65 protein-coding genes and 7 tRNA genes (2 of these 72 running past the window's edge) are annotated in these 57,194 nt (G+C 33.0%); 51 read left to right on the top strand and 21 right to left on the bottom strand.

The window, feature by feature from the left end:
* A protein-coding gene (gene larB / locus MR875_03315; protein MCI6993875.1) for a nickel pincer cofactor biosynthesis protein LarB crosses the window boundary here: on the top strand, positions 1 to 561 show its 3' portion. It extends 204 nt beyond the left edge of the window; only the last 561 of its 765 coding nucleotides appear in the window; the start codon falls outside the window, past its left edge; it ends in the stop codon at positions 559 to 561.
* A 1-nt stretch (position 562) separates the two neighbouring features.
* Positions 563 to 1,123, top strand: coding sequence for a GNAT family N-acetyltransferase (locus MR875_03310; protein ID MCI6993874.1), 561 nt, complete (start codon positions 563 to 565; stop codon positions 1,121 to 1,123).
* On the opposite strand, the gene MR875_03305 is transcribed toward MR875_03310, so the two are convergent.
* From MR875_03305 to MR875_03270, 8 genes are all read right to left on the bottom strand, one after another.
* Positions 1,112 to 3,643, bottom strand: a complete 2,532-nt coding sequence (locus MR875_03305) for a bifunctional glycosyltransferase family 2 protein/CDP-glycerol:glycerophosphate glycerophosphotransferase (GenBank protein MCI6993873.1) — start codon at positions 3,641 to 3,643, stop codon at positions 1,112 to 1,114. The two genes, MR875_03310 and MR875_03305, sit on opposite strands and share 12 nt — an antisense overlap.
* 14 nt (positions 3,644 to 3,657) lie before the next feature.
* Entirely contained in the window at positions 3,658 to 4,176 is a 519-nt protein-coding gene (locus MR875_03300; GenBank protein ID MCI6993872.1) for a hypothetical protein, read from the bottom strand.
* An 8-nt stretch (positions 4,177 to 4,184) separates the two neighbouring features.
* Positions 4,185 to 5,606: an ATP-binding cassette domain-containing protein gene (locus MR875_03295; protein MCI6993871.1), complete on the bottom strand. Its 1,422-nt coding sequence runs from the start codon at positions 5,604 to 5,606 to the stop codon at positions 4,185 to 4,187.
* Between the two features lie 9 nt (positions 5,607 to 5,615).
* On the bottom strand, positions 5,616 to 6,383 hold the full coding sequence (locus tag MR875_03290) for an ABC transporter permease (GenBank protein ID MCI6993870.1): 768 nt from the start codon (positions 6,381 to 6,383) through the stop codon (positions 5,616 to 5,618).
* A gap of 30 nt (positions 6,384 to 6,413) precedes the next feature.
* Positions 6,414 to 6,701 (bottom strand): phosphoribosyl-ATP diphosphatase, encoded by a 288-nt coding sequence (locus MR875_03285; protein MCI6993869.1) that lies wholly within the window; start codon positions 6,699 to 6,701, stop codon positions 6,414 to 6,416.
* Positions 6,702 to 7,508, bottom strand: a complete 807-nt coding sequence (locus MR875_03280) for a CBS domain-containing protein (protein ID MCI6993868.1) — start codon at positions 7,506 to 7,508, stop codon at positions 6,702 to 6,704.
* 12 nt (positions 7,509 to 7,520) lie between these two features.
* Positions 7,521 to 8,873, bottom strand: a complete 1,353-nt coding sequence (gene gatB / locus MR875_03275; protein MCI6993867.1) for an Asp-tRNA(Asn)/Glu-tRNA(Gln) amidotransferase subunit GatB — start codon at positions 8,871 to 8,873, stop codon at positions 7,521 to 7,523.
* Positions 8,874 to 9,035: 162 nt separating this feature from the next.
* On the bottom strand, positions 9,036 to 10,016 hold the full coding sequence (locus MR875_03270) for a radical SAM protein (protein MCI6993866.1): 981 nt from the start codon (positions 10,014 to 10,016) through the stop codon (positions 9,036 to 9,038).
* A 189-nt stretch (positions 10,017 to 10,205) separates the two neighbouring features.
* On the opposite strand from MR875_03270, the gene MR875_03265 reads away from it, so the two are divergent.
* From MR875_03265 to MR875_03225, 9 genes are all read left to right on the top strand, one after another.
* Positions 10,206 to 10,278, top strand: a tRNA-Asn gene (locus MR875_03265).
* Between the two features lie 5 nt (positions 10,279 to 10,283).
* Positions 10,284 to 10,357: transfer RNA gene (locus tag MR875_03260), tRNA-Ile, on the top strand.
* Positions 10,358 to 10,383: 26 nt separating this feature from the next.
* Positions 10,384 to 10,458 (top strand) — tRNA-Glu (locus tag MR875_03255).
* A 57-nt stretch (positions 10,459 to 10,515) separates the two neighbouring features.
* Positions 10,516 to 10,598: transfer RNA gene (locus tag MR875_03250), tRNA-Leu, on the top strand.
* A 31-nt stretch (positions 10,599 to 10,629) separates the two neighbouring features.
* Positions 10,630 to 10,705, top strand: a tRNA-His gene (locus tag MR875_03245).
* A 51-nt stretch (positions 10,706 to 10,756) separates the two neighbouring features.
* A tRNA-Glu gene (locus MR875_03240) sits at positions 10,757 to 10,831 on the top strand.
* A 117-nt stretch (positions 10,832 to 10,948) separates the two neighbouring features.
* Positions 10,949 to 11,359: a Holliday junction resolvase gene (locus tag MR875_03235; GenBank protein MCI6993865.1), complete on the top strand. Its 411-nt coding sequence runs from the start codon at positions 10,949 to 10,951 to the stop codon at positions 11,357 to 11,359.
* Positions 11,360 to 11,414: 55 nt separating this feature from the next.
* Positions 11,415 to 11,561, top strand: a tRNA-Trp gene (locus MR875_03230).
* 59 nt (positions 11,562 to 11,620) lie between these two features.
* A complete protein-coding gene (locus MR875_03225) occupies positions 11,621 to 12,226 on the top strand; it encodes an MBL fold metallo-hydrolase (GenBank protein ID MCI6993864.1) in 606 nt (201 codons plus the stop codon).
* Here the strand turns inward: MR875_03225 and MR875_03220 are convergent.
* Together MR875_03220 and MR875_03215 are read right to left on the bottom strand one after the other, a co-directional pair.
* Positions 12,221 to 12,880, bottom strand: coding sequence for a TrkA family potassium uptake protein (locus tag MR875_03220; GenBank protein MCI6993863.1), 660 nt, complete (start codon positions 12,878 to 12,880; stop codon positions 12,221 to 12,223). The genes MR875_03225 and MR875_03220 overlap by 6 nt on opposite strands.
* 54 nt (positions 12,881 to 12,934) lie before the next feature.
* A complete protein-coding gene (locus MR875_03215) occupies positions 12,935 to 14,368 on the bottom strand; it encodes a TrkH family potassium uptake protein (GenBank protein MCI6993862.1) in 1,434 nt (477 codons plus the stop codon).
* Between the two features lie 68 nt (positions 14,369 to 14,436).
* Here MR875_03215 and MR875_03210 point away from each other — a divergent pair, with 68 nt between their 5' ends.
* Both MR875_03210 and fhcD read left to right on the top strand, forming a co-directional pair.
* Entirely contained in the window at positions 14,437 to 15,498 is a 1,062-nt protein-coding gene (locus tag MR875_03210) for a UPF0104 family protein (GenBank protein ID MCI6993861.1), read from the top strand.
* Positions 15,499 to 15,581: 83 nt separating this feature from the next.
* On the top strand, positions 15,582 to 16,472 hold the full coding sequence (gene fhcD / locus MR875_03205) for a formylmethanofuran--tetrahydromethanopterin N-formyltransferase (protein MCI6993860.1): 891 nt from the start codon (positions 15,582 to 15,584) through the stop codon (positions 16,470 to 16,472).
* Positions 16,473 to 16,554: 82 nt separating this feature from the next.
* Here the strand turns inward: fhcD and MR875_03200 are convergent, their stop codons facing one another.
* Positions 16,555 to 17,679 (bottom strand): NAD-binding protein, encoded by a 1,125-nt coding sequence (locus MR875_03200; protein ID MCI6993859.1) that lies wholly within the window; start codon positions 17,677 to 17,679, stop codon positions 16,555 to 16,557.
* Between the two features lie 73 nt (positions 17,680 to 17,752).
* Between MR875_03200 and MR875_03195 the strand changes: the two genes are divergently transcribed.
* Both MR875_03195 and sfsA read left to right on the top strand, forming a co-directional pair.
* The gene (locus MR875_03195; protein MCI6993858.1) at positions 17,753 to 19,294 is read left to right on the top strand and encodes an NAD(P)H-hydrate dehydratase; all 1,542 of its coding nucleotides are present in this window, start codon (positions 17,753 to 17,755) and stop codon (positions 19,292 to 19,294) included.
* Positions 19,281 to 19,997 (top strand): DNA/RNA nuclease SfsA, encoded by a 717-nt coding sequence (gene sfsA / locus MR875_03190; GenBank protein MCI6993857.1) that lies wholly within the window; start codon positions 19,281 to 19,283, stop codon positions 19,995 to 19,997. The genes MR875_03195 and sfsA overlap by 14 nt, the downstream gene beginning before the upstream one ends.
* On the opposite strand, the gene MR875_03185 is transcribed toward sfsA, so the two are convergent.
* From MR875_03185 to MR875_03175, 3 genes are all read right to left on the bottom strand, one after another.
* Positions 19,944 to 20,669 carry an NAD-dependent protein deacylase gene (locus MR875_03185; protein ID MCI6993856.1) on the bottom strand — a complete coding sequence of 242 codons (726 nt, stop codon included), beginning with the start codon at positions 20,667 to 20,669 and terminating at the stop codon, positions 19,944 to 19,946. The genes sfsA and MR875_03185 overlap by 54 nt on opposite strands.
* A 76-nt stretch (positions 20,670 to 20,745) precedes the next feature.
* Entirely contained in the window at positions 20,746 to 21,924 is a 1,179-nt protein-coding gene (locus MR875_03180) for an argininosuccinate synthase (GenBank protein MCI6993855.1), read from the bottom strand.
* An 84-nt stretch (positions 21,925 to 22,008) separates the two neighbouring features.
* Positions 22,009 to 23,931, bottom strand: a complete 1,923-nt coding sequence (locus tag MR875_03175) for an IGHMBP2 family helicase (protein ID MCI6993854.1) — start codon at positions 23,929 to 23,931, stop codon at positions 22,009 to 22,011.
* A 44-nt stretch (positions 23,932 to 23,975) separates the two neighbouring features.
* Between MR875_03175 and MR875_03170 the strand changes: the two genes are divergently transcribed.
* A complete protein-coding gene (locus MR875_03170; GenBank protein MCI6993853.1) occupies positions 23,976 to 24,716 on the top strand; it encodes a succinylglutamate desuccinylase/aspartoacylase family protein in 741 nt (246 codons plus the stop codon).
* 72 nt (positions 24,717 to 24,788) lie between these two features.
* Complete coding sequence (locus MR875_03165) at positions 24,789 to 25,493, top strand: metal-dependent hydrolase (protein MCI6993852.1); 705 nt, start codon at positions 24,789 to 24,791, stop codon at positions 25,491 to 25,493.
* Here the strand turns inward: MR875_03165 and MR875_03160 are convergent.
* A complete protein-coding gene (locus tag MR875_03160; protein ID MCI6993851.1) occupies positions 25,483 to 26,457 on the bottom strand; it encodes an arsenic resistance protein in 975 nt (324 codons plus the stop codon). The genes MR875_03165 and MR875_03160 overlap by 11 nt on opposite strands.
* A 298-nt stretch (positions 26,458 to 26,755) precedes the next feature.
* Here MR875_03160 and MR875_03155 point away from each other — a divergent pair, with 298 nt between their 5' ends.
* Genes MR875_03155 through MR875_03075 form a run of 17 tightly spaced genes read left to right on the top strand, consistent with a single transcriptional unit; the run spans position 26,756 to position 36,616 of the window.
* The gene (locus tag MR875_03155) at positions 26,756 to 27,070 is read left to right on the top strand and encodes a monovalent cation/H+ antiporter subunit E (GenBank protein ID MCI6993850.1); all 315 of its coding nucleotides are present in this window, start codon (positions 26,756 to 26,758) and stop codon (positions 27,068 to 27,070) included.
* Between the two features lie 37 nt (positions 27,071 to 27,107).
* Complete coding sequence (locus tag MR875_03150; GenBank protein ID MCI6993849.1) at positions 27,108 to 27,374, top strand: hypothetical protein; 267 nt, start codon at positions 27,108 to 27,110, stop codon at positions 27,372 to 27,374.
* Positions 27,371 to 27,793, top strand: coding sequence for a cation:proton antiporter (locus tag MR875_03145; protein MCI6993848.1), 423 nt, complete (start codon positions 27,371 to 27,373; stop codon positions 27,791 to 27,793). The genes MR875_03150 and MR875_03145 overlap by 4 nt, the downstream gene beginning before the upstream one ends.
* A complete protein-coding gene (locus MR875_03140) occupies positions 27,786 to 28,028 on the top strand; it encodes a DUF4040 domain-containing protein (GenBank protein MCI6993847.1) in 243 nt (80 codons plus the stop codon). Before MR875_03145 ends, MR875_03140 begins: the two co-directional genes overlap by 8 nt.
* Positions 28,028 to 28,414 carry a cation:proton antiporter subunit C gene (locus tag MR875_03135; protein ID MCI6993846.1) on the top strand — a complete coding sequence of 129 codons (387 nt, stop codon included), beginning with the start codon at positions 28,028 to 28,030 and terminating at the stop codon, positions 28,412 to 28,414. The genes MR875_03140 and MR875_03135 overlap by 1 nt, the downstream gene beginning before the upstream one ends.
* Complete coding sequence (gene ehbF / locus MR875_03130; GenBank protein MCI6993845.1) at positions 28,407 to 29,861, top strand: energy conserving hydrogenase EhbF; 1,455 nt, start codon at positions 28,407 to 28,409, stop codon at positions 29,859 to 29,861. The genes MR875_03135 and ehbF overlap by 8 nt, the downstream gene beginning before the upstream one ends.
* Positions 29,858 to 30,193, top strand: coding sequence for a hydrogenase (locus MR875_03125; protein ID MCI6993844.1), 336 nt, complete (start codon positions 29,858 to 29,860; stop codon positions 30,191 to 30,193). Before ehbF ends, MR875_03125 begins: the two co-directional genes overlap by 4 nt.
* Before the next feature lie 31 nt (positions 30,194 to 30,224).
* A complete protein-coding gene (locus tag MR875_03120; GenBank protein ID MCI6993843.1) occupies positions 30,225 to 30,464 on the top strand; it encodes an EhbH in 240 nt (79 codons plus the stop codon).
* Positions 30,461 to 30,937, top strand: coding sequence for a cation:proton antiporter (locus MR875_03115; GenBank protein MCI6993842.1), 477 nt, complete (start codon positions 30,461 to 30,463; stop codon positions 30,935 to 30,937). Before MR875_03120 ends, MR875_03115 begins: the two co-directional genes overlap by 4 nt.
* On the top strand, positions 30,934 to 31,185 hold the full coding sequence (locus MR875_03110; protein ID MCI6993841.1) for an energy-converting hydrogenase B subunit J: 252 nt from the start codon (positions 30,934 to 30,936) through the stop codon (positions 31,183 to 31,185). The genes MR875_03115 and MR875_03110 overlap by 4 nt, the downstream gene beginning before the upstream one ends.
* 12 nt (positions 31,186 to 31,197) lie before the next feature.
* Entirely contained in the window at positions 31,198 to 32,604 is a 1,407-nt protein-coding gene (locus tag MR875_03105; protein MCI6993840.1) for a 4Fe-4S binding protein, read from the top strand.
* Positions 32,605 to 33,096 carry a 4Fe-4S binding protein gene (locus MR875_03100; GenBank protein MCI6993839.1) on the top strand — a complete coding sequence of 164 codons (492 nt, stop codon included), beginning with the start codon at positions 32,605 to 32,607 and terminating at the stop codon, positions 33,094 to 33,096.
* Complete coding sequence (locus MR875_03095) at positions 33,097 to 33,543, top strand: NADH-quinone oxidoreductase subunit B family protein (GenBank protein ID MCI6993838.1); 447 nt, start codon at positions 33,097 to 33,099, stop codon at positions 33,541 to 33,543.
* A gap of 12 nt (positions 33,544 to 33,555) precedes the next feature.
* Positions 33,556 to 34,686 carry a nickel-dependent hydrogenase large subunit gene (locus MR875_03090; GenBank protein ID MCI6993837.1) on the top strand — a complete coding sequence of 377 codons (1,131 nt, stop codon included), beginning with the start codon at positions 33,556 to 33,558 and terminating at the stop codon, positions 34,684 to 34,686.
* Positions 34,687 to 34,689: 3 nt separating this feature from the next.
* Complete coding sequence (locus tag MR875_03085) at positions 34,690 to 35,688, top strand: NADH-quinone oxidoreductase subunit H (GenBank protein ID MCI6993836.1); 999 nt, start codon at positions 34,690 to 34,692, stop codon at positions 35,686 to 35,688.
* A 12-nt stretch (positions 35,689 to 35,700) separates the two neighbouring features.
* Positions 35,701 to 35,964, top strand: coding sequence for an energy-converting hydrogenase B subunit P (locus MR875_03080; GenBank protein MCI6993835.1), 264 nt, complete (start codon positions 35,701 to 35,703; stop codon positions 35,962 to 35,964).
* Positions 35,957 to 36,616 carry a DUF5612 domain-containing protein gene (locus tag MR875_03075; protein MCI6993834.1) on the top strand — a complete coding sequence of 220 codons (660 nt, stop codon included), beginning with the start codon at positions 35,957 to 35,959 and terminating at the stop codon, positions 36,614 to 36,616. The genes MR875_03080 and MR875_03075 overlap by 8 nt, the downstream gene beginning before the upstream one ends.
* A gap of 21 nt (positions 36,617 to 36,637) precedes the next feature.
* Here the strand turns inward: MR875_03075 and cas4 are convergent, their stop codons facing one another.
* Positions 36,638 to 37,435 carry a CRISPR-associated protein Cas4 gene (gene cas4 / locus MR875_03070; GenBank protein ID MCI6993833.1) on the bottom strand — a complete coding sequence of 266 codons (798 nt, stop codon included), beginning with the start codon at positions 37,433 to 37,435 and terminating at the stop codon, positions 36,638 to 36,640.
* Between the two features lie 315 nt (positions 37,436 to 37,750).
* Between cas4 and MR875_03065 the strand changes: the two genes are divergently transcribed.
* A complete protein-coding gene (locus MR875_03065; GenBank protein ID MCI6993832.1) occupies positions 37,751 to 37,915 on the top strand; it encodes an SDR family NAD(P)-dependent oxidoreductase in 165 nt (54 codons plus the stop codon).
* Positions 37,893 to 38,495, top strand: coding sequence for an SDR family oxidoreductase (locus MR875_03060; GenBank protein ID MCI6993831.1), 603 nt, complete (start codon positions 37,893 to 37,895; stop codon positions 38,493 to 38,495). The genes MR875_03065 and MR875_03060 overlap by 23 nt, the downstream gene beginning before the upstream one ends.
* A gap of 129 nt (positions 38,496 to 38,624) precedes the next feature.
* On the opposite strand, the gene MR875_03055 is transcribed toward MR875_03060, so the two are convergent.
* Together MR875_03055 and MR875_03050 are read right to left on the bottom strand one after the other, a co-directional pair.
* Positions 38,625 to 40,109: a sodium-dependent transporter gene (locus MR875_03055; GenBank protein MCI6993830.1), complete on the bottom strand. Its 1,485-nt coding sequence runs from the start codon at positions 40,107 to 40,109 to the stop codon at positions 38,625 to 38,627.
* 294 nt (positions 40,110 to 40,403) lie between these two features.
* Positions 40,404 to 41,477 (bottom strand): DNA polymerase subunit beta, encoded by a 1,074-nt coding sequence (locus tag MR875_03050; GenBank protein ID MCI6993829.1) that lies wholly within the window; start codon positions 41,475 to 41,477, stop codon positions 40,404 to 40,406.
* 97 nt (positions 41,478 to 41,574) lie between these two features.
* Between MR875_03050 and MR875_03045 the strand changes: the two genes are divergently transcribed.
* From MR875_03045 to MR875_03000, 10 genes are all read left to right on the top strand, one after another.
* A complete protein-coding gene (locus tag MR875_03045) occupies positions 41,575 to 42,171 on the top strand; it encodes a DUF366 family protein (GenBank protein MCI6993828.1) in 597 nt (198 codons plus the stop codon).
* Complete coding sequence (locus MR875_03040; GenBank protein ID MCI6993827.1) at positions 42,168 to 42,686, top strand: 6-pyruvoyl tetrahydropterin synthase family protein; 519 nt, start codon at positions 42,168 to 42,170, stop codon at positions 42,684 to 42,686. The genes MR875_03045 and MR875_03040 overlap by 4 nt, the downstream gene beginning before the upstream one ends.
* Entirely contained in the window at positions 42,683 to 43,384 is a 702-nt protein-coding gene (locus MR875_03035) for a 7-carboxy-7-deazaguanine synthase QueE (GenBank protein ID MCI6993826.1), read from the top strand. The genes MR875_03040 and MR875_03035 overlap by 4 nt, the downstream gene beginning before the upstream one ends.
* A 63-nt stretch (positions 43,385 to 43,447) precedes the next feature.
* Entirely contained in the window at positions 43,448 to 44,383 is a 936-nt protein-coding gene (locus MR875_03030; protein MCI6993825.1) for a CBS domain-containing protein, read from the top strand.
* A 34-nt stretch (positions 44,384 to 44,417) separates the two neighbouring features.
* On the top strand, positions 44,418 to 45,218 hold the full coding sequence (locus MR875_03025; protein ID MCI6993824.1) for a CBS domain-containing protein: 801 nt from the start codon (positions 44,418 to 44,420) through the stop codon (positions 45,216 to 45,218).
* Between the two features lie 100 nt (positions 45,219 to 45,318).
* Positions 45,319 to 46,068 carry a prephenate dehydratase gene (gene pheA / locus MR875_03020; GenBank protein MCI6993823.1) on the top strand — a complete coding sequence of 250 codons (750 nt, stop codon included), beginning with the start codon at positions 45,319 to 45,321 and terminating at the stop codon, positions 46,066 to 46,068.
* 56 nt (positions 46,069 to 46,124) lie between these two features.
* Positions 46,125 to 46,874 (top strand): endoglucanase, encoded by a 750-nt coding sequence (locus MR875_03015; protein MCI6993822.1) that lies wholly within the window; start codon positions 46,125 to 46,127, stop codon positions 46,872 to 46,874.
* Positions 46,875 to 46,901: 27 nt separating this feature from the next.
* Entirely contained in the window at positions 46,902 to 47,450 is a 549-nt protein-coding gene (locus MR875_03010; GenBank protein MCI6993821.1) for a hypothetical protein, read from the top strand.
* A 30-nt stretch (positions 47,451 to 47,480) separates the two neighbouring features.
* The gene (locus MR875_03005) at positions 47,481 to 47,993 is read left to right on the top strand and encodes a phosphopantothenoylcysteine synthase (protein ID MCI6993820.1); all 513 of its coding nucleotides are present in this window, start codon (positions 47,481 to 47,483) and stop codon (positions 47,991 to 47,993) included.
* Positions 47,994 to 47,997: 4 nt separating this feature from the next.
* Positions 47,998 to 48,654: a phosphopantothenoylcysteine decarboxylase gene (locus tag MR875_03000; GenBank protein ID MCI6993819.1), complete on the top strand. Its 657-nt coding sequence runs from the start codon at positions 47,998 to 48,000 to the stop codon at positions 48,652 to 48,654.
* 638 nt (positions 48,655 to 49,292) lie between these two features.
* Here the strand turns inward: MR875_03000 and MR875_02995 are convergent.
* A complete protein-coding gene (locus MR875_02995) occupies positions 49,293 to 49,934 on the bottom strand; it encodes a fibrillarin-like rRNA/tRNA 2'-O-methyltransferase (protein ID MCI6993818.1) in 642 nt (213 codons plus the stop codon).
* A gap of 3 nt (positions 49,935 to 49,937) precedes the next feature.
* Complete coding sequence (locus MR875_02990; GenBank protein ID MCI6993817.1) at positions 49,938 to 51,089, bottom strand: ATP-binding protein; 1,152 nt, start codon at positions 51,087 to 51,089, stop codon at positions 49,938 to 49,940.
* A gap of 102 nt (positions 51,090 to 51,191) precedes the next feature.
* On the opposite strand from MR875_02990, the gene MR875_02985 reads away from it, so the two are divergent.
* The 5 genes from MR875_02985 to MR875_02965 are packed head-to-tail and all read left to right on the top strand — an operon-like array spanning position 51,192 to position 56,294.
* Complete coding sequence (locus tag MR875_02985) at positions 51,192 to 51,731, top strand: glycosyl transferase (GenBank protein MCI6993816.1); 540 nt, start codon at positions 51,192 to 51,194, stop codon at positions 51,729 to 51,731.
* 24 nt (positions 51,732 to 51,755) lie between these two features.
* A complete protein-coding gene (locus MR875_02980) occupies positions 51,756 to 52,667 on the top strand; it encodes a dihydroorotate dehydrogenase (GenBank protein MCI6993815.1) in 912 nt (303 codons plus the stop codon).
* 2 nt (positions 52,668 to 52,669) lie between these two features.
* On the top strand, positions 52,670 to 53,470 hold the full coding sequence (locus MR875_02975; protein ID MCI6993814.1) for a dihydroorotate dehydrogenase electron transfer subunit: 801 nt from the start codon (positions 52,670 to 52,672) through the stop codon (positions 53,468 to 53,470).
* Positions 53,471 to 53,479: 9 nt separating this feature from the next.
* Positions 53,480 to 54,502 (top strand): AI-2E family transporter, encoded by a 1,023-nt coding sequence (locus tag MR875_02970; GenBank protein MCI6993813.1) that lies wholly within the window; start codon positions 53,480 to 53,482, stop codon positions 54,500 to 54,502.
* A 1-nt stretch (position 54,503) separates the two neighbouring features.
* Positions 54,504 to 56,294, top strand: a complete 1,791-nt coding sequence (locus tag MR875_02965) for a DNA-directed DNA polymerase (GenBank protein MCI6993812.1) — start codon at positions 54,504 to 54,506, stop codon at positions 56,292 to 56,294.
* A gap of 16 nt (positions 56,295 to 56,310) precedes the next feature.
* On the opposite strand, the gene MR875_02960 is transcribed toward MR875_02965, so the two are convergent.
* Positions 56,311 to 57,194, bottom strand: partial view of a hypothetical protein gene (locus tag MR875_02960; GenBank protein MCI6993811.1) — the 3' portion only. It continues 1,099 nt past the right edge of the window; only the last 884 of its 1,983 coding nucleotides appear in the window; its start codon lies off the right edge, out of view; its stop codon occupies positions 56,311 to 56,313.

Raw genomic sequence — 57,194 nt, 5'->3', positions numbered from 1 at the left:
GATTCTGATAATGATAATCTGATTCTTACTAGATTGTCCAATGAAAGATATGAAATGCTTTTGGATGAATTTGATGATGATGCTTTTATTTTTGAATACAATAAAAGAGCTCAAATATTAATTATAAAAAAAGAGATTGTTGATAGGGAACCGATTGCAAAAATAGGTATCATGACTGCTGGAACTTCAGATATTAACATTGCTGAAGAAGCTCGTGTAATCGTTGAGGAAGGTGGATGTGAAGCTGTCACTTCATATGATGTTGGTGTGGCTGGAATTCACAGATTATTCCCGCAAATAGCTCGCATGGTTGAAGAAGATGTTCGTGCAATTATTGTATGTGCAGGAATGGAAGGAGCATTGCCTTCTGTTGTTGCAGGACTTGTAGATATTCCTGTTATTGCGGTTCCAACATCTGTAGGTTATGGTGTTGGAGAAGGTGGAAGAGTTGCTCTTGATTCAATGCTTCAGTCTTGTGCTCCGGGAATTGCAGTTGTAAATATTGATAATGGTTTTGGTGCTGGGGTATTTGCACTTACAATAGTAAGGAGTAGTGGTTAGTTTGAGATATGAAAATTTCAATCCTCAAATTCATGATACTCGTAAGGTTGCAAAACTGGTCTATGATGTTGACTATAGAACTTTTGACTTGCTTTTCAAGACTCCAGAAAAAGCAGTCTCAACAATTGAAAATGATTTGAAAAAACATGAACCTGAAAATACATTTAAAGTAATATTGGATGATGAAATGCAGGTAATAGGTGTTTTGATGGCATATGTATCTGAAAAACCATTTGATTTAAGATTGAAATCTCTAAAATTAATCATAGTAGATATCTTGGACTATTTTGTTTTGTGTGATGTTAAAAAGGATGATTTATATATTGCAGAATTGGCTATTGACGAATCTTTAAGAGGTCAGGGATTGGGCCGTCAGGTGGTACTTGATGTAATTGATTATGCCCGTTCTAAAAATTTGAACCGTGTTACTATTGATGCGGATTTTAGAAATGCTGGTGCTAAAAAACTATATGAAAGAATTGGATTCAATATCTTCAATAAAAAAAGAGTTAAAATTGGAAGTTTTGAGAGAGGGATGCAGAACATGGAATTAATCCTTTAGTTTAATTTCTTTAATTCTATCATACACTCTTTTACAATTTTTTCTGTCATTGAACTTGAAAGTATTTTTAATCCTATTGGCATACTCTTCTTTAAGTCTGCAGTCGTTTTCAATATATTCATTAATCAAATCAACTAATTCGTCTTCTTTTTTCACAACTTCTCCAAAACCCATTGTTTCATAATCAAAATAACTGTCTTCTAAATTGAAATGATAATCATCACTGTATTGGTAATATAAGACAGGTTTATTTAGATATGCAAAATCAAATATTGCAGAGGAGTAGTCTGTAATTGCTAATGATCCGCTGTTGAATAATGTTTGATATCTTGTTTTTTCATAATCTATTTTAACATAATCATTTGTATCGAATAATTCGATAAAATCATACACGTTTGGATGTGGTTTGAATATTATTTCATAATTGTTTTCACGTGCTGCTTCAATAAGTTGTTTATTGTTGATTAATGAATTGAATCTTTTGAAAAATTCATTTTCCTTAATGTATTCTTTTGATTTAAATTCTAAATCTCTTCTCCATGACGGCATGATTAAAATTTGTTTTTTGTCTTCCCGGTTTTTGAGACCATCATATCTAGGTAGGCCTAGTAATTGAACAACATAATTATCATAGTTGTAAGGATTTTCTAATACTGACTCATATTCTTTAATGGTTGATGTCAAGAATAAAGATAAATTCATGTTGGCTTTATTTACCCAATAGGAAATATCATCCTTTATGACACCATGCTGTAAAAACATTGTGCTGGATTTTAAAAGACCTGCAAAAAATGGATAACCTCCCCAAAATGGATAAATGACTCCATTGTCAGGATGGGAAGTTATTATATTTTCAACAAACATTCCTAAGAATCTATGCTTGAGGGATTTGTATCCAATGACATTGCCTATCTTTTTAATATTATCAAATTCCTTATTCTCTGAACTTAAAATGAAGTATTTATCAATATCATCGTCCTGTTCTACAGCATATTTGAATAATGCTAATCCATTGTCATCAGCATCATTCGGACGGTCCATGAAAAACCATATTTTTCTGTCTTTTAGGAAGGGATAACTAATCATATATGCTATTCTAAATGGAACTGCTTTTATAAATCCAGATTCATGTTTCCTGACCATATTTATTAAGCTTTTTATTTCTTGTTTGATCCATTTGGATGAAGTGTTCTTCTCAACTATTATCTTATCATTTTCCAGAATGCTCAAGTAATGTTTTGTTTTTGCATATCCGACACTTTTTGAGAAATTGCATGGCCTTGAAAAATCAATATGCAATGATTTATTTTTTTGTTTAAATTCAAGTTTTGATTGTTTATCTGTGGTAATTGGGATGATGCATTCCATTGAATAGTCATGTAATAAATCATGGCCTAAACAAGGAGCATATTTATTTGGAAAAGTCAATTTCTTAAATTCTTTTGTTTTATTATCAAATAATATCTCAATATTTCTTGGATTGATGTTTATAATGTTTGCCAAAATGTGGAGTTTATTGTCAATAATATCATATATATCGATAAATACGGTATTCAGATTTAATTTTTCTATAATCTCATCGTTTAAGTCATTGTTGTATTTTAACAAGAATGCTGTAATTGTGAGTTTATTGTCGAGTAATCTATTCTTTAATAGTGCATTATCTTTGATATGCATGATATTTTCAGCTAAGAGTGTCAAATCAATTTTATCGTCTGTTTTTTGTATTGACAATATCCATCTTAAATGATTTATAAAATTGAACTGGATGAATTCTGGTATTCCGGAGAATTTGTTGAAGCATTTTTCTTTTAAATGATTAAAATTGATTTGGATGTATTTTTCGTATTCTTCTCTAGAATAACTCACAGTGCTTGAAGGGTAAATTTTTTCTTCAAGGTTCTTTGCAAAGTAAGATCCCTCACAGCAGATACCTAAACTTGGGTTATTGATTAAAATCTCACTAAAAAAAGTAATATTCCCATTAACGACATCTAAAAGTTCGATTTCTGCACTGGATCTATTTCTAAAAAAAGTGGATAATCCGAGTAATTGTGAATATTGTGGATTTTCTATTAAATCGATTTTTTTGCTGTTTTGAATTTTATAATTCAAGTATTGTTCTTTTCTTCCATTTTTATAATAAAAAATTGGAAGCAGCGCTAAATCAATGTCTTCATGATCATTAATGAACTTTAAAAGATTTAAAAGTGAATCTTTTGAAAAGAAGTCATGGGGTTCTAAAAAAGCAATAAATTTTCCCTGAGCTTTTTTAATTGCCTCATTCTTCGCTCTGGAAAAATTAACTGTGTCTAACTGAATATATTGTATGTTTGAATATTTGGAAATGTAATCAGAGCAGATATCCTTAGTTTTATCTTCACTATTATTATCTGCAATAATTATTTCAATATTCTCTTCAAAATTAAGTGTTTGATTAATTATGGAATCAATTGACTCTCTTATTCCCAATTCTGAATTATGTGCGGGTATTATGATTGAAAATTCAATTTCATCCAATTTTATCACGTTATTTAATCTTGAGATTGTTTAAAGTCCGGAGTCATATGTGCAACAACATACTCTAAGTTTTCATTTAATTCAGTATCATCGTCATAATTTTGTAATTTGATTAAAAATGTATGATTGCATGTAAATACATAAGCATTACTAATGTTTTGATTTGTTTCTTTTGTAATATTTTTATAATCAATTTTATATGCAGTAATATTATCAATATTCAATGTTGAATTTTTAATAACTTTAATGTCTGATTTTTTACTTAAATCTTGTAGAGCAGTTTTGAATGCATTCATTGATGAATCTTCTTTACCTAAATCTTTAATATATATTTTTTCATTGGTATTCTCATTGATTATTGTTCCATAGTCTGTTTCTTTACTTTCAATTGAAAAATCATTTGGAAGTGTAACCACAGTCTTGTTTACAACTGTAATTGCATCGCCAACAGTGGATGAGGTTTCAACAACATAAAATAGGCAACAACATCCTACAATTAAAAATATTAATATCATTATCCATCTTTTATCCATTTCAATCCCTACTTTTTCTTAGCACTTTTAACATAAGCATCACAGACTTTCTTTGCAGGTCCTTCCATGTATACTTGTCCATTTTCAATCCAAATGCATCTGTCACAAATGTTTTTTATTTGGTTTATGGAGTGAGATACTAGGAGTACTGTGACACCATCTTTCATCATTGATTTAATCTTTTCAGAACTTTTCTTTCTGAACTTAATATCTCCAACGGCTAAAATTTCATCAATGATTAAAATTTCAGGATTGATGAGAGTAGCTATTGAAAAACCTAATTTTGCTCTCATACCCTTGGAGTAATTTTTAACAGGATAATTTATGTGTTCACCAAGTTCTGAAAATTCAACTATCTCATCATATTTTTCTCTGATGAAATCTTCTTCCATACTTAGAAGAGCACCATTTAAAAAGATATTGTTTTTTCCAGTGTAATTTTTGTCAAATCCTGCACTTAACTCAAGTAACGGGGCAATTTTGCCATGAATTTTTATTTCTCCTTCGCTAGGTTCATAGATACCTGCTATTATTCTTAAAAGAGTACTTTTTCCAGCACCGTTAAATCCAAGAATACCTACTCTTTCACCTTGATAAACATTGAATGAAATATCATCTAATATTCTAATTTTTTCGGCTTCTTTTTTGTTTCTTTTAATGGTTCTAATAATGTATTCTTTTAATGTATCAATTTTATCTTTTGATACTTTAAATTCCATTGCAAGATGTTTAACTTCGATCATCACCTTACGATCTATGTTTCTGGTTTTAACATCAATTTTTGAGGTTTTAGAAATGGATTTTGTGTTATCATTACTTTTAAATATTGTTTCAATTGTGTATGTTCCTTCATTTAATGATAATTCTATGCTTGCAAATCCTTTTTCATCAGTTGTTTTTTCGAATGTCTCCTCATTAAAATTAAAAGTGATTGTTTCACCACTCAATGGATTACCCTCACTATCAAGTAATCTTGCACTGTAATAAGGTTCATCTTTTGAGTAAATGCTCATATTTGGTGCATATAACTCTAGTTTAGAAGATTCTTCGGGATTTATATTATCAGGATGTATTAATTTAGCAGTTACATAAGGACAAAATTCTTCATCTGATGGACAATATATTCTAGTTTCTTTCCTAGTTTTTTTAGGAGAAATTTTGAATGATACATATCCTTGTTTGTCTGTATGTTTTTCGTAAAATTTTTCATCAAGATACAAACTTATTGTTTCATTTTCAATGGGATTATTAGAGTTATCTAATACTTGCACATAATATCTATTTTCTTTACTCATCACATAATCAGGAGCATAAATTCTAATATTGTTAAATCTATTATTTTGAAATTTAGTATCTACAGGAATTTGTTTAATTTCTTTTTGTTTTTTATTATCTGTAAATAAATTTTTTATTTTATCAATTAAACTCATAGTAAACACCTATATTTCTAATACTAATTTCTTCTCATAAAGTTTGAATAAGCATAGTCCAATACCTAATGCTGTTAATGAAAATACTGCTAAGTATAATAATGTGGAGGTATTTGGGAAAATTCCATAACTGATACAATCCCTGAAACATGAAATCGCTGAATAAACTGGATTTAATGTAAATATTCTTTGAACTAATGCTGGAACGATTTCCATAGGATAGAATAATGCAGATGCATACATCAATACAAGTGTAAATACATTGTATAAATGTCCAATATCTGTGAAGTAAGTGTTACATACTGCTAAGATTAATCCAACTCCAAATATCAAGCAAACTAAGAAGAACATTGGAATTATTGATAAAATTATTGTCCAATGGAATGAAGCACCTGTAATTATCATTACTAAGAACAATATTACCATTGAAATTAAAAAGTTAACAAATTCATAGCATATTGCACTTACGGAAAACATATATTTAGGAACATAAATCTTTTTGAGCAGATTTGCATTTCTTTTTATTGATCTCATCGCACCTTTTGTTCCTGCATTGTAGAAATCAAAGATGACTCTTCCAGTTAAGAAATAAACGGGATAGTTCTCAATTTGACGTCCGAATAACATTGAGAAAATAGCTGTAAAAACTAACATTATCAAAAGAGGATTAAGAAAACTCCAAAGTATACCTAGAATGGAATCTTTATATTTTGAAGTTAAGTCTTTTTTAACTAACTCTTTCAATAAGAATTTCTTTTCTGCGATTGTATCAAACATGTTTTCCACCATTATTTTGAATTAGAATAATTATTTTCTTCTTCTTTCAAATTCGTCGAACACATTATCAAGGTCTATTCCTTTGTAAACAAGGAGTAATAATGTGTGGAAAATTAAGTCGACAGATTCATAAACTAAATTTTCGTCATTTTTAGAAGCAATTAATACTTCACCAGCTTCTTCAGCTATTTTTTCGAGTATTTTATCTTCTGCTTTTTTGTTACTGTCTTGCATGATTTTTGATGTGTATGAGTCAATAGGATTATCACGACGTGATTCTAAAACTTCATATACTTCTCTTATAATTTTGTCACTCATCTAATCATCACTTTTACGTTCTTGGTCTTGGAGACTTTCTGTAAGGGCTATTAGTGGATGTTTGTCATCATCGATGATTTCAATATCCTCAAATGTTTTAATTCCGGCCTTATCAGCAGTTTTTTCCATGCCTAATTTTATATCTTGCCCTAAATCAATAACATATGAATCTACAGTTTCATAGCCTTGTTGTGATGAAGCAACAGCTCTGTGATGTCCATCAACTAATATCCATCTGTTACCAGTTTTCACAACAATTGCAGGTTCTGCTAAACCTCTTTTTAATTCATATGCTCTTCCTTCGAGCTCATCTGCATAAACTCTGTCCTGTGTTGGGCGTAATTTATTAGTTTCAACAGGTATATGTCTTAAGGTAGCTTTGATGTCATATAATTGTTCTAAAGTTTTCTTGAAATATTCTACCTTGTTTGGGGTTGATCTTTCAATATGTGATCTTACCATATCTGTATTGGTTATGATTCCAACAATTTTACTGTTTTCATCAACAACAGGCATTCTAGAGATTCCTCTTCTGAACATTACTCGGGATGCATCATTTATGGATAAATCTGGGTTAGCAACAATTAATTTTGTGCTCATCAACCCGTCAACTGTATCTGCCCATTCTTTAGATACAACATCAAATGCAGTCACCATTCCAACTAGCTTTTCATCTTCAACAACTGGATAACTATTATGGCGACTTGTTCTCATTAATTCGATAATTTCTTCAGTAGGAGTATTTGGGGAAACACAAATAACATTTTTTGTCATATAATCTTTAACAAAAGATTTTTTTCCCACCATAATATTTCCTCCTTATTCGATATTTTCTCTTAATAATTTGACTGTTTCACCAGGATCTGCTTTTCCACGTGTTAATCTCATTACTTGTCCCATTAAGAAGTTAATAGAAGCTTTTTGTCCTGCTAAGTAATCTTCAACTGCTTTTGGATTTTCTTCAATTGCTTGTTTTACTGCAACAAGTACTTCATCATCTTTTACAACACCAAGTAATCCTAATTCTTCAGCAATAGCTTTAGGGGATTTTTCATTGTTTGGCATTTGTTCTATGATTTTTTTAGCAGCTTTCTGAGTAATTTCTTTTGCTTGAATCATGTTTAAGAATTCAACTAAATTTTCAACTGTAATTCCACTATCTGCGAAGTCTAATTTGTTGTATGATAAAACTCTTTTAAGTTCATCTCTCATCCATTTAGATGCAAATATTGGTTCAATTTCTTTTACAACTTCTTCATATGCAATAGCCAAGTCAAGCTCTGAGGTTAAAACTTTTGCAGATTCTTGGTCAATGCCGTAATCTTCAACAAATCTTTTTACTTTGTTGTGAGGTGCTTCTGGCATTGTATCTAAGATTCTTTGAATTGTTTCGTCAGAAATTTGCATTGGTGGTAAATCAGGATCAGTGATGAATCTGTAGTCATCAGCATCCTCTTTCATCCTCATTCCCACTGTAATCATTTGTGATTCTAAGTAAGCACGAGTTTCTTGTTTAACTTCAACTCCTCTTTTCATGAGGTTTTTTTGTCTTACAAGTTCAAATTTCAATGCTTTGTAAGCTCCTTTGATGGAGTTAACGTTTTTCATTTCTACTCTGTTTCCACCATTGATGGATATGTTTACGTCAGCTCTCATGGTACCTTCACCACGTGCTCCTCCACTGTATTGTAAAACACGAATTAACTCTTTTAAGAAGTTTCTTGCTTCTTCTGGGGATTTTATATCTGGTTCAGTAACAATTTCAACTAATGGAATTCCTGAACGGTTGAAGTTAACAATACCTCTATCTGGTTTGTATTGACCAGGATCTTCTTCTGCGTGAATTTCTCTGATTCTAATTCCGTTTAATTCACCTTTGATTCCGATAGGTACGGAAGTTCTTTGATAACCTGAAGATAAGTCAGGATAATCGTAATGTTTTCTCATAAAGTAAATTACGTCTTGATCAATTTCACAGTTGAGCATTAAAGCAATCATTAATGCATTTTCTAATGCTTTTTTATTGGTTGGGTGTGGTTTTGCTCCCGGTTGGTTAAGACAAACAGGGCAGATGTTTGCATTTGCCGGTGCATCCTGATAATTTGTAGGACAATCACAGAATAATTTTGATTCAGTTTCTAGTTGTACGTGGATTTCGAGTCCACACATCATATCGACATCATCGCTAATAATAATTCCTCCACTAATAATTTATATTATAATTATATTTAGTACATTAGATTTATAAAGGTTATTAAAAATAGAGTTTATTTTATTTAATTCAATATATGAATTATTTTACATGATGGTGTTGGTGGTGTGGTGTTTGATGTATTAATATTTATTTTTAAGGGATTCTTTTATGTATCTTTTAATAAATTTATCTAATTCCGGTGAAACTTCACTTTTTTCAGGACCTAATTTGGTCTTGTCAGTAAATGTTCCTTTTAGTTGTCTACCGGCCCATTTAACTTCTTCTTCAACTCTTTTTCCGTATTTTGTTCCAAACATTTTGAATAATGGGAATTTTGTAATTCCATTTGCTCCACTTAAAATCAAGATTCCTATGTTTGCAAGATTGTCTATCCAAGTTCCGCAGATAATTTCAATGTTTGGGAATGCTAATCTAACTTGGGCTACTACTTGGGCGTAATAAAGTGAAGCTGGTTGTGAAGAATTGGCATAAATTGTTTCCTTGTGAGGATTCAATGAATAAAAAATTACTCTATCAATTTTATGATCTCTAATGTAATCGATTATGTAGTCCACATCAGATAGTGTTTCACCAAGTCCTAAAATGATTGTGATTGCTTTTTTGAATCCTAAATCATTTGCGACATCTAACATATTACTTATATCATCTAATTTTTTTGAAGGACAAACATTTTCATGGATTTTTGGATTTGCTACTTCAACAGCACCAGTGATTCCTTTTATTTCAGAGCCATATTCTTCTAATTCATCAGTTATTCCAGTATTTAACCAAACTCCATCTCCCGTGATGTCTTTAATGGTTGTTGCTATCTGTTTGATTTCTTGTGTTGTGAATGATTCATATCCTCCGGATAAGAATTCGATATTCCAGTCAAGACGTTTGCACATCTCTGCTTCTGCATAGATGTTGCTGATGTTTCTTCTGGCTTTTGTAGGATCTTTAATTTTATCTTTTTGTGTGGACATGTAGCAAAATGCACAATCTCCTTTATCGCACCACCAGGATAAGAATACTGCTCTTTCTAATGTAATTAAATATCCATGTTTGTTTAATGTAATTTCATTAGCTTTTTTTATTAAATCGAAAATGTTAGAATCCATGTATTTATATATAATCTTAAAGTTTATATACTATTAAGTTTAATTTAATTAATAGAACTGATTTTATTAGTTTGAGGGTGCATAAACCAAAAGGTTTATATACTGAATACTACAAACTATTAATTACTGTTTAAAGTCTTTTGATTTTTAAACATGGGTTTATTTGGTTAAGTGAGATGGGTGTCATATGCCATCGTAGCTCAGTAGGTAGAGCGTTCGGCTGTTAACCGATTGGTCACAGGTTCGAGCCCTGTCGATGGCGCTTTTGGGCCCATAGCTTAGCCAGGTAGAGCGTCCGGCTCATAACCGGAAGGCCATGGGTTCGAACCCCATTGGGCCCATGTTGACTAAAACAGTTAATTCATATGCTCCGGTGGTGTAGTCCGGCCAATCATTTCGGCCTTTCGAGCCGAAGACTCGGGTTCGAATCCCGGCCGGAGCATTTTTAAAAACTTGTTAAGATTTTTATGGTTTCTATGTATCCTTAGTTTTTTCATAAGCGGGGGTGCCCGAGAGGCCAAAGGGGACAGGCTTAGGACCTGTTGATGCAGGTCTTCCAGGGTTCGAATCCCTGCTCCCGCATTCTTACAATTTTTTAATAGTTATTTCATTTGCCGGGGTAGGGTAGGTGGTCATCCTCCGGGACTGTGGATCCCGGGACTCGGGTTCGAATCTCGGCTCCGGCCCCATTTATAAATCTATTTTTAATTAGTGGTGCGTTTAGCATGTCATATGTATTTGCTCCGGTGGTGTAGTCCGGCCAATCATTTCGGCCTTTCGAGCCGAAGACTCGGGTTCGAATCCCGGCCGGAGCATTATAAAATATTTTTTTGATTTAATTATTACTTTTCAAATGCTCTCGCATTTTTTTTATATAGTTGTCTGGATAAAATATCATTATAACTAAATTTTTTGTAATTGTTGTGTATATTATGGCTAAGAAAGGATCTACTGAAGAAAGAGAGTTGGTACATAAACTTTGGGAAAGAGGTTTTGCAGCTATGAGAGCTCCTGCATCTGGGGGTGCTACTAAAAAATCATTACCTGATGTTGTTGCTGGAAATGGTAAAATATATTTGGCTATTGAGGTTAAAACAACTACAAAAGATAAAATATACATTGATTCAGTTCAAATTGATGAATTATGTGAATTTTCAGAAATATTTGGTGCTAAACCATATATTGGGGTTCGTTTTAAATACACTAAATGGCTTTTCTTAGAACCTGAAAATACTCCTCGTACTAAAAAAGGCAATTATCGTGTTGAAAAGGATTATGCGCTCGAAAAAGGTTTTGAGATTGATGAAATAGCCGGTATCGATAGGCAAATGAAATTTGAATAAATGGTAATCTTTATATATTATTAAAATAAATCTATTATTGTTGTATGTTATGTGTGGGGTTATGGTGTAACCTGGCATCATCTGGGACTCCAGTTGTCTTTGAAGAAAATACGCGTAACTGAACAGTACCTGTTGTGATGAACAATTGGAGTACTGAGGCAAGAGAAATCCCAGGATCGGGGTTCAAATCCCTGTGACCCCATTTTTATACAAATCTATTTTTCAAAAATTTTAATTACTACTGTTTAAATATTATTTTTTATGTCAAATGTTGTTTTTATTATAGGATATAATTACGATTCAAATTGTTATTTAATTGACAATAATATTTTAGTTGATACTGGTGCTGGTGGAAATAAGGATTATTTATTTTCTAAATTACGTGAAAATGGTGTTGAACCGGATGATATTGAATTAGTTGTCAATACTCATTGTCATTTTGATCATATTGGTGGAAATCATTTTTTCCCAAATGCTAAAATTGCTGTTCATAAATTGGATGCAGTTTCAATTAAAAATAAAGATACTTTAGGAACTTCCATGTCTGCTTTTAATAATGAAGATAATTCTAGTGTGGATATTGAACTCGAAGAAGGGGATAAAATTGCTGATTTTGAAGTGATTCATACTCCAGGACACACTAGTGGTGGAATTTCTCTTTGGGATGGTGAAACATTAATTTGTGGAGATACTATTTTTGCTGGTGGTGGTGTCGGTAGAATGGATATTGGTGGAAGTTATGAAGATATGAAAAATAGTGTTGAAAAACTAATGACATTAGATGTCAAAAGAATTTTCTCAGGACATGGTCCTATTGTTGAGGATAATGGAAAAGAACATATTAAATTGTCTTACTCATATTTATGAGTCTTTTCCTAATTTTTTAGCTACTTTTTTGAATTTTCCTCTTTGTACAAGAACAGATACTTTTTCACCACGGCTAATTGTATTATCTGGTTGTGGAATTATTAATTTTCCGTTTTGATAAGTAGCTATGATGATGAAATCTTTTGAAGGGGAAATGTCTTTGTATTTTTTGCCGACAATTTTATCATTTGTTATTGTCATATCCAAGATTTCACCGTCTCCTTTTCCGATGGTCATTAATTCTGCAGTATTTGGTCTTGTAACGACTTTCTGTAAGTATGATGCGGCTGCTCTTTCAGGACTGATTACCTGTTCAATTCCAACTTCTTTGAATGCTTCTTCGTGATCTGGGTTGCTTACACGAGCAATAACGTGTTCAACGTGGTATTTTCTAACGAGAATACATGAAAGCAAGTTTGCTTCATCGTTTCCGGTTGTTGCAATAAAGTAATTGGCATCGTCAATGTTTACTTCTTCAAGTATTTTTGAGTTTGTTCCGTTTCCACAAATAACCAATGCATCAAGTTCTGAAGCAACTTCAGCACAAAGCTTTGGGTCGCTTTCAATCAGTGTTATGTCATATCCTTCATCAATTAATAAATGTGCTAGAGCAAGTCCTACACGACCTCCGCCCATAATTACTACATAATCCATTTAATCACCTCAACATGAATAATTATCAATATTTATTTTTAAAGATTATAAATCTTATCTTTTAAAAATTTCAAATGCTGTTCTTATTGTGATTAAAACAGGATAAATTTCCAATCTTCCAACCCACATGTTGAGCATGCTTACAATTTTTAAGACGGGATGTATTTGGGAAGTAACTATTCCAAGGTCTAAACCGTTGTTACCTTGAATTGATATTACTGCAAATAAACTGTCGAATGGATCATACCCAAATAGGCAGTATAATGCCCAAGTAAACATTATGAACATTAAATATAATGTTATGTAGTTTCCTGATTGTGCTACTGCGTTATCGGGTATTGGTTTTCCTTGTAATTTTATTGGAACGACTCTACCACTTGGAGATAGGATTTCACGGATATGCTTGTATATTCCTTTGAAAAAAGTAATCAATCTAATAAGTTTGATTGCACCTACTGTTGATCCGTTAGAACCTCCAGATAACATTAAACAGATTAAACATATTATTACAAATGATGGCCAACCGGCCATAGTTAAATTAGGTACTACGTTTGCTCCTGTTGTTGTAATTGCAGATACAACTGTAAACAATAAGTCCATTGGAACAATATTGGACACATAATAAAGCATTAATGTTACAAATGCAATCACACAGATAATCACTTTAAACTGTAAATCTTCAAACAAAGATTTTCCTTTTGTTTTTATAACTCTATAATGGACCAAGAAGCTTGTTGCGCCAAGTATCATTAGCACAATTGTTATGAAATAAATTAAATCGCTGTGGTAATACCCCATATTTGCATTTTTGACGTTCATACCGCCTGTTGAGATTATACAGAATGTGTTACAGAGAGAATCGAAAAATGGCATTCCTGCCAATGCATACAGTATTATTCCTGCGGCAGTATATATTATGTATATCTTTATTGTCTTTTCAAGTGTAGCTTTAATACTTGGTCTTAAACGTTCTTCACGTGCTTCTGAATGGTATAATGTGGATGTTGCAGTTCCTGGTTTTGATAAAATAGTAATTATCATAACTACAACTCCTAAACCTCCAATCCATTGTTCAAAAGCTCTAAAGAATAGTATGCTGTGGGGCAATATTTCCAAATCGTTGAACAGGGTTAATCCAGTACCTGTAAGAGCAGACATGCTTTCAAAGATTGCATCGATTAGTGGTATATTGGTTGCAAGTGCAAAAACAAGTCCTCCAATTATTGCTGCCCATACCCATCCAAATGCAGAAATGATCATACCATGTTTAAGTCGTACATTTTTAACATAATATTTTTCGAGATATTTCATTAAAAAGAGTCCAAGACCTATTGATATTGCTGCAGGAACCACAAAACTGATTACATCAAATTCAAAATATATTATGTCGAACAGTAATGGAATCAAGCACATTACTCCAATTCCCATTAATAAATATCCTGAATTCACTCCAACAATGCATAAGTCGGTTTTTGTTATATATCTCATTAATGTATTATTTTGAATAAATTTCTATATAAATTTATAAGTATTGAAAATATAATTTAATAGTAATTATGAATAAAAAATCAGTATTTTTCCTTGGAATAAGTGTCTTTATATTAGCCATAATGTTATGGTTAGTTGGGATAGATGATGTCATTGTCGCATTGGCGGTTGCTAAATTGGAATTGATAGCGTTAGCTATCGCAGTTCAGGTATTCACTTATGGGTTATATACATTACGTTGGCAAATACTCAATAATTTGGCAGATATCGATACTAGTTTTAAAAAATTATTCCCGATGATTCTGGTTGGTCTTGCAGTCAATAACATAACTCCATCAGGACGTGGTGGGGGAGAACCTGTAAGAGCATACATTTTAGCTAAAGAAGATAATTATCCTATGCAGGAAACTTTCGCTACTGTTGTTGCTGATAGAGCACTAGATACTTTTCCTTTTGTTGTATTGGCTGTTATAACAATTATTGGTATGACTTTTTATTTTAGTTTTGATTTGTGGCTGCTTATTGTAATGATTTTAGCAGTAATTGCTATTGTTGCTCTTTTGGCAATGATTATTTACATGTCTATAAATCCTAAATTCGGAAAACGTGTTGATGGTTGGATAATCAAACTAGTCAGAAGATTCTATAAGAAAAATTCTGAAGAATTGGAAAATAAAATCCATGCTGTTATTTTAGACTTCCAGAATACTATGAAAGTTGTAATTTCAAGTAAAAAAGTCACATATTATGCATTGCCATTATCATTTGTTATTTGGATTTTTGAAATCTTAAGGGTTTACATTGTATTTTTGGCTTTTGGAGCAACAGTAAGTCCAATAATTATTGGTGAAGTATTTATCATAGCTTCATTGGTTGGTATGGTACCTCTTCTTCCGGGTGGTCTTGGTGCTGTTGATGGAATTATGGTTGTATTCTATTCTGTTGCTGGAATTTCTGCTTCAGTCAGTGCAGCGGCAACTGTAATTGAAAGGTTAATTTCATTCTGGATGGCAACTATTCTTGGAATGGTTATTTTACCTCATTATGGTTCTTCTATTTTGGATAGAAGTTCAATTGTATCATCAGAAGATGAATTGGCCGAAGCAATTGAAAATGAAATTGATAATTAAATAGAAAACTTTATTTTAATTTATACACATAATTTTTATTATAGCAAAAAATTTATTTTTTGTATATTAATTTTGGTGAAATCATGGAAATTAATGGTGTAGAAATTAAAGATACTTACGCAGAAGGTTTCGGAATCAAAGTAACTAGAATTTTAGTTACTGCAGCAACTGAAGAATTAGCAAAAATCGCAGCAACTGAAGCAACCGGTTACGGAACTTCTGTTATTGGATGTCCTGCAGAAGCAGGTATTGATTGCTTTGTACCAGCAGAAAACACTCCTGATGGAAGACCAGGTTATGTCATCATGATCTGTCAAGGTGGTAAAAAAGCACTCGATCATGAATTAATGGAAAGAATCGGAATGTGTATTTTAACTGCTCCTACTGCAGCAGCATTCAACTACCTTGAATCTGAAGATACCTTAAAAACCGGTAACAAATTAAAATTCTTCGGTGACGGATTTGAAAAAGAATGTGACATTGATGGAAGAAAAATCCACTCTATCCCAATTATGTCTGGTGATTTCTTAGTAGAATCTGAATTCGGTTACAAAGATGGTGTAGCTGGAGGAAACTTCTTCATTTTAGCAAAAGACCAAATGACTGGTGTAGAAGCAGCACAAGCAGCTGTTGCAGCTATTTCCAAAGTTGAAGGTGTAATTACTCCATTCCCTGGTGGTATGGTTGCATCTGGTTCTAAAGTAGGATCCAACAAATACGCAAAATTCTTAAACGCATCAACCAACGAAAAAATGTGTGTAACCTTAAAAGGTGAAGTAGACTCTGATATCAGAGACGATGCTGATGGTGTATTTGAAATTGTTATTGATGGTGTAGACGAAGAATCCGTTAAAGCAGCTATGAAAGCTGGTATTGAAGCAGCTTGTGCAGTTGATGGTGTACTTGAAATTAGTGCAGGTAACTTCGACGGTAAATTAGGTGCTTACATCATGAACTTACAAGAATTATTCTAGAGAATTTTATTCTCTTTTCTTTTTTTTATTTTAATTTATTAAAAATAGTAAAAGTACAATTAATATTTAATCGTAATTGTTTTTAGTTTTCTCGAGTTATTTCCGCTATTTCTTTATTGGTTAGGTTAATCCCAACAACTTCTTCTATTTTCTTTAAATCTTTAATCAGGTCTTCAAATGACTGTTTATCTTTACCTAAGATTAAATGTGAATGGATATTATTAGTAGTTTTGTATAATGTGTCCAATGCATGTCTTTGATCATCATGTGTTTGCAAATAGTTGTAATATTTTTTACCGTCTGCAAGTCTAGTCACATTTATTTCACGGGTAAGGGGTGTTTCAACTCCAGGAATGTGGTAATCAATTGTTTCTATACTACAGTCATATTTGTTGATGACTTTGAATTCGTCATATATTTGATCTACATTGTGTTTTACGGTAATCCTTAAAAGATATGGTTTTGCAGATTCAAAGAACATGTCCTGTCCACCAATTATTTCTGGAGACACAACTTTGTTTGCACCTGCTTTTTTAAGACGAGGGATGTTTTCAACTCTGCTTGCTCTTGTTACAATCCATGCGTCAGGATTATTTTCACGAATAGTCCATACTATGAACAGATTATTCACGTCGTCTCCGGTACTTACAATTACACTGTTACATTTTTCACCAGCTAATCTGGAGATTATATTGTCTTCACTTGCATCTTTATGGAATTTAACTATATTGTCTCCTTCTTCTATGTTTTCACAGATTTCTTCATCTTTTTCAATCACAATGATATTCTGTTTTCTTTTTTTTAATTCGTCAAATACTACTTTTCCAACCCTTCCGAATCCACAAATAATATAATAGTCATCCATATCTTCAATTGCTTTCATTTTTCTAGCTCCTTTTGAATATTCGCTCATTTTTTCCTGGAAACTTGTTAACATGATATTGAATACATAAGCAAGTAATGCAACACCTGAAAGTGCTAATGTTGTTGCAAAAATCTTTTGAATTCCTGTATGTGGTGTATAATCCCCATAACCTACAGTTGCCATGGTGATGATGGAATAATAAATTGAATCAATAATATTTAGGTGCATTATAAAGTAAGAACCTAATATTCCATAGACAAATAATGCGGCAATTAATATCATTCCTGTTGTCCCATATTTTGTTGGTATTTTTGTTAAAAGTCTAATAGTTATTTTTCTCATAGATTTGTTTCCTTAAAATTAAGATAATTATATTTATTAATAATTGTTATATTTTAAGTTAAAGGTGATTTTTTTGGATCCAATTGATATGATGGTTACTGATTATAATTGTGAATATTTAGGTTTATCAAGATTATGCTTAATGGAGTCTGCAGGAAAGTCCTTGGCAGAAGAAGTGGGTAAAATTGCAGTTTATACATTTTCTAAACCAGTTAAAGTAGTTATTTTTACAGGTTCTGGTGGTAATGGTGGAGATGGTTTTGTTGCTGCAAGATATCTGTTGAATAGAGGATATGATGTTGACATATATATGCTGAAAGAAAACATTCACTCCAGTGATGCAAAAACAAATTTGGAAATATTGAAAAACATGAAACCACGTTTGTCACGTTTAAATATTTTTAGTTTAAAAAATTTGGAAGATATTAACAACTGTGAAGTTGCAAGAACTGAAAATAATGAATTTATAATTGTTGATGGTCTTTTAGGAACTGGAATTAAAGGTAAACTCCAAACTAACATTAGGAGGGCTATTGAAGTAATCAATGAATCCAATGGTGTTAAGATAAGTGTTGATGTTCCATCTGGGATGGACCCGTTAACAGGTAATGTCGATGATGTTGCTGTTGTTCCAGATTATACAATCAGTTTTCATAAAATCAAAACAGGAGTCAGGAATGCTGAGGAAGAAATTGTTGGGGGTCTTGTAACTGCAGATATTGGAATTCCTTTTGAAGCAGAATATTTTGTCAATTATGGTGACTTTTTGAGACTTAAAAATAGGGATTTGTCTTCTCATAAGGGAAACAATGGTCGTTTATTGATTGTTGGTGGTTCTGCAGATTATTCTGGCGCTCCTGCAATTGCTGGAATGGCAGCAATCGGTGCAGGTGCTGATTTGGTTTATGTTGCTTCACCTCAAAAAGCGGCTGAAGCTATTAAGGCAACTTCTCCTGATTTGATTGTTAAATCACTTGAAGGAGATGAATTATCTTTGGACCATGCTCAGGAAATTATTGAATTGTCAGAGAAAGTTGATGCGATATTGCTTGGTCCTGGAGCAGGAATTTCTGATAACACTTTAAAATTATTTAATTTACTTGTTGCAAAAATCAAAAAACCTATTGTATTGGATGCAGATGCATTAAAACAGGTTGAATTATCTTTAATTAAAAATCGTGAAGATGTAATATTGACTCCACATATTTATGAATTCAGGTCATTTTTCAAGGTTAAAAACGATTTGAAATTGGATATTGACTCATATGACTTTAAGAAGGTTGATGATAATATAACTGAATTCCAAATTATTTCTCGTCAAATTAAAGGGTCTGTAATCGTAAAAGGTCAATATGACTTGATTTTATCAGGAACTAAATTCAAAATTAATAAAAGCGGAAATCCTGGAATGACTGTTGGAGGAACTGGTGATGCATTATCAGGAATTGCAACTAGTCTATTCGCTCAAGGTTTAAGTGCTTTTGACAGTGCTTCATTGGCTGTCTTCATAAATGGTGTTGCTGGTGACAGGGCATATGAAGAAAAGGGAAATGGATTTTCAGCTACTGATTTGGTATCTTTTATTGGTAATGTGATTAAAGATGGATTATGTTAAGGGAATTTTCAAAAACCGTCCAAACAGGTTCATAGCGGAAGTTGAAGTTGATGGCAATTTGGAAATAGCTCATGTGCCGAATACTGGCAGATGCAAGGAGCTTCTTGTTGACGATGCTATTGTTTGGCTTAAACCGTCTGATAATCCAAAAAGAAAAACCAAGTTTTCACTTTACTTCGTTGAAAATAAAAATGTCTTGGTATCACTTTACTCTCAACAAGCTAATTCTATTGTATATGATGCGATTGTTGATGGCAAGATTAAAGAACTTGTCGGCTATTCTACACATCAAAGAGAAAAAACAGTTGACAATTCAAGAATAGATATATATCTTGCAGATGAAAATGAGGAATGTTATGTTGAAGTGAAAGGTGTGACATTGATTGTAGATGGAGAAGCCAGATTTCCTGATGCACCAACAGAAAGAGGTGCAAAACACCTGAAAGAATTGATAAAACTTAAAAATGAAGGAAATCGCTGTGCTGTTTTTTTCCTGATTCAGCATCCTGCAGGTAAATTCTTTAGACCAAACTGGGAAAATGATCCAGTATTTTCAAAAACACTAAATGAAGCACATGCTAATGGTGTTGAAGTTCTTGTTTATAGGTGTGATAATCAATTGGATGGTATAACATTGATACCGGAATCCCTAGATTTTGATTTGACTGAAAACCTCTCCGATAGCGTCATTGATGACGAGTGAAGCAAGATTGTCGTAAGGTGTTTCGCTTTTATTGATTAAAACAAGATTTTTGCCATTAAAATAGTTTATAAGTCCTGCAGCGGGATAAACGACAAGTGAAGTACCACCAATAATTAATGTTTCCGCTCTTGAGATGTAGTCGATGGAAAAATTCATGATTGTATTGTTTAGAGGTTCTTCATATAAAACGACATCTGGTTTTACGACTCCTCCACATTCACATCTTGGAATCCCATCACTTTCTAGAATGTGGTTCAATCCATATTGTTTTCCACATATCTGACAATAGTTTCTGTGGATACTTCCATGGAGTTCCATGACATTTTTGCTTCCTGCCTTTTGGTGAAGTCCATCAATATTCTGTGTAATGACGGCTCTTAATTTTCCTGCTTTTTCTAATTTTGCAAGTGCAGTATGTGCTGGATTGGGCATTGCTTCATCAAAAACAAGATTGTCTTTATAATAATTGAAAAATTCTTCTGTATGGTCTAAATAATAGCTGTGGGATACAAGATTTTCCGGTCTGTCTCCATATTTTCTTAAACTTTCGAAAATTCCATTTTCAGATCTAAAATCTGGAATTCCACTTTCTGTTGACACGCCTGCTCCTCCAAAAAACACGATATTGTTTGATGTGTCAATGATTTCTTGCAATAGATTAATTTTAGACATATTTTAATCTATATTGAAAAATGGTATTAATTTTTTTATATGGATTTTAAAAAAATAAGATAGGATAGCTATAAAGCTATCTGTTTAATTTTTGATAATTTGCTGCTTGAAGACCGTGGTACTTGATCATACCTTCAACTTCTCTTTGATCGGTTTCTTTGTCTTCAAAAGTAATTTGTTCAACACTGTGTAAGCTGAATGGAGATTTTCTGACGATTGGTTGGATTGAACCTTTGAATAATTTCATTACGACTTCTCCGCTTACTCTTTCTTGCATTTTATCAATAGCTTGGTCAATGTCTTCTCTTAAAGGTTCTTGCCATAAAGCTCTGTAGATTAAATCAGAGTAAAGGGTTGACATGTATCCAGCAAATCTTAATTCATCAGTAGTTAAAACTAATTCTTCTAATGCTTTGTGAGCTGCAATTAACAATTTTGCACCAGGAGTTTCGTATACTTCTCTACTTTTGATTCCAATCATTCTGTTTTCGATTGAATCTACTCTACCAAGACCGTTGTTTCCTGCAATTTCATTTGCTTTTTTGATGAGGTCGATTAAAGGCATCATTTCACCGTTTATAGCTACTGGAACACCTTCTTCAAATTCAATGGATACTTTTTCTGGTTCATCGTTAGCAGCTTCCCAGGATTTGGTCCATTCGTAAATGTCTTCTGGAGGTTCGTTTGCAGGGTCTTCTAATACGTCACCTTCAATTGCTCTTCCCCAGAGGTTTTCATCAATACTGTAAATTTTATCGTAACTTAATTCGATACCTTTTGATTCAGCATATGCTTTTTCTTCAGTTCTGGTTAAATTCATTTCTCTGATAGGTGCAATGATATCTAAATCGGACATTGCAAGAATGACTGCTTCAAATCTGAATTGGTCATTTCCTTTACCAGTACAACCGTGTGCGATAGCTGTTGCTCCTTCTTTTTCAGCAACTTCAATGATTTTTTCTGCAATTAATGGTCTTGCAAGTGCTGTACTTAATGGGTATCCTTCGTATTCTGCATTTGCTTTAATTCCGCGTGTGATGTATTCGTTAGCAAATTCTTCTTTAGCATCGATATTGTAGTGTTTTAATCCACCAATTTTGGATGCCATGGTTTTTGCTTTTTCCATTTCTTCGTCGCCTTGACCAACATCTACACATGCAGTAATTACTTCTACATCGTATTTTTCTTCTAATAATTTAACACATACGGAGGTGTCTAATCCTCCACTGAATGCTAAAACAACTTTTTCAGTCATATTTAATCACCGTTATAATTATAATAAATAAGATTTATTCATTTGATAGTTATATTTTTAATAGTATTTATAATTTAGAATTTTCTAGATGTCAACTAGTAAGTTCTCATTTTCAACAAATTCAATAAGCCTTGTGTATGTTGGACTATTCTTTAGGGTTTCTTTATTTCCAACTATTATCAATTTTCTTTTAGCTCTTGTTATTGCAACATTCAAACGTCTTAAATCCTTTAAAAATCCTATGTTACCATCATCATTACTTCTGACTGTTGATATAATAATAATCTCTTTTTCTCTTCCCTGAAATCCGTCAACGGTTTTAACTTCAACAGGAGTTTTTTCCTGTATCACTTTTACCTGGTCTGCATATGGGCTGATTATTCCAATATCTTCTTCACTGATTCCAGCATCCAGGTAGTCTTTAGCAATTCTGACAGCTATTTCTGATTCCAATTGGTTCATTATGGATTTTGAATCTTTTAGATGTGCTTCTCTGTTGTTATCTACATTTGATGTGTTGATAAAAAGCAATGCTTCCTCATGATTGTTTGAATTTAGCAAATCATCAATTTTTATTTCATCAACACTTGCATCACTTTTCAATCCATTATTGTAGAATTCCTTGTTTGGGAATTTCATAAGCAATTTGTTCATTCTATACTGAACATTCAACAGCTGTGATTTGGAAGGGTAAATTTTAATCAACTCTTCAAACAATGTTTTTTCTAAATCTCCTGCCTTTGCACTTATTATTGTTGGTGGGAGTTGTTTGTGGTCTCCTGCAAGTATGAATCTGCGAGCTTTTGCAATTGGAATCAATATGCTTGGTATTGTTGCCTGTGAAGCTTCATCTATGATTGCAACATCGAATTTTGTTTTTGCTATTGAATCAAGGGCTGCTGATGAATTTGTTGCAAGAATAACATCACTTATTTCAATGATGTCCCTAATCATTTTGTTTTCTACTCTTTTTATGTCATCATGAAGTTCATCGATTTCCTGATTGCATTCAATCCACTGTGCCATTGATTTCATTTTTTCAGGACTGACTCCACGTCCTCCTTTTCCTTTTGATGCATTGTGCAATATGTCATAGTTTCCATATCCTCTGCGCAATTGTGGAGTTGGCCTTGTGAATGAATTTCTTTTTTCTATTAATTTGTCAATCTTCTTGTGGATTTTCTTGATTCTTGAATTCAATTCGTGCTTTTCAACCTTGTATGCTAATGTTTGTGTGATATTGTGATCTGATACCCTTTGAGGATGTCCAAGTCTTGTAAGATTCAATTTTTTATTTTCCATCAATCTTTCAAGGATATTGTCAACTGCAGCATTACTTTCGGCTGTAGCAAGCACCTTGTGATTTTGTCTTGTCTCTTGTGATATTAATTCAACGAGAGTTCTTGTTTTCCCGGTTCCAAATGGTCCATGTATCAAAAAGAAATTTTCACATGAAAGTGCATTTTCGATTGCTGATTTCTGTGATGGGTTAAGTGAATCATCAATGTAGTCAATATAGGGGATGTGTCTGTTTTTTCTAGGGTCTCTGTCTGTTAGGATGTACTCAAGTGCATCTTTTCCTCTTAAGCTTAAATGTCTTAAGTTATCTTCCATTCTCTTAAAAGTTACATCATTTGCATATAGGTCAATGCGGACTTTCTTTCTTAAAGCCCATCTTGGAATTCTTTTGTCAAATGCAACTTTGATGAATCTTGACCCTTTTTCGGTAACTGTTCCTGTCAAATCACTTTTGAGGGGGTCTTCTGTACTTATTAAAACCATATCTCCAACAGAAATTTCAGTTTCAATTCTGTCTGATCTTCCAAATTGGACAATCTGTAATCCTAATTCTTTACCAATAAACTTTCCTTTAACTTTATTTATTGCTCTTCCTAACTCTTCTCGTTTTTTACCAGACATTGTGCTGATTTCTTGTGTCATCAAATCTATTTCAGCATCTCTTTCATAATTGACAAGTCTGATTAATCTTTTAATGTATTTCTTCAATTTAATCCCTATTTTTAAATAGGAGTTTTTATGTATATTTAATTATGCATTTAGAAAAGCTAGATCAGTTTGGAAATTTGGAAATGAGTTATATTTCAGATTTTTCCGGAGGATACATTTCAAAAAATGAACATATTTTGAAATATTTGGATTTGACTCCTCTCAATCAGTTTATTTTAGAAAAATCTGTTTATGGTACTCCAATTTTCAAAGTCGGTGGGGGTGGAAAGAAAATAATGATTGTTTCAGGTATTCATGGAAACGAATTACCTCCTCAAATAGCTAATTTATACATGATAAATGAATTATTAAATAAAGATTTGAATAATACTGTCTATTTAATTCCATTTGCAGCCCCAAAATCTTCCATGGATAATGAGAGAACATTGAATTCTCTAGATTTAAATAGGGCGGCCCATATTAAAAATTCAGTCAGTAATTTGATTATGCAGGCTATTGAAGAACTTGGAGTTACTGCTGTGGGTGATTTCCATTCAACTTCTTTTAATTCAAACCCTGGTTGTGAGTCAGTATTTTCATCAAAATCCCCAACTCCTGAAAGTTTTCTCATGGCAAATTATATTTCAAGGGATGTTGGTTCTGAAATGCTTTCTTTTGACTTTGCAGGGTCTATGTATAAAGGAGCCCTTGAAGATGTCTGTAATCTGAATGGTATTCCATCAATCACTTGTGAAGTGTTATCTCCATTTGGTAGTGTTGGCAAAGGCACTGTCGAAACATCTTTCCGTCAAATGAAAAGTTTTTTATCTTATTTTGGAATTTAATATTACTTTTCAAATGCTCTTGGATTAATTACTTTTAATTATATTTAGATAATATTTGTAAGGTGATTTGAGTTGTCGTCTTATAAAGGACATTCCATATTTGCATTGTTACTTGCGTGCATGTTTTTTCACAGTCCTCTGTTAATTGCTTTAACGTTAATTGGTGCAAATATTCCGGATTTTGATCATAAGTTCAAAAAGGAGAATGTTTATAGGATGATTATATTGGGATTAATAATGTTCATATCATTGTATATACTTAAATTACCTTATTATATTGGTTTGATTGTAGTATTCTTAGGTGTAACATTTTATTTTTCTGAACACCGTAGTTTCACTCATTCGCTTTTTGGGGTATTAACATTAACTGCTGCAGTTAGTTTGATATTGATTTGGTCACTACAACTGATTACGGTAGTTTCAATGTTAAATGATCATTATTTGATTTTGGCAATATTGATTGCTTTATTGGGCTTTTTGTTTTTGAATAAAAAGTTATTGATGATTTTTTTACCAATATTTTTCATTAGTTTGTTTGTAGTTAAAACAGGGGACTTTTCCTATATCGAAATAGTTTTAAGTTTACTTTTGGGGGTATTTTCTCATATTGTCATTGATTCATTTACTCCATCAGGAATTAAACTATTTGCTCCGTTATCTTCAAAAAAAGTTTATAAAAATTTTGGGTTGATGGTGGTTTTCGCATTGGCGGTATTGTCAATGTTGTATCATGCTCCTGTCTTGTTCAAATTGTTTGAAATGTATATCAAGTATTAGAAATTGTAGTTACAAACAAAGAAAAGTCCTGATTTTTAATCCATAAACAGAATTTGGAGACAATATATAAAACTGGTAATTCTATTAATGGTCCAATTACAAGAGCAATTGCTATTAATTCATGGTTTGGGAATGAATTTATTGCAATAGCCAGTGCCAGTGGGGAATTGCGAGCAAGTGTTGTCATTGTCAGGCTGGCATACTCTGAATATGTAAAATTTATTTTTTCAGACAGTAACAGGTCTATTATTGTATTTGCAATAAAAAATATAATCAATGGTATGAATATAGAAATTACTGAGTTTAAATTATCAAACAAAAGACTTCCTTGACTTGAAAATATACAAAAGACAGCTATTGATAAAAACCAAATCTCCAAAGATGAAATGGTACCTGTCACTTTTTCTTTTATTGTTTCATTTAAAAGGAATTTGGTAATCTGTGCTCCAACAAAAGGAATTACAATTACAATTAATATTGAATAGATGATTTGCATATAATCCATTGAATTTCCACTTGAAAAGAAAATCACTAAATAAATTGGAAGAAGTAATATCTGTAAAATTAAATTTAGTGGAAGGATGGATAAACTTAAATTCAAATCTCCTTTTGCAAGTTTTGTAAATACTAGATACCAATCGGTACATGGGGTTAGAATCAGCATGAAAAAACCAATTAGTATGTCCACATTTCCTTTTAAAAATAGTGATCCCATGAAATATCCGAATAGTGGTGTCCATATGAAATTTATTGCTAGGCTGGTTAATGTGAATTTAACATTTTTAAAACTGTTTTTTAATTCATTGAGATTGACTTCCAGGAATAATCCGTAAATCATTAAACATAAAAATAGGTTTATCAAATTTCCTGTATTCTGAGCTATTATGTTGATGTTGCTTAAAAGAAGGCCTATCAAAACTGCAGAAAATATAATTATTGGTTCTATTTTTTCGACTAAATTCATAAGCACACCTTTAGGTATGCCTAAATTTATTTTTCATAGTATATAATCTTATTATTTTTTGATATTTTTTCCTTTAAATTTGAATTTCATTAATGTTTTAATCTTTATTTGTGTGATAACATGTGTTTAATGCTTATTTATTTTTTTTAAAAAATTTATTACTATGTTATTTATTTTTCATACACTTTCAAAATAAAATACACAACATTTATAATAAATAATCATGATAAATAATACTGTTATTATATATAGTCAATTTTTTGACTTTTTTAATTATAAAATGAAATGGAGCTTATTAATGTTTTTGACTAGAATTGGTTATGGAATTATTTATTTCTTAGACCTTATTTATGAAATCATTAAATCAACATTTGATGTTGCATTTAATGGTATTATGAGAAGAAATATTGATCCTGTTGTCTTTGACATTGAAACTGTTTTAGAAAGGCCAGTTTCACAGACAATATTAGCAAATAGTATTTCTTTAACTCCGGGTACTTTGTCTGTTGAGTTGGACAGTGAAAATAACATTATCAAAGTAGCTACTATTTCTCCAAGAAAAAAAGAGGATGTTATTCCTTTTGAACCGTATATAAAGAAAATGTTGGAGTAAACTCCTTTTTTCTTATTAAATAATCGAGTGAGATAGTATGGATATATTATTTATTTCAAAATATATTGTGGTTATTGCATTAATGATAATGATGTTAGCTGCATTAAGAGCAAGTGCATACAAATCCACATCAATGGGGCTTTTAGGAAGCTCTGCTGTTGTAAATGCATTTGCAGTTGCATTATTAATCATTGGTGGTTTATATAACCTTGAATTCTTTAGAGATATATCATTAGCTTTAATATTCTTTGGTTTTGTAGGTACTGTTGCTTTCGCTGTAGTTTTGGGAGGTGATGATGAATGATAGAATATATTCAATCAGCTCTTCTTATCATAGCAGCTATTTTAATCATAATTTCCGCAATAGGCCTTCTTAGTTTAGGTAAAGGTACAAAGAATGTTGTTTATGCAAGAATTCATATTGTAGGTGTTTTCGATATTGCATGCGTAATTGCAATGATTGCAATTGGACAATATTTGCTTGCTGGAATCTACTTTATTCTAGCACCGTTCATAGCACACGCAGTCGGTAATGCTTATTGGAACAAAGAAGATAGAGAAAATAATTTAGATTTACAAAATGTTGAAGTAGATGTAGGTGAAGACCATCCATTTTTACATCCTAAAGAAAAAATGCAAGCTTTAGAAAGTGAAAATTCAGAAAAACTCAAAGTAGATGAAAGGTTTTCAGTAACTACATTGGAGATTAATGAGGATGAGTAAGATGATCGAATTTGTATTGTGTTTAATAACAGTTTTAAGTGCCATTCTTGCTCTTATCCAAAAAGACTTATTAAAAGCAGCAATTTTGACAGGATTTTCAGGTGGGGCTCTTGCAGTGCTTTTCCAAATCTTATTGGCACCTGATGTTGCTTTAACTCAAGCTATTGTGGGTGCTGCAATCGTACCTGTATTTATTGCTTTGGCTGTTAAAAAAACTCAGAGGGTGGATAACTAATGGCACAGACTCAACTTGCGATATTATTGACTTCAGTTGCATTAGTCATTGTTGGACTTTATTCTGCAATTTTTATTGATAATATCATAAAAAAGATAATTGGTATTAGTTTCATTGAAGAAGGAGTTAATCTATTCATTGTGGCTATTGGTTATAAGGCAGGAGGTGTTGTACCTATCTTAATGCCAGGTATGGACACTTCATGGTTTGCATCAAACGCAGCATACCCATTGCCTTTTGGTTTAGTGCTTACCAGTATCGTAATCGGTGCAAGTACTCTTGCTGTAATGCTTGCATTGGTAATGGTTCTCTACAGAAGGTATGGTACCTTAAGTACAAGTGTAATGTTGGCAGATACATCAAAACAGGAGGAATACAATGAATGAACTAATTCCACTTATGGTTATTGTTCCATTAATGGCAGCATTGATTATTAGTGCTTTTTCAAAATTCAATAAAGCTACTAAGATTTTTGCATTTGTCGTTGCAATATGTCTTCCTTTAATTCCATTGTTGTCAAATTACGGTCTTCATTACTTTGGAGGATATGAACCAATATTGGATAATGTGACAAATGTCGTATATCACCCTGCAATTACCTATTCATTTACATTCTTGCAACAAATATTCATTGCAATGGTTGGTCTTTTGACATTTTTAGTTGTATTTGTATATTTAACTAAATATAAAGAAGTTTCAGGGCCTTATTTGTTCTTGTTGTTCTTAGGTACAGCAGCAGTTACTGCAATGATTTTAACTGATGATATATTCCACATGTTTGTGTTCTTTGAAATATTGGCACTTGCACAAGTGGGTATAGTTGCAGCTTCATCAATTGAATACAGTTATGAAATGGCTTTAAAGTATATGATTTTAGGATCAATCGGAAGCCCTATAATGCTTTTAGGAATTGGATTCTTGCTAGCATTGACCGGTAGTGTAAATATAACTGATATTGTTTCTGCAGTCCACAATGGTTTAGTGAATGTAACATCTCCGGTATTTTTATTATCACTCGGATTAATCTTCTTTGGTTGGTTATATGCATCAGGTTTACCACCATTTCATACTATAAAATCTGGAGTTTATTCAAAAGCAGAACCTCATGGAGCAGCTTTACTTCAATCATTTACAGTTATTTCCATGATTTCAATCGTATTAATCATGTACAGAATCTACTCTGTATTACCAATATTTGAAGTTCTCATAGTGTTCTTCTCTGTCTTAGCTATGATTTTGGGTGTTTCACTCGCATTAACCCAGACTGACTTCAGAAGAATGATTGGATTCTTGGCTGTTGGAGAATTAGGTTTCATCGGTTTAGGTATTGGTCTTGGAACTAATTATGCAATTACTGCAGGTCTTTTCCAAGCATTAAATGAAATCATTATTACAGCATTGTTATTCATTGGATTCGGTGCAATCGTTGAAGCAACAAATGAAGTTGACACACGTAAACTTGGTGGTCTTTTAGCATACCATCCAAAAGTAAGTCTCATGCTTTTAATTGGTGGTTTGGCAATGGCTGGTGTTCCACCATTAAGCGGATTCCAATCTAAATTAATGCTTGTTCAAGCTTCATTAAATTGCGGATTCCCAGAATTATCCATTTTAGCTATTATGGTGAGTATCGCTACATTTGTAGTGTTCGTAAAAACATTCTACACAATGTTCTTAAAACCAAAACCAGCGGATTTAGATGTTGAAAACAAAGAGGTTCCTCGCGCTATGATATTTGCTATGGGAATATTATTAATAATAATCGTGCTCTTAGGTTTATTCCCAGATCCTATCGTACACGGAATTTCTAGCTTTGTAGGAGGAATAATATGAGCTTATACGACAGAATATTTGATGTTGTAAAACAATTCAGAAAATTGTTCTCACCGGGTCCGGTCACTAATGCGGATGTTTCCGGTAGTATCACAGCAGAAATCTTCTTGATTGTTTCATTTATATTGGCAATCATGTTGTTAAGACATGTAAGTGTGTTACTTGCAGGATTAATCGCTTTAATCGCTGCAGTGATTTTACTTGTTAATATTCCACTTATTCCAAAGTTCAAACTTGAACAAGAGGATTCTCTGGATAAAATGTTATTTTATGCAATAGTAACACTTGCAATTATAGGTGCAATCATGTATTGGGGTGGTAATCTTGTCTAGTCAAACAGTTCGTAATTTAATCGCAGCAGTAATGGCAGCAGTATTTTCTGTTACATTATTAGATGCTGTGTTCCATTTAAGCAGCATGATTAATGCAGGTGTAAGTAATATCTATAACGCTTTGGGAACTCAAATAGCTCCAAACATGGTAACTGTTGTCATTTTTGATTTCAGGGCTTACGATACATTAGGTGAATCAATTATATTGTTAACTGCTGGTTTAGTGGTTTTACTTATCTTTGGTAGAGGATTATTGGGGGATAAACAATGAGTCAAGGTAGTATGATTTTAAAATTAGTCTCTTTACCAATCTCAATGATATTAATCTGTTTAGGTATTATGACTATTCTTGGTGGACACATAACTCCTGGTGGAGGTTTCCAAGGCGGTGCTATGATAGCAAGTGGAGTCATATTGTCTATTCTTGTATATGGATTAGGTAATTCTCCATTGGAATTCTCACATACATATATTGAAGTTCTTGAATCTGTTGGTGCATTAGGATTCATCATTTTCGGATTGGTCGGTTTATTTGTTGGTGGATTTTTCCTATACAATGTAGGTACAGACATATTGAATATCGTACCTTCAGCGATACAAACTGCATTCCACTACCCTGACGTTACCAATGCAGGTATTATTCCATACCTCAATATATTCGTGGGATTAAAAGTATTCGTAGGATTATCTGCAATTGTAATTGCATTTGCAGGATTTAAGAAAATTACAGAGGAGAGCGAATGATGTTAAGTTTAGGACCAATTATATTCGGATTGATATTAGGTGTAATTATAGGATCTCAAATCAAAACAAATGTCGGAGATTCCGAGTTAACTATAGCATCATTTGTAATAATCATTATTGCAGGAATCATTGTAGCATGGCAATCTGGTAATTATCCATTTTACACAGATTTACCAATTTCAACTGCATTTATATCTGCTTTAATAGGAATTTTTGTAGGCAAACTACTATTTGCAAGGAGTAAATAAGGGGTTGTTATAATGTTTTTATCAACTAATACATGTGACGGAAAAAGGGAATGTATTAATCAATGTCCTACAAAAGCTATTAAGTTTATCAATGGAAAAGCATTCAGTTGTCTTACTTGTGGAAAATGTTATGAAAACTGTCCGAATGATGCAATATTCCAAAATAGCTATGGTGGATATGTTGTAGACAGAGCCAAATGTAACGGCTGTGGAATGTGTATGTACAACTGTCCTACAAACAATATTATCATTGAAGATGGAGTTGTATACGGTATATGTTCCCGTTGTGGAGTTTGTCATGAAGTCTGTCCAAACCGTGTTGATGGATATGAACTTGAAAAAGACAAACAATTGAATTTAATCAGATCACTTCAAATTCTAAATCCTCCATTGAAAAATGTTCCTCATAAAAAAGAAAGTGAAACCAAACTGGTTACAAGAAGCTACTTTGGAACAGATTTGGAAAATTGTGTATTATGTGGAAGATGTCAGGAATATTGTCCGACAGGAGCGATTCATGTCAAAGTTGACAGGGATGAAGGAATTTGTACTGGATGCAGATTATGTGAGGATGTCTGTCCGAACAATTCAATGAACAAACATCAAATTGTCAATAAAAAATCCTGTACACTTTGTCTTAACTGTATGAAAGCTTGTCCTCATGATGCAATTTCTGTTGAGGACTTTGCTATTGTGGTTAACAAATTGAATCAAAAACCACATGGTTCCTATGTTTCATGTTTAAACTGTGGATTATGTGCGGATTCATGTGAAAATGAATCTTATAAAAGGGTCGATGGTAAATTAAGATATGATCCAACAGCAGATACAGAAAATGCAAACCATGATGTTGCAATTAGTTACTGTCCTGTAAATACATTGACTGAAAGCGATGAGATGTTCATCTATGATGAAGTAAATGATGTTGAATTGCCTACATTAGCAGGATTCTGTGTATCCTGTGGAAAATGTGTGCATGTTTGTAATGAAGACTATGCACGTCAGTTCATGACTCACTCATGGGATGGTAAAGTTTCAGATGATTGTATATCATGTGGAATCTGTGTTGAAATGTGTCAGGAGGATGCAATTACACTTAACAGAGGAAGTATTTCAGTTGACTTGGATAAATGTATATTATGTGAAAACTGTGCTGTACATTGTCCTGTTGATGCGATTCCTAAATCTACAATGTACAAAAATGAAATTAAAGATGGATTCAATTTCATTGAACAAAAATTATGTATGCATTGTGGCTTATGTTACAAAACTTGCTCATATGATGCAATTGAGAAAGTTGATGATTGTTATGTTGTCAATGAAGAGAATTGTACATATTGTGGTGCATGTAAGAACGCATGTCCTGCAAGAGCATTTTTATTCGAAAGAAATTTTAAAGATTCAATAGAGGGTATTTAAATGAGAAATTTAATTAGAATAGCTTTAGAAGGAGCATTTACCAACTTTAAAAGAATCTTTTTTGCAGCTGATAGAGTTACAGATATGGATATGAGAAATCAAATCGCAACTCTTTCAGTTAAAGTAGATGATAGAGTTGATGAGAATGCATGTATTGGATGTTCTGGTTGTGCTAATGTATGTCCAACAGGTGCAGTTGAAATGAAACCATTAGCTCATCCAGTTAAATTGACTGAAGGTTGGACTAAAGATCAAGTGCCTGAAATTAATCTTGAAAAATGTGTCGTGTGTTACTATTGTCATGATTTCTGTCCAATATTCTCACTTTATGGGCAAAAAGGAGCAATTCATCCAACTTGCGTTGGTGATCAAGAAGTCAATGTTTCAGAATTCCTTGATGAACCATTTAAAATATCCGATGATAAGATTAAAGTTATTGCACAATATTTATCAGACAAAACTGTATTAAGAAATAAAGAGGATGGTGATTAGATGGGAATTAAATCATTTTCAAGAGCAAGAGCAATTCACGTCATGTTAGTTTATACTGGTGGATGTAATGGATGCGATATTGAGATTGTTAATTCAATATTATCACCAAGATTTGATGCTGAACAATATAATGTGTTCTTAACTTGGAATCCACGTGAAGCTGATGTTTTGGTTGTAACCGGACCAGTTACACATTTAAATAGGAAACCATTAGAAGCAATCTATGAAGCTATTCCTAATCCTAAATTAGTAGTAGCTGCAGGAAGTTGTGCTTTAATGGGTGGAGTTTATAAGAATTGTCATGGAGATATTCCTTCAGAAGAGATTGAAGGACCAGTTGAAAATATCATACCTGTAAATGCAAAGGTTCCAGGTTGTGCTGTAAGGCCACAAGATGTTTTGGCTGGAGTTGTATCACTTTTACCTACATTATTAGATGCGGACTAGAGAGGGGATAAAATGGATGAAAAAGTACCGACAAATAATAGTATTGAAACAGAAATTCCAATGGGTACAGTTCACCCTGCTGCATTGGAGCCATATAGGGTAAGGTTTTTTGTAGAAGATGAAATCATTCAGGAAGCTGAAATTACTATTGGTGTTAATCATAGGGGAATAGAAAGAATCATGGAAGGTCTTCCTGTTCAAAAGGCTAATGCGCTTACTGAAAAAATTTGTGGAATTTGTTCCAATTCACATGTATGGAACTCATGCAGAACAGCAGAAATTGGTTTAGGTATTGAAATTCCAAAGAGAGCTGTATACATTCGTGTAATTATGGGGGAACTTGAAAGATTACATTCTCACTTCTTGTATTTAGCGCATGGTTGTGAAGTGCTTGCTCACGAAACATTTTCAATGAGAGTATTCTACTTAAGAGAAATCGTTATGGAATTACTCGCTATGATTGGGGGAAACAGAGTTCAATACGGTTGCTCTGTTTTAGGTGGAGTAAGACCAAGGTGTGAACTCGATTCAAATAAACTACAAAGACTCAAAGATGACATGGATAAAATCGAAGAAGGTTTGTCAGGTTTTGCTGACAGGTTTGTAGCAGATCCAATTGTATTGTCAAGGATTACTGGCGTGGGAGTATTGCCACAAAAACAAGCTATAAAATTAGCAGTAACAGGACCGTCCTTGAGAGCTACTGGTGTTGCAAGGGACTTGAGAACAACTATGTTTGAATATGATGACTTTGATTATAATGTAGTTACTCAACCTGACTGTGATGTAAAATCCAATTTATTGATGAGGGTTTTAGAGTCATTCGAATCAATAAAAATCATAAGACAAGCTATCAGGGATATTCCTGAAGGTAAATTAGTTAACCATGATTGGGAAATGGTTGACACTGATGGTATTGTTGAAAGTTATATTGAAGTTCCAAGGGGAACATTATATCATTCTTATGCATTGGAAACTGGTAGGATAAGACATTGTATCATAAGAACTCCGTCAATGTCAAACATCGGTGCAATGCAGTATGCATGTATCGGAAACCACTTGACTGATGGACAATTATGTATTGTACAATGTGACCCATGTTTCACATGTACTGACAGAGCAATTGAGGTAATTAGGAGATAGATTATGTATTCAAATATACTTACAAATCCGATAGTTGCAGTAATTCTTACTGTACTTGTTTGTTTTGTAATTTCAACATTGCTTCCAGGTATTGAAAGAAAGTATGTTCATGCAAGGATTCAACAAAGGATTGGACCTCTTGTTATTGCTCCTGGAATAATGGCTCCAATTAAATTCATGTTTAAGGAAAATATTGAAGTTTCATCTCCAGTTCCAAAATTATACAAAGTATTGCCGATTATTTGTTTCATTGTGGTTTTATGTGTATTCATTGCATTAACTCCACAGGCTTACAAAATACCTGCACTTGCAAGCTTAGTTGCAATTGTTGGTTTTTTAAAAGTTGAAGAAATCTGTTATGTATTAATGGGGGCATTATCCAAATCTGTAATGTCTGTTAAAATGCCTTTCCCAGATCGTGTAAAAGGTGCAGTACATTTAAAAGCTCCATTATCATTCATTGAAGACATAAGTGCAAAAAGATCTTTAAGGATGATTACTTATGGATCATTCCCATTGTATTTGGCATTATTTGCTCCGGTAACTGCAGCTAGAAGTATTTTCTTGCAGGACATTGTAACTTTCCAACAAGTTCACGGACCTTTCTTGTTTACTGTAGCGGGAGGACTTGCAGCTATTGTATTCTTCATCGGTTATATGATTATATTAAATGAATATCCATTTTCAATTATCAAAGCTAAATCTGATGTTATTGAAGGGCCATACATGGAATATGCTGCAAAATACAGGGCTATTGTTGTTTTAACCAGAGGATTCTTTATGTTTGTTCTTGGTGCAGTATTTTCAGTATTGTTCATCGGATTTCCACCAAGCATCTTGTCATTAGGAATTCTTGTCAACATTGCAGTTGCTTTAATATTTGTGTTATTGATGGGAGTATTCTCAGCATTTGCACCAGTATTTACAAACAAACAGTTATTGCCTACAATCTTAGGAACAACTTTACTTGGAATCTTGGCTATTGTGCTTGGATTATTATAGGAGGAATTATTTATGAAATTTGTTATGATGCCATATCACATAATAAGTCTTGGAGGATACATTGTTGAATGGGATTTTCCTTACAGAAATCTTATAGTAGTTAATAAGACCTCCGAACCAATTAAAATGGAAATACCTGTGTTTGATGAAGAATGGATTCATGAACATAGGGATTTAGGACTTGACGTTATTCCAGTTACTTTGAATGATAATTTTTTAAGCATGTGGAAAAGAGCACATGCTGAATTAGATAAAGTAAGGCCAAAAAATGAGTGATTATACATTAACTATTAAATCTGATGAGAAAAAGGGAGTATTGTATGATATTACTGATGTTATCACAGAATATGGTGCTAACATTAGTTATGTTCATCTTTTTGTTGAAAAAAACAACATGGGCTCCATCAACCTTGAACTTGAGCATGTTGAAAACATTGATGATTTGATTGTGGATTTGGAAAAAATTGAAGAAGTCAAATCAGTTGAATTGCATGGTTCTCAATTGGATATTTATGGTAAACGTATAATTATAATCGGTGGTGGAGCACAGGTATCTCAAGTTGCTATGGGTGCAATCACCGAGGCAGACAGGCACAATATACGTGGTGAACGTATAAGTGTGGATACTATTCCACTGGTTGGTGAAAAACCTCTGGCTGAAGCTATTGAAGCTATTTCAAGACTTCCTCGTGTTCATGCTTTGGTTTTGGCAGGTTCACTTATGGGTGGTGAAATCACTCAGGCAGTCAAAAAGGTCAAGGAAGAAAGCAATTTGATTGTAATTTCACTTAACATGCCGGGTAGTGTCACTAAATATGCTGATTTAATTATCACAGATCCGATTCAGGCGGGTGTTTTGGCTGTAATGTCTATTGCAGATACTGCAGTTTTCAACATTGAACGTTTAGATGGTAATATTCATTTCTAAATAAGGATATCGTCCTTATTTTTAACTTATTTTTTCACATAAATTTTCATATTCGCAGTTCATGCATTTCTTAGGATTCTTTTTAACATTTGGAAGTTTCTTATTTTCAATTATTTCTTTTACCTCCCTAATTACACTGAACAATGATTTTCTGAGGTCAACGTCCATCACAACTGGTCTTCTGTCGCCAATTTTTTTGTAATCCACAAATCCGACAAACACTTCGGTGTCAAATTCCTCTTCAAGAAGTATTGCATTTGCAACAAGTTCAACTGCATCCTGGTCCCAAACTCCCTTTATCGGAGGATTTGAGCTCTTGATGCTTATTGGGTAGTATCTTCCATCAATTATCTCTATTTTATCGCACATTCCAATCAATTCAAGCTGGGAGTCTTTGATTAGATAAGAATAAATGCAGTTTGGAAAGAACATTTCAGTAATGCCAAATCCGTCCTTATCCAATATTGTCATTGCCTTTTTGGCTTTGATACTTAGTGTCTTTATGTTGAAGTAAGTTTCGTCGTTTATATCATCAACCTGTTCGGGGGTAAGATGGATATCTGAAGAATTCATTGATTCAGTGGTGCTTTTTATGTATTCGTAAATGTTTTGGGATAATATTTTTTCAATTTCATCCAAATTCATTTGCCTTTTGATTTTACGAATATTCTTCTGCATCAAATCCTGGATGTCAATTTTCAAATTCTTGATTTCAAGATAACTATTGTATTTTTCGTTTTCATTGGTGTCTACATGTGTTTTTAGATATAAGCTCATTGGGCAGTACATGTGCATTTTTATGGAAGATATATTAATCATAGTTTAACCTCTTAAATTCTGTATAATTGGTTAGAAACTGTTCATATAAATATATTGAAGTTTTAAATTACTTTAATTTTCTTTATGGGTCTAAATATTTTAGTTAGATGCTTTTTTTGAATTATAATGGTCTTATTGTTTTCATATTAAATAAAATTCAATATATGTGGATATATCTGGTTATTGTTCTGAGAATATGAAAATTAATTAAAAATTTTTAAATATAATTTATGATATATTATAAAATACCAAGAATTCATTATTGGATTTATCCAATAACGAGATCATATCAATTAAATTAAAGGAAGTGTTATCATGGGAAAACTAGATGGTAAAGTAGCAATGGTTACCGGTTCAACATCCGGTATGGGTCGTGATTCCGCAAAACTCTTCGCTGCAGAAGGGGCAAAAGTTGTTGTAACTGGAAGAAACGAAGAAAGAGCTAAAGCTGTTGTTGATGATATCAAAGCGGAAAGGTAATGAAGCAATCTATGTAATTGCAGATATGGCTAATGTTGATGATATCAAAAAAGTTTTCGATACCACTATGGAAGAATACGGTACTGTTGACATTTTATTCAACAATGCTGGTTTATTAAGTGTCACTCCTCTTTTAGAAATGACAAAAGAAGAATGGGACAGAGTATTTGATGTGGATGTATATGCTGCATTGTACTTAACTCAATTAGTGGCTCCTGTAATGAAAGAAAAAGGAAAAGGTACTATTATTAACACCTGTTCAGTAGCTTCATATGCTGCTCACTTCGGTTTCGTTGGATACATCAGTTTAAAACACGCTATTGCGGGTCTTACAAAATCAATAGCATTCGAACTTGGTCCTGAAATAAGATGTAACGGTATTGCACCTGGTGCTATCCATACTGCTATGGTAGATAGTATTGGTGGTGTAGAAGCATTACAAATGATGGTCGACGGAGCACCAATGAAACGTGTAGGTCAAGGAGAAGATATTGCAGCACTCGCTTTATTCCTTGCTTCTGATGAGTCTGAATTTGTTGACGGACAAATCATCAGATGTGACGGTGGATTTGAATGTTAATTTAGTATGGGGATATTCTTATCCATTACTGCCTTTTAAATCTTTTTTTCTAAAATTTAATTAAAAAATAGTATATTTTGTCTTGTTTTTTAAATAAAAAAATAAAAAAAGAAATAGCTAATTAATTAGCTATTCAATGTCTACTTCGTAGTAATCTTCTGCTTTTGCTGGTAATTTAGCAAATACAATTGGTAATACGATTAATACTACAGTTAAGATTCCCATAATGGTTAAGCTTAATGGGTCTGAACTTGTAATTGTGGAGTAGACTCCTTGTATCCATAAGATAGCGATACAAATTGGTAAAATAAATTTAATAACAGCTTTCCAGAGTTTACCTACTTTGATTCTTGAATCTGCATTCAATGTTTCAATTAATTTATCAAAGTCGTAAATCCAACCGAAGATTATACATTCAATAAGGATTCCGAGTAACAATGCGAAGTTGTTTAAGAATGCATCGAATGCTCCGAGTATTGTACTTCCAAGTCCTGTTGCAAATATTGTGGAAATTAAGAATCCTACAATACAAATGTATGTAACAGCTTTTTTACGTTCAATATCGAATTTTTCAGAAATTGCATAAGTTGCCACTTCAAGAAGTGCAATAGCAGAGGTAATTCCTGCAAATAAGATACAGATGAAGAACACTGGTCCAAGAACTGCTCCTACAGTTCCCATTGTGTTGAATACTTGTGGGAATACTACGAATGCAAGTCCTGTTCCTTCAGTTACTAACTGATCAAATGGAATTCCACTGGTAAATGCCATGAATCCTAAGATGGAAAAGATTCCAATTGAGTTAAATACTTCGAATGCTGAATTTGAAAATGCAACAGTTACTGCGCTGTCTACTAATTTTGATTTTTCTGGTAAGTAGCTTGCGTAGGTCATTGCGATTGCCATACCTAAACTTAAGGAGAATACAATTTGTCCAAATGCTGCTAGCCATACATCTAGATTGGTTAATGCATTCCAGTCCGGTGTAAATATTTGGGTATATCCGATTGATGCACCAGGTAAGGTTAATGAGAATGCAACAATTCCGATTACCATGAAACAGAGTACTGGTAATAAGATTTTACTTACATTTCCAATTCCGTCATTTAAGTCTCTTTTAACAATCAACCAGATTGCTAACCATATTGCACAAACTGATCCGAGTACGATTGGTACAATTTGGAAGATTCCAGTTACTGAGTCTGTTGCTTGTAATACGTTGCTTACAAAGAATGTGTCTGGATTCGCACCCCAACCTTTTGTGAAACTTAAAACAACATAAATTAAATCCCATCCAACAACACAAACATAGTATGTTGTGATTAAAAATACTACTAATACGATGAACCATGCGATTGGTTCTAATTTTTTACTTACTGCGAATAGAATTCTGCCTATTGACTTTTTGAATCTGAATCCAACTGCATATTCTACTAGTACAAAGGATATTCCTAGTAAAAATAATGAAACGATATAAGGAATCATGAATGAACCTTCACCGTTGGAGTAGAGTACATTCGGGAATCTCCAAATGTTTCCGAGTCCGACAGCTGAACCGATCATAGCCATCATGAATGCAAAATTACTATTCCATTCTATCTTTTTCTCACTCATGTTATCACATTACATTAAAAAATATAATATTAATATTTTAGTAATTTGAAGTTTATAAATTATTTGGATTGATTTTGCTTATTTTCGTTCGGAATTATCTTAAAATTGTTGAATGATTGTTTAAAGAATTTTATAACTTTGAATGATATTCAACTAAAAAACGATGGCTATTTCTAAAAGATATGTAATGGTGATGTTACAATTTTATCAATTTGTTTAATGTATATGTCTAGAATATTTTTTATTATATGAAAAATTAAAATAAAAAAAGAGTTGGAAGTATAAACTTCCAATTTAAGCTGGACTTTCCTTGAGTTTCAAGTATTCGTCAATTGCTTCACGGGTGGTTCCGACAACAATTCTGTAATAGTCCTCTTTTCCTTCAGTAATTACTTTTTCCACTTTACCTTTGGCTATTACATGTTCGCCGTCAACTACTTCGCCTGCATAAGTGTGTGTAAATGAAACAACCTCTTCAATAGGTGCTTCAACGCCGTCCAATATTTCCAAGTTTTCGATGGTGTATGATGAAGGGTTGTCAAAAGCGCCAAGGGCACTTATGATGTCACATTCGATTTGAGCAATTCCTTGTGGTTCATAAACTGTATCTCCCCAGGTTCCTTCGATTTCATCATAATCTCTGGTAGCTAGGATGTCAAATAATGTTCCGTTTATTGTTCCTCTGTTTGCTTTTCTGTTTTCATACCATCTGAATTCTTCTTTGGTTAAGCTTTCATCACTCATTCTTTTGTTGTAGACGAAGTCCCAGTAGTCATTTGTAATACCTTGGACTGTGATGTGTTTGTCAACTTCTTCAATGTAGACTTCTTTTCCTCTGTGTTCCTTAAAAGCAGCTATTGCTCTTCTGTGGTTGTCAAGACCATATACAACAAAGTCGAGGTCGGATACATCACTTTTTTGAAGTCCTGGCAAGATTGAACCTGAGATTCCTAAATGGTCATAAGGAATGTCTGCCATGAAATGGAAAAAGTCAGCAACGTCCATCAATTTTGCAATGAGTTCTGGATTTTTGACTTCTCCTCCCTTGTCGAAAGTATCCTTGAGGCCTAAAAGTCTTTTTTCAGGTTTGATGATTCTTTCAACCTTGTCCAATGGCACTCCCATCATTTCAACATTTGTAACATCACAGAAATACAAATAATCTGGGTGGTTTTCTCTTAAGTAGGTATAAGCTTCTGCAGACCCTACTTTTCTGTATCTTTTGCCGTCTTTTTCCCTGTCACCTTCTGGATCTGGGATATATCTTAAAAATGAAATAACTCTGTCTTCAGGATGGATATAATTTGTTGATGCGAAATATAAGTCATCACTTGTGTAGATAAAATCTCTTGTTCTTACTTGTTCCATTATATTATCTCCTAATAAGTTAATTTATGGGACATCTTTAAATTAATTTTTCATTTAATCTTAATATTTATATAAAAATATAATCAAATTTAAATTCATGACTATTACTCATAAACATGTTGATGAAATATTTGAATATGATGGAAGTCAAATCAATCCATCATGGGCTTTCCAGGAATTTGGAATTTATGGCTCTTCAATTATAACCTGGATCGGTCCGGTTAACATTACTCCAGATAACTTAAAGGATTTTGCAGATGTTGGATTGGAGATAAAATCCAATTATATGGTTAATTTTATCTGTGAATTCTTTGATCAACAACCTCCGAACATGAGGATTGCTTATCTAAGACAAAGACTTCTCGTAATGATATTCAGGGAAATTTTGACTGAATATGGAATTGCATCTAAAAGGGAAGGCGATGATATATTTGTGGATGGTGGAAAATTGTCCATTTCAATAGCTAGTGTTTCACTAAGCTCTGCAAAGATACATTTTGCACTTAACCTTGAAGATAAGGGAACTCCGGATGATGTTGAAACAATAGGATTATTCGACATTAAGAATAATGATGGTACTCAAATATTCAATAAGGAAAATTTATTGGATTTAATCAATGAAACTGCTTTAAGGTTCATTGATGAACTAGAATCAATTGAAAATGATATAAGTAAAACAAAGGTGTTAGGATGAAAATTTTAGTTAACGGTATTCAATCAAATTTAAGATTCTCCTCTGCTCATGTAATTCCAGGACATGAATCCTGCGGATTTATTCACGGACACTCTTACTTTGTAGATGTTGAAATTGAAGGTGAAAGAGCAGGTAAATTTGAATTTGTAGTTGATTTTAAACACGTAAAAGGATTTACAAAAGCAGTATGTAATGAACTTGATCACAGATTATTGATTCCTGTTTACAATGATTTAATTGAATTCAAAGATTTTGATAAGGAAACAGGTTCAATCGATGAACTGAAAGCAAATAAAACAATTCATTTCAAAATTGATGGTAAAGGATATTCAATTCCTTCTGTTGACTGCGTATTATTGCCTCTTCCATATACTTCTGCTGAAGAGCTATCAAAATATTTCGCTGAAAATTTAGCTGAAAAATTATTGGAAGAAAATTATGATAACTTAAAATATGTTGCAGTCTGCGTAAATGAAGGTATCGGTCAAGGTGCTGAATATAGGAAAGATTTATGATGAAAGCTCCTGTAATAGAAATATTTTCAAGTTTTCAAGGTGAAGGTCTTTTAATCGGTGAAAGGCAGATTTTTGTCAGATTTGCAGGATGCAACCTTAACTGCAACTATTGTGATACCAATGACAGCAAATCCGAAAAGTCAGGAAAATTGATGACTCCTGAAGAGGTTTTGGAAGAAATCAATAAGATTTTAACTCCTGACTGCAAGACAATTTCATTTACCGGAGGGGAGCCTAGCCTTTATCCGGAGTTTATCTCAGAGGTGGGTAGACTTTCCGATTTGGACATCATGCTTGAAACTAATGGTACCTTACCAAATAATATTGATAGAATTGAACGATTGGATATGGTTTCATTAGATATTAAGTTACCTGAACACTTTGACGGTGAATTTGATGAGCAAATTCTACTAAATGAGATAAAATCAGTAAGTTTATTAATGGAGAAGTCCATAAAGGTATATTGTAAAGTAGTCATATTGCCTTCAACAAAAATAGAATCATTTAAAGAGGTAGTTGAAAAATTATCAGAAAATATTTCAAACAAAAACAATCTTAAAGTAATTATCCAACCTTCCAGTCCTCTAAGTGATTGGAAAGACATTAATTTTAGATTATTCGATTATTCTAAAGTTGTTGGACAATATTTTGATGTTTCCACCATTCCTCAAATCCATAAGATTTTGGATATCGAGTGAATTTTGTTTTTAATATTTTGATTTTATTTTTTTGATGCATTGATTGTTAGTAGAGGTGTGAAAATGAAAGATAAAACATCCATTAATAGAAAATCAAATACTGGCGCAGTTGAACATGTGACAAAAGTTCACGATAAGGAAGGAGACATAATGGCTCTTGCTACTAAAGAAGTTATTTCCATTCCTCCAACCAAATCTATCAAAGACACTGCAAAAGTAATGATGGAACATGAATTCAGAAGATTACCTATCACTGACCCTGGTTCTGGTAAATTATTAGGTATTGTTACCGTAATGGATATATTGGATTTCTTTGGTGGAGGAAAAAAATTTAACATTATTGAGAAAAAATACGAAGATAACTTTTTAGCAGCAATCAACGAACCTGTTAAAGAGATCATGACTCGTGATTTAATCACATTATCTAATAAAGCTTCCATTGGCGAAACAATCAAAACAATGTTGGATAACCAATTAGGTGCTATCCCTCTTGTTGATGCTGATGAAAAACTCACAGGAATCGTAACTGAAAGAGATATTGCATTGTCTTTAGCGGGTGTAGCAGGAAAAGAAACTGTACGCGAATACATGAGTCCTAAAGTATTCACTACTACTCCTGGAACCCCATTGGAAAGTGCATGTAAAATCATGGTTAGAAATGGATTAAGAAGAATCCCAATTGTCGGTGGTGAAGCTGACATTTCCAAAGCACATAAAAAATTATTAGGTATCTTAACATCAACTGATGTTATCAGATTCTTAAATGCAAAAGAATTATTCGATAATTTAAATTCAAATTTAGCTACTGATGTTTTAAAAACTACTGTATCAGACATTATGGTCAAAGACCCAATTACAGTAGAACAAACAATAACTATCGGTGAATTATGTCAATTATTCGCTGAAAACAATATTGGTGGTGTACCAATCATCAAAGATGATGAAATCGTTGGTATTATCACTGAAAGAGATGTCTTAAACTCAGTTAGAAGAGCATAACTATTGTATAAATTATTCAAAGGAGATGATAGTAATGCAAATTAAGAATTTGATGTCTGAAGATTTAATCACAATAGACAAAGATCAAAGTCTTTCTGATGCATTAAAATTATTACGCAAACACAACATTTCCCGTTTGCCTGTAACAAACAATAAAGAACTCGTTGGTATCATATCTGAAAGAGATATTGCCAACAAACTTGGATCTTCAAAATCTGAAAATATGCCACCGTCAAGGTTCCATATTTCTTCTGTAATGGTCAAAGATGTAATTACAGTTTTAGAAACAATGCAATTAGGTGATGTGGCTGAATTGATGCTTGAAAATGGTATCGGTTCAGTTCCTGTTCTAGATGATGACAAGATGGTCGGAATCGTATCAAAAGCGGATTTCGTAACTCTTGCTGTCGGAATTGTATTTGACAAGATTACTGTAAAGGAAATTATGACAAAAGATGTGGTAGCGGTCTCTCCAAGCGACAGGTTGATTCACGCAAGAAGACAAATGCTTGACGCTAAAGTTGGAAGAGTTCCGGTTATTGAAGAGGATGAACTTAAGGGAATCATCACTTCAAAAGACTTGATGAGAGCATTCATTGACTTTAGGAAAAGCGTTCCTGAAAAGTATCAGAAATCTCAAATCAAAGAAGTTCTTGTTGAAGATGTAATGTCTTCAAATCCATCTTCTGTATCAAAAGAAATGTCAATCACTGAAGTTTCAAAAATCATGATTGAAACAGGATTCAATGGTTTGCCTGTTGTTGAAGACGGCAAAGTTATTGGAATCGTAACACAAACAGATATATTAAGACTAATTGCAAAATTAGAATCTTAATATCTTTTTTTATTTTTTTTAATTTTATTTTGGGGGTAATAATATACAGGTAATTTCATTCTTAGGGCCTAAAGGGACTTTCACCCACGAAGCAGCTAATATGATTGGAGATAATTTGATTCCATATTGTACTATTCCTGCTGTTTTGGAAAGTGTTGAAAATGGTGAGTCATTATATGGTGTTGTTCCAATTGAAAACTCTATTGAAGGGCCTGTAGGAATTACATTAGATTCTCTAGCACATAAATTCGACTTAAAAATATCCGATGAGATAATCATCCCGATTAATCAAAACTTGATGGTAAATCCAGGAACCAAAATGGAAGACATTGAAGATGTCTATTCTCATTCCCAGGCAATATCTCAATGTCGTGAATTCATTGTTCAAAACAATATTCAGCCTCATTATGCAGTAAGCACTGCTAATGCTGCAAAAAACATTGTTGGTGATAAAACCAAAGCAGCTATTGGAAACTCAAAGGCTGCTGAATTGTATGGTTTGGAAATAATCAGACCAAATATTCAGGATACAGACAATAATGAAACAAGGTTTGTTGTTGTATCAAAAGATGATCATGAGCCAACTGGAACAGATAAGACTTCAATCATCTTTTCTATCTATGAAGATAAACCTGGTGGTTTGTATAATGTATTGGGGATTTTCCAAAAAAACAATGTTAACTTAACTAAAATCGAGTCTAGGCCTTCTAAAAAAGGTTTGGGAAAATATGTATTCTTCGTTGATTTCAAAGGACATAGAAATGATGAACTTATTGAAAGAATCATTTCAGAAATAGAAGATAAAACTTATTTTTTAAAAGTTCTAGGTTCTTATCCTGAATTTAGGTAAACTATAAATTATTGTTTTAATATAAATTTTATTATAATAATTCAGGGAGGGTAGGAATGCCAAATGATAGAGATAAACTTCTAATGATTATGGATAGTTTAGAAGTTGATTACCGTTCTGGAAGAATTTCTCCAGAGAAATATAGTTATTTTCGTTCCAAATATGAGGACAAGTTAAATTCTATTGATGCAATGGAAGCAACTAAAAGAATTAGGTCCATGCAAGGTAAGTCAACTCCTAAAACCACTCAAAAGAAAAGAAGTAAAAAACCTACCAAAAATCAAAAGGAAAAAGAACAGGATTTAGTTCAAAAATATATTATAAACCCTAAAAAGGGTGATGCCAAATATAACAAAAAAGAAAAGAAATCAATGAGTAGTGGAACATTTAAACTATTATTATTGTTAGTATTAGTCATTGGATTCACTGTTGGTGTCGGTTATGGTGTATTTAATTTGGATTTCAATAATTTTTCCGATACATCTTCAGTAGCTATTGTTGATGATACTGCATTCCCTGATGTTACTGAAAATATTGTTCAAAATACTACAAAAACTACTTCTTCATATAATCGTAGTTACACTAGCAATTATTCATCCACAAGTTCTGATATTGAGACTACTACAGATTCTTCAGATGATTCTGGTTATTCAGGCAGTGGAGGATATTCAGATAGTGGTAGTGGATCTGGCTCAGGTTCTTCAGGAAGTGGTAGTGGATCAGGCTCTGGTTCAGGTTCCAGTTCATCTGGTGGAGGATCAAGTTCTGGCGGTGGCAGTTCTGAATCTGGAGGAAGTGATGAATAGCAATATTGCTGTTTCAAAGGTGATTTCATGAAAGATGATGTTTTAAAAAAAAGTATTATAATTATTTCATTTGTAGTATTACTTGTTTGTGCATTCTCATGTGTCAGTGCTCAGGACAATAATGCTGACCTTACTATGTTGTCATTATCCAAAGGAGGTCTTTCAATCAATTATCCTTCAAACTGGGGTTATTCTGATTCAAGTTCCAATTATTCAATAATGGCAATATCCAAATTGGACTCAATCGATTCATCAGGCATAGGTCAAGTAAATATTAACTTTGAGAAAAAGGCTGTTGATGGTGACCTTGATTCCTACTTGAATAAAACTTATACATCAATGCAAAGGGATTCCTCATTTAATTTGACTTCTGCCGGTGATGTAATGGTTGACGGTATTCAGGCACATGAATACATGTATTATTCCAGTCACAATGATACAATGAAAGGTCATAAGGCTGTTTGGTTTGAAAAAGGTGGACAGGCATATGTGATGTTATACAGTGCACCTGTAAATGAGTTTGAAGACAATTTATATGTATTTGATTTTATCTTATCCGATATTCAAATTACATAATTACTTTTTTTATTTTTTGGAGGATTTTAAATGATTATTTTATGTGTTACTGGTAGTATAGCGGCTACCGAAGCTATTAAATTAGCTCGTGAATTTAGACGTCAGGATGTTGAGGTAAAATGTTTTATGAGTGATGCTGCATGTGAACTTATACATCCAAATTCAATGGAATTTGCAACAGGTCAGGAAGTTGTAACAAAATTGACAGGTCAAATCGAGCATGTCAAATATTCTCAGGAAGATTTGATATTGGTTGCACCTGCAACTGCAAACATTATATCTAAATTTGCATACAAAATAGCTGATGATCCAATTTCCACTCTATTAATTACTGCATATGGTCATGACACTCCAATCATATTTGTTCCATCAATGCATGATTCAATGTTCAAGGCAATTAGAGAAAATATTGAAAAAATCAAACAGGAAGGATCAGCTACTTTTATCAAGCCTCGTATGGATGAAGGAAAAGCTAAATTCCCATCAAAAGAGGATATTGTGCTTGAATCTTTAAGAACTATCACTTTAAACAAGAAGGATTGATCTTATTAAAGGAAAAAGAGTTTTAATTAGTCTTGGTGGAACCTATGAACCTATAGATTCCGTAAGGGGAATTACAAACAAGTCATCTGGGAAGATGGGTTTGGCACTTGCAAAAGAAGCATACATTAGAGGTGCGGACTTGACTTTGGTTGTAGCTAAAGTCAGTGTTGATATTCCTTCTGTTTTCAATGTTGTCCGTGTGGAGACAGGTAATGAAATGAACGAGGCTATATTGAATCTGATTCCTGATTTTGATATTTTCATATCAACTGCAGCTGTTTCTGATTTTGAATTCAAAAAGAAAGATGATAAAAAGATTGACTCAAGCAATTCTTTATCATTGAATCTTAAACCTGCAACAAAAATCATCCGTCAGGTCAAAAAGGTAAATCCTGATATCTTTCTTGTAGGGTTTAAAGCGGAATTCAATATTACAAAAGATGAGATAATCTGTTGTGCTAGAAAACAGATAGAAAAGGCAGGTACGGACATTGTTATTGCAAATGACATATCAAAGAACGAATGTCAATTCGGATCTGACAATAATGAGGTTCTGATAGTTGATGATGATGTAATGTCTGTTCCACTTGCATCAAAAAGGGAGATTGCAAAAGTCATTTGTGATGTAATTTCTAAAAAAACATCTTCACATGTAGATTAGTGCATTCCTTAGATGAATTTTATATCATCACTATTATTATTCTTATTTTTTTAAGTAATTATTTTACTAAATTTTATTTTAACTATTATTTTAATCAATCATTATTTTAATTTAAGCAATACTTTTTTTCTTCCAGTTTTTTGTTGTACAATAGTTTTCATGAAATTTTCAAACTTTAATTTGTATGGGTAATTTCATTAGTATCATTTCCAGGTAATCTTATTTTCTCATCTGAAAATTATATCCTCTTAAAAATTAGTTTTGTTGTTGGCTTTTCAATGAATTAATTTTTTAATTTTGCTGGTAAATTTTTATGCAAAATTAGCACTTGGGAGTAATACTTTTTTTAATTAAAATGAGTAAAATTGTCTTTGAAAAAAAGTCTTCTAAAAAATAGTATTTTTATAAAATAAGTTCATGCCTTTAGGTTTTCGTTAAATGGAGTGATTAATAGAGTGAATCAACCTAAAGGGCGCTTCAATGAACTTTTATTTTATTTGCATTAGCATATATAATTTTTAGGTTTCTAGTATAAAAAGGTATCTAAGTAATACTTTTTTGGGGTTTTTGTAGTAATTTTTTATGTTTCTTACAGCTATTTTTTTGTCGATTTGGTGGTGAAAATTAGTCGATTTTTTTTAAAAATTTTTCTCCACCAATAATGCAATATGGTCTTTCTCGTATGGTTCCAGTTTTACTTTTTCAATAATCTTAAAACCTTTTTCTTTCAATTTCTTTTCTTGTTCCTTGAAAATCTTTTTAGGTTTTTGTACTACATCGATACTTCTAGCTTTAATAGTTATAAGTCCCTGTGCGTCATCTTTTGCAAACATGTTAATATTTCTCATAAACAGTTCACTTTGTGTTGGCTGAGCAACATCACAGTACACTAAGTCGACCTTTTCAACAATGTTTAGATATCCTTTTGGTTTGGTTGCATCTCCTAAAATCGGAGCAATATTAAACCTTTGACGTGAAAGTTGGACTAATTTTTTAGCTGTTGTCGGTGAAAATTCAACCGCATAAACTCTTCCATTAATTACAATATCTGAAATGTGGGAAACTGTTGTTCCAGTTGATGCACCAAGGTACAATACTTTTGAAGTGTCCTCGAGCTTTAAATTTTCTAATCCATTTAAGAGGGCTGCTGATAGTTTTGAACGTCTAGGATTCCACATCCTGTATTCGACATCTTCCTGAACTAGTTCTTCTCCATAAACTGATACTCCAGGATTTAGATTCTTGGTTGCTACATTTCCATCTTTAAAATAAACATTCATGCTCTATCTCCTTTTTTTCCTTTTTTTACCTTTTTTCTTACTCTTTTTAGATTTTGAGCGTTCTTCATTCCTTCTTTTAGTTGTTTTTGTTGGAAATGGATTATTTTTCTCTATTTCTTCAACTCTTGCTGTGAATTCATCTGCAACATTTTCATCAAAAGTCTTGGTAAATACGTCTCTTCTAACGGCCAGGGAAATCATTCCTGCAAGCATTCTTGCAATCTTACCGCGATTCCACCATTTTGCACCCCTTACTTGTGGGTGTTGGTAGATCAATCCGTATTTAGGCGCCCTGTCTCCGCTTTTCAAATGTCTGAACAATGCCTTTTCAGCACCCATTATCTGAACTGTACTTGAAGGATAGACTGCAAGCCTTTTGATGCCTCCTGCATGTGAAATCAATTTTGCACCAAGAGATGATCCAACCAAAAGCTTCAAGTTAGGTGCAATAGCTTCCATTTTTGCATCAACATAATCTTCCATGTTTTTTCTGGATTTCTGGAGTTCATAAATAGAATTAGCATAATTATTCATGATTTCTAAATCCATAGGATTGATGTCTTCTTCGAGATCAATAATATCACTTGGAAATGCGTCAGGTTTTGCTTCAATAATCTTTTCTTTGGTCTTGTTTTGTGATATTAATTTGATGTATGTCTCATTGTTATGTATAACGTCCATTTCTGGGAAGTAAAGAGCATACCATTCACGAATTCTTTCAATCAATTTAGAAATACTTTCATCAATTTCGTCAATAGAGTTAATAGCTTGGATTAAATGTTTGTCTTCAGAAGCTGAATCCTTCTTGATTCTTGAAATTGCAAGACTTCTGTAAATTGAAGTTATCTCTTCTGAATCAAGGCCAAATTTTTCATAATTTTCCCTTAGGTAGTCCCCACCTTGATTCGGTGACTTTACGGTTATCTTTTCATTGCCATAGTCAGAGCGTCTCTTGTTTGATTCTATGATAATTTCATCATAGTCCTTTGAGACTTCTTCAATTATTTCTAATTCTTCTTTAACAATTTTTTTATCATCAATTTCAGCTAATCTGTTAACTATTTCATCTTCTGGAAATAATTTTTCGGATATTAACTTATTTTCACTATTAAAAGCTAAAAACCCTTTAACTGAGTAAGTTATATAACATTCCATGAAATTAAATATTTTTTTTATTTTTAATAAGTATTTTCATGTTATACGAAGATTTAATTTATTTAAAAACTATAAGATTAGTATATTATTGGATTTGAGATTATGTCAGACAAGAGTTATAAAGATTTGAAATATGAATTAGAACTTAAGAATGCTGAAATCGATGAACTCAACATTGAGCTTGAAGGCAAAAAGGAAGAAATAAACAAGTTGAAGCTTTATGCAACCAAATTGAAGTATGAAAAGAAGAATCTGGAAGATAAACTTGACACCAAGATAGATTATGACAAGGCCACAATGGGTGAGCTTGATGACCTTTCAGAAAAAATCAGGGAAAAGGAATCCATCATCGAGGACAAGCAGGATCAGGTAAGATATCTCAGGTCATTGATTGACGACTATAAGACTCAGGTGAGCAACAACACTGAAAACCTTGAAATCCAGCTTAGAAAAATAACCAAAACATATGAGGACCTATTGAAACAGAAAGATTCAATCATTGAAAAGCAGGATGAACAAATTGCAAATCTACTCAAATCCAAAGAAGAAATAATTAAATCCAATAAAACCAATATAATTAGTTTAAAATTGCAGAATGACAAATATCAGGAAATAATTGATAAGTTAACAAAAACTAATTAAATAGTTAATTACAAAGTTAATATCATGTTAAATACTAATATTTGTGGAGTTGAATTTAGAAATCCTTTGATGTTGGCTGCAGGAATCATGGGAAGTAATGCTTCATCAATGAATTGGATTTTAAAATCAGGTGCTGGTGGAGTCGTTTCAAAATCATTTTCCTTAAACCCTCATCCAGGATATGTTAATCCAACAACTGTTGCAGTTGATGGAGGTATAATTAACGCAATCGGGCTTTCAAACCCTGGTGTTGCTAATTTCAAGGAAGAGTTAAAAAGGATTGAAAGGGACAATAATGTTGTCATTGCTTCAATCTACGGAGCAACCCCTGATGAGTTTTCCTCATTGGTTGAGGAGGTTCAGGAATTTGTTGATATGATTGAACTGAACATTTCATGTCCTCATGCAATGGACGGTTATGGTGCTTCAATCGGTCAGGACTGCAATTTAAGCCATACTATAGTGTCTGCAGTTGCAGATGCTTCTGATGTACCAATCATCGCTAAATTGACACCTAATGTAACTGACATCACTGAAATTGCAAAAACCTGTGAAGATGCAGGTGCAGACTGCTTGTCATTGATCAATACATTAGGTCCTGGTATGAAAATCAACATTGATGTTGCACGTCCTGTATTGTCCAATAAGTTTGGTGGAATGAGTGGTCGTCCAATCAAGCCGATTGCTATAAGCAATGTATATTCTGTTTATGAATCAGTTGACATCCCATTGATTGGTGTCGGCGGAATCTACACTTGGGAAGATGTTGTTGAATTTATTTATGCAGGTGCAAGAGCAGTTCAAATCGGTACTGCAATAATGGATGAAGGAGTTGAAGTATTCGGCCATATCAACGAAGGACTTGAAAAGTTCATGGAAGAAAAAGGATTCTCATCCATTGATGAAATGGTTGGACTTGCACACAGGGAGTTGTAATTATGATTAATGAACCTAAAATTGTTGAAATAACTGAAATTATCGATGAAACTCCTACAATCAAGACTTTCAAATTCGGTTGGGACATGGAAACACTAGGAAAACCAAACCCTGGTGAATTTGTAATGGTCTGGAACTTCAAAAACGAAAAGCCAATGTCAATTGCACAAATCAATGACAATGAATTGGCAATTACCGTTAAGAATATCGGTGAATTCACTTCTCAATTGCATGATTTAAAAATCGGAGATCAAATTGGAGTTAGGGGAAGCTACGGTAACGGATTTGACAATTCATTTGAAGGAAAGAAAATCCTTGCAATCGGTGGTGGAGTTGGAATGGCTCCAATCAATGCAATAGCTTCAGATTTAATCAAAAAAGGAAATGAAGTTGATGTGGTTGCAGCAGCAGTCACAAAAGACGAATTGCTCTATGCAGATTCACTTGAAGAATTAGGTGCTACAGTTCATCACTGTACCGATGATGGAAGTTTTGGATTTAAAGGATTCGCAACAGATTGTACTAGTGGTTTACTTGAATATGCAACTTATGATTATGCATTTGTTTGCGGACCTGAGATAATGATGAAAGGAATATTCGATATTCTTGAAGCAGCTGAAATACCTGCTCAATATTCTCTTGAAAGATACATGAAATGCGCTCTTGGAGTGTGCGGTCAATGTTGTGTTGACAGTGAAGGATGGAGAATATGCGTAGAAGGTCCTGTTTTTGAAAATTACAAAATAAATAAAATCACTGAATTTGGAAAATACAGAAGAGACGCATCTGGTGTCAAATATTAAGGCGATAACATGGGAATTGATATTAAAGAGCATTTTACATTTCCGGTTCTTTTAATCGGTGTTTTATTGATAGTTTCATTAATATTCATATTTCCAGTCTTGAAGATGATTGTCTTGGGAGCTATCCTGGCTTATCTTGTTAGGCCAGTAGCTTTTAAGATCCAATCAAAATTAAAATACTCATCTATTTCTATACTTCTTGCAATGGTGGTTGTTCTGATACCATTGATTGCACTTGTAGGATATATCTCATATGAACTCACTTCAGTGGCATCAACACTGCTTGCATCTGGATCTTCAACTGATATCAATTCATCAATTTCACAATTAGTATCATATTTACAAATCAATGTAGATTCAAATGCAATATCACAGGAGATAACCTCATCATTTGAAACAATTGCTGGTTATGTCGTGAACTACGGCGTGAGTTTCCTGTCCAAATTCGCAAATCTTACTTTGGATTTGTTTGTATTGGTCTGTTCAGTCTTCTACTTCGTTAGGGATGGGGATAAATGTATGAACTTCATCAGAAGTTTTGTTCCTGAAGATTCACTTGAATTTTTCGATAAGACCGTAATGGATGTAAAGGATGTACTTAGAAGCATATTCTACGGACACTTCCTGACTGCAGTAATAATCGGAATATTTGGCTGTATCGGTTATTCACTTTTAGGATATCCATTCGGAATATTCCTTGGTGTACTGACAGGTATCTTACAGTTGATTCCGATATTCGGCCCATGGCCAATCTACTGGGCACTGTTCTTCATTGATGTATTCAGTGGAAACTATCCAAGAGCAGTAATTGTGCTTCTGTTCGGATTTTTCCTAAGTACTGTCGATATGTATATCAGACCTGCCCTTTCAAGCCATTATGCAGATATCCATCCGTTGATTTTGCTTGTGGGATTCCTTTCAGGTCCTTTGGTATATGGGATAGTCGGTTTTATCGTCGGACCTTTGATTTTAGGAATAACCTATACAGTTTTAGACAGCTATAGAAAAGAATACCTTATGGGAGATGAATAGCATGCAGAGAAATGTTGTTATTTTAGATATTGATTACGTTACCTATGAAGACAGACCTGTCATCAGATTATTTTCAAAAGACGGGGATAAGAACATCATATTGCTTGATGATACATTTGAACCTTATTTATATGTTGTATCTGATGATTTGGATGAGTGCATAGGTGAAATTCAGGATAATTTGGATGTTGTTCGCATTGAAAAGGTAACAAAAAAGGATTTCCAGATTGAAAAGGAATTTTTAAAGGTTACATTCAAGCATCCTCAGGAACTTGCAAAAAACAGGGATGCACTAAGGGACTTGGACAGCGTAATACAGATAAGAGAATTCGATATTCCGTTCTATAGGAGATATCTGATGGACCGTGATGTCATTCCGATGACAGAAGTGGTTGCCGTTGGAGAAAAAGTGGATTCATTTTTGGATTTGGACTCATCAAAACTTGATGTTGAGATAATCAAGCTTACAGAGGAGTTGACACGTGTTCCGGAATATCCTCAAAAGTTCCGTATATTGAGTTTTGATTTGGAAGTCAGAAATCCTCACGGAATGCCAAACTCAGAAGAGGATGAGATAATCATGATTGGAGTTTCAAGCAACTTCGGAATCAATCAGGTCATCTCAACAAAAACAAACTCCGAGGATAGGAATGACTTTGTAAATCAAGTCGGAACTGAAAAGGAAATGATTGAAGAGTTCGTTAAAATCATAAAGGAAAACAATATTGACATTCTTGTCGGATACAACTCAGACAACTTCGATTTCCCATACCTCAAGGACAGGGCAAAGATATTGGGTGTTGATTTGGACATTGGAATGGACGGATCAGACATCAAGTTCATAAGAAGAGGATATGCCAATGCGGGGTCATTTAAAGGATTGATTCACGTTGACCTGTACCTTGTCATGAGAAGATACATGTCTCTTGAAAGGTACACTCTTGAGAGAGTATACTATGAACTCTTTGGTGAAGAGAAGATTGATGTTCCGGGAGATAGAATCTGGGAATTCTGGGACAATGGAGGAGAAGAACTGGATAATCTGTTTGACTATTCACTTGATGACGTAGTCTCAACATTGAAAATTGCAGAACAGACATTGCCTCTCAATCTGGAGCTTACCCGTATCATCGGTCAGCCTCTTTTTGATGTTTCACGTATGGCAACAGGCCAGCAGGCAGAATGGTTTTTGGTAAAGCAGGCTTACTTTGATAATGAGGTTGTTCCAAACAAACAGGGAGCAAACTTTGCAAACAGGGCTGCAGCTGAAGACAATGAAGGTGGATATGTAAGGGAACCTGAAAAGGGACTGCATGAAAATCTTGTTCAATTCGATTTTAGAAGCCTGTATCCTAGTATCATCATCTCAAAAAACATCTCTCCTGATGTAATGTATTTAGGGGATGTTGAAAATGAAGATGAATATAACATTGCACCTGAACACGGTCTTAAATTCAAAAAGGAACCTAGAGGTTTCATTCCTTCAGTTATTGATAAGATCCTTCAGGAACGTTTCAGAATAAAACGTGAAATGAAAGCATCAACAGATGATACTGAAAGAAAAGCATTGGATGTACAGCAGCAAGCTATCAAAAGACTTGCAAACACCATGTATGGTATCTACGGTTTTCCAAGATTCAGATGGTATTCATTTGAATGTGCAAAAGCCATTACTTCTTGGGGAAGACAATATATTAAATCATCCATAAAAAAAGCAGAAGAATATGGATTTTATGCAATATATGCTGATACCGATGGTTTTTATGCTAAATATAAAAAAGAAAAAAAGTAAGAGAAAATTAATTCTCTTATTTAGTTATTTTTATGCTTGATGCAGCTGCTTTTGCAACACAGTATTTGTTTGCAGATGTAACTACAACTTTATGTGTTCCGGTAGTCAAGGATTTCACATTAAGCTGTGCAATTCCTTTTGAATTGGTTTTTACAGTGTAAGTTTTGTATTTTTTACCTGTATAAACTTTGATTTTTACTTTAACTCCACTAATTACTTTTTTGATTTTGTAATTTTTCACAGTAACTTTAAAGTAAGTAGTTTTACCTTTTTTAGCAGTTAATTTAACTGGATATAATTTGGTTGGAGCTTTTTTAACTACAATTTGGGATGTAACTTTGCTTACACTGAAATCTTTGGAATCTGCTCCTCTAACTTCAACTTTGTAAGTCCCTGGTTTTAAACTGTCTAATGCTAATTTTATTTTACCATCAACACCAGTTTGACCATTGTAGTTGTAGTAACTGTATTTAGTGACGTAAACTCTAATGTTAAGTTTTGCAGCATAAATTGGTGCATTGCTTTTCTTAGTGTTCATTAATTTTATGGTAAAGTATTTGCCACTGTTGTAGTAAGCAGTTACTTTTGGTGCACTGATTTTTGCACTAGCTTTTTTGACCGTAATTGTCTTGGTAACTGAATTTGCACTATATCTACTGTCTGCACTAGTTATGACAATTTTATGACTTCCAACTGTTAATGGAGCTTTGATGTTAACGTTTCCATATTTGTTGGTTTGGAAAATATAATTATTGTATTTTGAACCAGTATATATTTGGACAAGAACATAAACATCAGATATTGATTTACCACTTTTGTCAGTAACTTTAAAATTTAATGTATATCCTGTGTTGTAGTAGATAGTTGATGCAGATGTAATTTTTATTACTGTTGGTATTG

This window comes from Methanobrevibacter sp. (assembly GCA_022775905.1).
Taxonomy (GTDB): Archaea; Methanobacteriota; Methanobacteria; order Methanobacteriales; family Methanobacteriaceae; genus Methanocatella.
Note: the sequence above shows the minus strand (reverse complement) of the source record. Positions and strands in the feature narration are given on the sequence as shown.

Coding starts and splice junctions, on each gene's coding strand:
- MR875_03300 (MCI6993872.1), bottom strand. CDS start 4,176: ATGGATAAAAGATGGATAATGATATTAATATTTTTAATTGTAGGATGT.
- MR875_03295 (MCI6993871.1), bottom strand. CDS start 5,606: ATGAGTTTAATTGATAAAATAAAAAATTTATTTACAGATAATAAAAAA.
- MR875_03290 (MCI6993870.1), bottom strand. CDS start 6,383: ATGTTTGATACAATCGCAGAAAAGAAATTCTTATTGAAAGAGTTAGTT.
- MR875_03285 (MCI6993869.1), bottom strand. CDS start 6,701: ATGAGTGACAAAATTATAAGAGAAGTATATGAAGTTTTAGAATCACGT.
- MR875_03280 (MCI6993868.1), bottom strand. CDS start 7,508: ATGGTGGGAAAAAAATCTTTTGTTAAAGATTATATGACAAAAAATGTT.
- gatB (MCI6993867.1), bottom strand. CDS start 8,873: ATGATGTGTGGACTCGAAATCCACGTACAACTAGAAACTGAATCAAAA.
- MR875_03270 (MCI6993866.1), bottom strand. CDS start 10,016: ATGGATTCTAACATTTTCGATTTAATAAAAAAAGCTAATGAAATTACA.
- MR875_03235 (MCI6993865.1), top strand. CDS start 10,949: ATGGCTAAGAAAGGATCTACTGAAGAAAGAGAGTTGGTACATAAACTT.
- MR875_03225 (MCI6993864.1), top strand. CDS start 11,621: ATGTCAAATGTTGTTTTTATTATAGGATATAATTACGATTCAAATTGT.
- MR875_03220 (MCI6993863.1), bottom strand. CDS start 12,880: ATGGATTATGTAGTAATTATGGGCGGAGGTCGTGTAGGACTTGCTCTA.
- MR875_03215 (MCI6993862.1), bottom strand. CDS start 14,368: ATGAGATATATAACAAAAACCGACTTATGCATTGTTGGAGTGAATTCA.
- MR875_03210 (MCI6993861.1), top strand. CDS start 14,437: ATGAATAAAAAATCAGTATTTTTCCTTGGAATAAGTGTCTTTATATTA.
- fhcD (MCI6993860.1), top strand. CDS start 15,582: ATGGAAATTAATGGTGTAGAAATTAAAGATACTTACGCAGAAGGTTTC.
- MR875_03200 (MCI6993859.1), bottom strand. CDS start 17,679: ATGAGAAAAATAACTATTAGACTTTTAACAAAAATACCAACAAAATAT.
- sfsA (MCI6993857.1), top strand. CDS start 19,281: ATGGATTATGTTAAGGGAATTTTCAAAAACCGTCCAAACAGGTTCATA.
- MR875_03185 (MCI6993856.1), bottom strand. CDS start 20,669: ATGTCTAAAATTAATCTATTGCAAGAAATCATTGACACATCAAACAAT.
- MR875_03180 (MCI6993855.1), bottom strand. CDS start 21,924: ATGACTGAAAAAGTTGTTTTAGCATTCAGTGGAGGATTAGACACCTCC.
- MR875_03170 (MCI6993853.1), top strand. CDS start 23,976: ATGCATTTAGAAAAGCTAGATCAGTTTGGAAATTTGGAAATGAGTTAT.
- MR875_03160 (MCI6993851.1), bottom strand. CDS start 26,457: ATGAATTTAGTCGAAAAAATAGAACCAATAATTATATTTTCTGCAGTT.
- MR875_03155 (MCI6993850.1), top strand. CDS start 26,756: ATGTTTTTGACTAGAATTGGTTATGGAATTATTTATTTCTTAGACCTT.
- MR875_03150 (MCI6993849.1), top strand. CDS start 27,108: ATGGATATATTATTTATTTCAAAATATATTGTGGTTATTGCATTAATG.
- MR875_03145 (MCI6993848.1), top strand. CDS start 27,371: ATGATAGAATATATTCAATCAGCTCTTCTTATCATAGCAGCTATTTTA.
- MR875_03140 (MCI6993847.1), top strand. CDS start 27,786: ATGAGTAAGATGATCGAATTTGTATTGTGTTTAATAACAGTTTTAAGT.
- MR875_03135 (MCI6993846.1), top strand. CDS start 28,028: ATGGCACAGACTCAACTTGCGATATTATTGACTTCAGTTGCATTAGTC.
- ehbF (MCI6993845.1), top strand. CDS start 28,407: ATGAATGAACTAATTCCACTTATGGTTATTGTTCCATTAATGGCAGCA.
- MR875_03125 (MCI6993844.1), top strand. CDS start 29,858: ATGAGCTTATACGACAGAATATTTGATGTTGTAAAACAATTCAGAAAA.
- MR875_03120 (MCI6993843.1), top strand. CDS start 30,225: ATGGCAGCAGTATTTTCTGTTACATTATTAGATGCTGTGTTCCATTTA.
- MR875_03115 (MCI6993842.1), top strand. CDS start 30,461: ATGAGTCAAGGTAGTATGATTTTAAAATTAGTCTCTTTACCAATCTCA.
- MR875_03110 (MCI6993841.1), top strand. CDS start 30,934: ATGATGTTAAGTTTAGGACCAATTATATTCGGATTGATATTAGGTGTA.
- MR875_03105 (MCI6993840.1), top strand. CDS start 31,198: ATGTTTTTATCAACTAATACATGTGACGGAAAAAGGGAATGTATTAAT.
- MR875_03100 (MCI6993839.1), top strand. CDS start 32,605: ATGAGAAATTTAATTAGAATAGCTTTAGAAGGAGCATTTACCAACTTT.
- MR875_03095 (MCI6993838.1), top strand. CDS start 33,097: ATGGGAATTAAATCATTTTCAAGAGCAAGAGCAATTCACGTCATGTTA.
- MR875_03090 (MCI6993837.1), top strand. CDS start 33,556: ATGGATGAAAAAGTACCGACAAATAATAGTATTGAAACAGAAATTCCA.
- MR875_03085 (MCI6993836.1), top strand. CDS start 34,690: ATGTATTCAAATATACTTACAAATCCGATAGTTGCAGTAATTCTTACT.
- MR875_03080 (MCI6993835.1), top strand. CDS start 35,701: ATGAAATTTGTTATGATGCCATATCACATAATAAGTCTTGGAGGATAC.
- MR875_03075 (MCI6993834.1), top strand. CDS start 35,957: ATGAGTGATTATACATTAACTATTAAATCTGATGAGAAAAAGGGAGTA.
- cas4 (MCI6993833.1), bottom strand. CDS start 37,435: ATGATTAATATATCTTCCATAAAAATGCACATGTACTGCCCAATGAGC.
- MR875_03065 (MCI6993832.1), top strand. CDS start 37,751: ATGGGAAAACTAGATGGTAAAGTAGCAATGGTTACCGGTTCAACATCC.
- MR875_03060 (MCI6993831.1), top strand. CDS start 37,893: ATGATATCAAAGCGGAAAGGTAATGAAGCAATCTATGTAATTGCAGAT.
- MR875_03055 (MCI6993830.1), bottom strand. CDS start 40,109: ATGAGTGAGAAAAAGATAGAATGGAATAGTAATTTTGCATTCATGATG.
- MR875_03050 (MCI6993829.1), bottom strand. CDS start 41,477: ATGGAACAAGTAAGAACAAGAGATTTTATCTACACAAGTGATGACTTA.
- MR875_03045 (MCI6993828.1), top strand. CDS start 41,575: ATGACTATTACTCATAAACATGTTGATGAAATATTTGAATATGATGGA.
- MR875_03040 (MCI6993827.1), top strand. CDS start 42,168: ATGAAAATTTTAGTTAACGGTATTCAATCAAATTTAAGATTCTCCTCT.
- MR875_03035 (MCI6993826.1), top strand. CDS start 42,683: ATGATGAAAGCTCCTGTAATAGAAATATTTTCAAGTTTTCAAGGTGAA.
- MR875_03030 (MCI6993825.1), top strand. CDS start 43,448: ATGAAAGATAAAACATCCATTAATAGAAAATCAAATACTGGCGCAGTT.
- MR875_03025 (MCI6993824.1), top strand. CDS start 44,418: ATGCAAATTAAGAATTTGATGTCTGAAGATTTAATCACAATAGACAAA.
- pheA (MCI6993823.1), top strand. CDS start 45,319: ATGATTGGAGATAATTTGATTCCATATTGTACTATTCCTGCTGTTTTG.
- MR875_03015 (MCI6993822.1), top strand. CDS start 46,125: ATGCCAAATGATAGAGATAAACTTCTAATGATTATGGATAGTTTAGAA.
- MR875_03010 (MCI6993821.1), top strand. CDS start 46,902: ATGAAAGATGATGTTTTAAAAAAAAGTATTATAATTATTTCATTTGTA.
- MR875_03005 (MCI6993820.1), top strand. CDS start 47,481: ATGATTATTTTATGTGTTACTGGTAGTATAGCGGCTACCGAAGCTATT.
- MR875_02995 (MCI6993818.1), bottom strand. CDS start 49,934: ATGAATGTTTATTTTAAAGATGGAAATGTAGCAACCAAGAATCTAAAT.
- MR875_02990 (MCI6993817.1), bottom strand. CDS start 51,089: ATGGAATGTTATATAACTTACTCAGTTAAAGGGTTTTTAGCTTTTAAT.
- MR875_02985 (MCI6993816.1), top strand. CDS start 51,192: ATGTCAGACAAGAGTTATAAAGATTTGAAATATGAATTAGAACTTAAG.
- MR875_02980 (MCI6993815.1), top strand. CDS start 51,756: ATGTTAAATACTAATATTTGTGGAGTTGAATTTAGAAATCCTTTGATG.
- MR875_02975 (MCI6993814.1), top strand. CDS start 52,670: ATGATTAATGAACCTAAAATTGTTGAAATAACTGAAATTATCGATGAA.
- MR875_02970 (MCI6993813.1), top strand. CDS start 53,480: ATGGGAATTGATATTAAAGAGCATTTTACATTTCCGGTTCTTTTAATC.
- MR875_02965 (MCI6993812.1), top strand. CDS start 54,504: ATGCAGAGAAATGTTGTTATTTTAGATATTGATTACGTTACCTATGAA.